We start from the raw sequence: 57671 nt of genomic DNA on the forward strand, positions 1-57671 counted from the left end.
GACGAAGCGTGAACCCGGCACGGCATCCGCCGGTCAGACCGGGACCGTTCCGCCGCAAGGCAGGACTACCAACCATGTGCTTGCTAAAGCGCACTGAGAGGTAACGGCCACGGCTCGTGCTCGATGCCGTCGCGGATCGCCAGGGTCTTGTGCAGATAGACCTCGCCCACGTGCCGGGTCAGGTCGGTGACGGTCCAGCCGGGGCAGCTCGGCACCGGCGCTGTGGGGTTGGTCGGGGCGAGGGCGCGCAGGCGGGCGAAGTCGTCCGCGAGGCAGTCGAGATATCGCGAGTACTCCATACCGGACAGCTCAGCACACCGCACCGACACCTTCGCGTCTACGCGCCCGCTAGCCTCAGCCGCCCGGGCCGGTCGTCGCGTGCGGCCGTACCGCCGGTTCCCGCAGCGACAACGTCCGCTGCCGCGCGTCGAGGGCGACACGGACGCCGACCGGCATCGGCAGGTTGGGGCCCGCGTGTCCGAACTCGACGTTGCCCAGGACCGGGATGTCACGGTCGCCGAGGACGTCGAGCACCATCTCGGACAGGGTCGGGGACGCGTCGGGCGCGTCGAGCCCGTCGATCGCGTGGGGTACGCCCACGACCATGCCACCGATCCGGTCGAGGATGCCGGCGTGCCGCAGCACGTGCAGATAACTCCACACGTACGACGCCTGGCCGCCCGTCTCCTCCCAGAACAGCACCGCGCCGTCGAACCAGTCGAGTGGTAGCGCGTACCGCGTCGCCTGCACCAGCGCGATGCGATTGATCACCCCGCCGATGAGGCGACCTTCGGCACGGCCTGGACGCCAGCACTCCCAGGACGGGCTGGCAGGCAGCGCGCCGAGCGGCTCCGTGCGGGTCAGCAGCGCCCAGTAGAGCCTCTCCAGCTCTGCTCTGCGCGCCGCGGACGCACGCTGCCACGCACCGCCGAGCCCGGGAGTGGCCAGGTCGGTGTGGAACCCGACCAGGCCCGTACGCGCGTACAGCACCAGATGCAGCAGCGAGATGTCGCTGTAGCCCAGGATCGGCTTGGGGTCGGCGACGATCGCCTCGACATCGATCAGGTCGAGGTAGCCGAGCGCCGTCTGACCGCCGTCGTGGGCGATGACGGCGCGCACCTCGGGATCACGCAGGAGCCCGTTGAATTCGGCGGCGATCTCCGCTGGCGTGGCCGCGCTCCACCAGCGCTGCCGCCCCACGTCGACAAGCGGCGCCCGCCGCACCCGGAACCCCATCCGCTCGAGCACGACCACCGCCTGCGCGAGGTCGGGCTCGTAGGCGGCGTGCAGCGGCCCGGACAGCGCGGCGACAACAACCAGATCGCCGGGCCGTAGGGCAGACGGTCGAAGCAGCCGAGGCGATGCGGAACCAGTCACCGACGCAGTGTCCCGACGTGCGCACCAGCGCGCCACACCAATTCCGATAAAGCTCCACGCCGACAGACGGATGCGGGGGGCCGCCCGTGCGGGCCGGCCCCCCGAGGCGTTCAGGCCGCTGGGCGTACGCGGTAGGCCAGGTGTGTGACGCCGTCGCCCTCGACGACGCGGAACGGGCCGTCGAGCTGCAGCGGCGCGATCGTCAGGCCGGCGAAGAGCGGAATGCCGGCCCCGAGCACGACCGGGACGAGGTCGACGTGCACCTCGTCGAGCAGGCCGGCCTCGACGACCTGGGCCGCGATGGTGCCACCGTTGACGCCGACCTCCTTGTCACCGGCGAGCGCCTTCGCGCGGTCGATGGCGCTGGCGATGCCGTCGGTGACGAAGACGAAGGAGTCGCTCTCCGGCTCCCAACCCTCCGGCACGGTGTGCGTGACGACCACGACGGGCACGTCCATCGGGTGCCGGCCGCCCCACCCACTTGTCATGTCGAACAGCCGCCGGCCGACGACAAGCGCGCCGGTGCGCTCGTTGAGGTCCCGCAGGTGCTTGGCGCTCGCGGCGGACGTCCGGAACGTCATCTCGGGGTTGGCCGTCGGCGTCTCGACGTCGCCGCTGCCGTACCACTGGAAGAGGTGCTCGAAGCCGCCGTGGGAGGCGTCCGCGATGTAGCCGTCCAACGACATCGTCGCCCCGGTCGTCACCTTCGTCATCGGTCCACTCCTTGGTGTGCGGTGTCAGCCTGCCGGTGGGGCCGGTCGTGCCCGGCCCTCACCCCAGGGTCGAAGCAGGCGCCGCCGTCCTCGACACGGCCGCCAAACTTTTTCCGGCCACGTTCGGACCGAGGCCGGTCACCCTCGGTCGAGCCGCACCTGGTGGGCGGATGTTCAACGGATCTGGGCGGCCACGGCGACGGCCGCTGCGGTCGCCCCGGCGTCGTTGAGGTGCAGGAGGTCGTCGGCGGCGTACGCCTGTCGCAGCGCGTCCCCGTCGGCCGGGTCGGCGAGGATCCGGTCGAGGTCGACGACGGCGTCGTACTCGCCGCTGGTGCGGATCCAGCGGTTCACCTCGTCGCGTACCGTCTCCTTCTCCTGGGTGTAGCCGTACGAGCCCTTCAGGGGCGGCAGTGTGGCGCCGATGACGGTGACCCGGTGGGCCCGGGCGGCCCGGATCAGCGCCCGGTGGCCGTCGATGAGCTGCGCGGCGGTCACCACCGGCGAGGTGCCGCAGCCGAAGTCGGGGTAGCCACCGCCGTTGATGTCGTTGATGCCGATCAGGACGACCACCGACCGTACGCCCGGCTGCCCGAGCGCATCGTGCCGGAACCGGCTGACGCCTCGCTCGCCGAAGCACTGTGAGTCGGCGAGCAGCTTGTTGCCGCCGACGCCGGCGTTGGCGACTGCCAGGGGGCGGCCGGTGGCGACCAGCCGCTCGGCCAACTGGTCGGGGTAGCGGTTGTCGGCGCCGGGGGTGGAGCCGTAGCCGTCGGTCTGCGAGTCGCCGAACGTCACCACCGTGCCCCGGGTACGCGGCACCCCGGCGACGTCCACGCCGGCCAGGTGGTATCGGGACTGGCTGGTCTCGCCGGCGAACGCGGCCGCGCGGTCGTCGAAGCGGTGATCGCCGGCCGCGCGGTACGAGGTGGTGAGTCCGTCCTGGTGGTAGGTCGCCGGGCCGGTGGGGCCGGCGAAGTACAACGTGACGGTCAACGACTCCAGCGCCCGGACCGGCAGGAACACCGGGTCGGAGGTGCTCTCGGCACCGATGGGGACGCTTGTCGAGCGCCGTTTGTCGAAGGTGACCGGTCGCAGGGTGCCGGGCCGCACCGCCGCCCCGGAGGAACTGCGGCCCACTGTGGCGCCGGTCAGCCGCAGCGGTTGACTGCCGTAGCGGTTGGACACCCGGATCCGGATGTGAGAGCCGGCCGCGCTGACCCGGACCACCTGCCGGACCGACTCGTCGGCGAAGCCGGGAACGGACCAGTTCGGGCCGAGCCAGTCGCTGCTCGGCACGGGGTGGTGGTGGGCGACCGACCAGGCCGTCGACCAGGTGCCCGGCCGGTCGGGTCCGGTGGGCGCGGCGCTCGCCGGCGTGGCAGGCGCCAGCAGGAACAGGGCGGTGAGGACGGGAAGAACGCGAGCTGTCGACATCGACACGGAGGTGTCCCTTCGGGAGCGGGGTGGGTGGACGCTGGGGCCGCCCGCGACGGCCGACCGATGTGGTTCACCCTGCGCCGACCGCCTTACCGTTTCTTTACGGTCTTCTGTCCCGCCTACCCGCCGCCACCGTCGGGGCCTCGTGCGGCAGTTCAGGAGCCGTATCCTGGCCGCCATGCGGTTCGGGGTGCTGGGTCCGTTGACGGTGTGGACCACGCACGGCGCCGTGGTGGCCGTCCCGGGGTTGAAGGTCCGGACGCTGCTCGCCGCGTTGCTGCTGCACGAGGGGCAACCGGTTCCGGCGGATCGGCTCATCGACCACCTGTGGGGAGACACCCCACCGACGAACGCCGCTGGCGCGCTGTCGGCCAAGGTGTCCCAGCTACGCCGGGTGCTGGCCGAGGCCGAGCCCGGTGGTCGGGAGCTGGTGCGGTCACCGCCGCCCGGCTACCGGCTCCTGGTCGGCCCCGACGAGGTGGACGCCTGCCACTTCCAACGGCTGGTGTCGGATGCGCGCGGCACTCAGGACGTCCGCTCGCGCGTCGCGCTCTTCTCGGCGGCGTTGGCGCTGTGGCGGGGCCCCGCGTTCGCCGACTTCCGCGACGAACCGTTCGCCGCCGCCACGATCGCCGGTCTGGAGGAGCAGCGGCTCACCGCCCTGGAGGACTGTCTCGACGACCGGCTGGCGCTGGGCGAGCACACGAGCGTCGTCGGAGACCTCGGTGACCTGCTGGCCCGGGATCCGCTGCGCGAACGTGCTCGTGGACTGCACATGCGCGCCCTGTACCGGGCCGGACGACAGTCCGAGGCGTTGCGCAGCTACGACGAGCTGCGCGTCCGACTCCGCGACGAGTTGGGGCTCGATCCCGGCCCCGGCCTGGTCACGCTGCACCGGGCCGTCCTCGCCCACGACCCGACGCTCGCCGTGCCCCCGGTGCCGGCGGTCGCTCCGCCCCGTCGGCCGGCGGACGTGGTCGTCCCCGCGCGGCCGAACCTGCCGACCCCGTTGACCGAGCTGATCGGTCGTGACGCGGCGGTCGCCGAGCTGGTCGCGGAGCTGGGGCGCAACCGGCTGGTCACCCTCACCGGCATCGGCGGGGTCGGCAAGACGCGGCTCGCCGTCGAGGTGGCTCGCGCGGGGACGTCCGCGTACCCGGACGGGGTGGCTCTGGTCGAGCTGGCGGGCGTCGACCGCTCCGACGCGCCCGAGACGGTGGACGCGTTGGCGGGCCTGGTGCTGGCGGCGCTCGACGTGCGGGACGCCACCGAGGCGGGTGGGGGCGTCGCGCCGGTGGACCGGCTCTCCCGGTTGCTGGGCGACCGACGGCTCCTGCTCGTGCTGGACAACTGCGAGCACCTCGTGGACCCGTTGGCGGACCTGGCCGCCGCCCTGCTGGGCGCAGCACCCGGCGTGCGCGTGCTGGCGACCAGCCGCGAGCCGCTCGGGCTGGCCGGCGAGATCGTGTGGGCCGTGCCGCCGCTGCCGGTGCCCGACCCGGCCGACGGAACGGACCTGGCCGCGCTGGCACGCTCCGACGCGGTGCGGCTCTTCGTCGCCAGGGCCACCGCCGCGGATCGCGGTTTCGCGCTGGGTGTGGAGAACGCGGTGCCGGTCGCCACCGTGTGTCGCCGGCTCGACGGAATCCCGCTCGCGCTGGAACTGGCCGCCACTCAGGTGCGCGGGCTGGGCGTGCGGGGGCTGGTCGCCGGGCTCGACGACAGGTTCCGGCTGCTGGGCGCGCGGCATCGGGGCGTACCGCCCCGGCAGCGGACGCTCCTGGCGATGCTCGACTGGAGCTGGCAACTGCTCACCGAGCCGGAACGGGTGGTGTTGCGGCGGCTGGCCGCGTACGCCGACGGCTGTGACGTCGACGCGGTGCGGGCGGTCTGCGCGCCCGATGGCGTGCCCGCCGCGAGCATCGCGGATCTGTTGGCCCGCCTCGTCGACCGCTCCTTGGTCGTCGTCGCGCCCCGCGAGGGCACACGGCGCTACCGGCTGCTGGAATCCGTCGCCGCCTTCGGCCTGGACCAGCTACGCGCCGCCGGGGAGCTACCCGACGTTCGCTCCCGGGCCCACCGCTACCAGGTGGAGCTGGCCGAGCGGGCGCACGAGGGTCTGCACGGCCCGGAGCAACGCCTGTGGCTGCGGCGGCTCGACATCGAGGCCGCCAACCTGCGCGCGGCGCTGGACACGGCGGTACGCCAGCGTGACGCCGACCTCGCGCTGCGCCTGGCCAACGCGCTGAGCTGGTACTGGTTTTTGCGTGGTCGGTTCGCCGAGGCGCGGCGGTGGCTCGCGGCGGCGCTCGACTGCCGGCCGGGAGGCGGGGCCGCCGGGGCCCGTGTCGCCGCGTGGCACCTGGGGTTCGCCCTCCTGTCCGGCGACGTGGCGGACTGGGTGACGCGGCACCGCGCGGTCCTGCGGCGGTACGAAGACGTCGACGATCCGCACGGCCGTCTTCGGGCGCTGTGGTTCCTCGCGTACGCGGAGGTCGACCTCGGTGACGTGACGGCCACCGGCGACCTGCTCGATGAGGTGCTGGCCGAGGCGCGCGCACTGCCCGACGAGTGGGTCGTGGCGGCCACCCTGAGCTTGCGCGCCAAGCACGCGCACATCCGGGGAGACGCGGCCGCGGTGGCGCGCGACGGCGCCGAGAGCGCCGCGCTGTTCCGTCGGCTCGGCGATCGGTGGGGGGTGTTGCAGGCCACCGAGTGGCTCGGCGCCCAGGCGGGCATGGCCGGTGACTACGAGCGGGCCAACCGACTGTACGAGGAGGGGTTGCGCGTCGCGGAGGACCTGGGTCTGCGGTTCGAGATGTCCGGCCAGCTCTGCTGGCTGGGCTGGGTGGCGTTGCAGCGAGGCGACTACCCACGGGCGTGGCAGCTCAGCGGGCTGGGGTTGCGGCTGGCCACCGAGCAGGGTTCTCCGCTCGGCATCGTGTTCGCGGAGCTGTGCCTCGCCGCCGCCGCGCGCCGGGAGGGCAGCCTCGACACGGCGGAGGCGCACCTGCGGAACCTGCTCGATGCCGCCGCGCGCCAGCAGGACGGGCCGGGGCAGCCGCTCTACCTGACCGGGGTCCTGGGCGAGCTGGGGTACGTCGCCGAGCTACGTGGCGACCCGAGGGCGGCCCTGGACTGGCACCTGCGGGCCGCCGAGGTCGCCGGGGAACTCGGTGCCGAGCAGGTCCCCTGGCAGGTCCTGGTTGGTGTGGCCGCCACCGGTGGCCGTCCACGGGATGCGGCCCGGTTGCTCGGCGCGGCGGCGGCGAGCCGGGAGGCGACGGGGCTCCCGCTGGCCCTCGCCGACCGGCCCGACGTCGAACGGGCGACCGCCCTGGCCGTGGCAGCACTGGGCGACGAGGACTTCGCCACGGCCCACGAGCAGGGGCGGCGGCTGTCGCCCGAGGAGATCCGGCACGCCGTACGCACGTTCTCGGACGGTGACGCACACCAGCTCGCGGCGGCATCCAGCGGCGGTCGTGGGATCCGGTGGCTCGGCGCTCAGCCGGGCCGCCCGGCCGTCACCGGTGTGCCGAACCGGACCCCGACACCGGGCGAGTAGAGCACGCTTACCGGCGGTCCGACAGGCGCCGGCAGCCCGGCCGCGGCGACCAGTTCGTCGTCCAGGTGCAGCAGCTCGGCCCGGTGCAGCGGCCAGCGGGGATGCCAGTTCGGCAGGTGCAGCGTGCGCCCGTACGCCCGGGTGTGCAGCCCCCACCGGGCGGTGACGAAGTGTTCCAAGGGGGTGGGGTCGGCGATCGGCTCCCCCACCCGGACCGCCATCCGGCTCGCCGTACCCGCCGGGCCGGGCCAGCGGCGCCGGCACCGGTAGGTGAGCCGGTCGCCGTCGCGGTCCAACCGCATCCGCGACCAGAGGTACGGCAGACGCAGCGTCGCCCGTGCCACAAGCACCGGCACCAGGCGGGACGCGTCGAGTGAGCGGAACACGACGGCCCGTCGGCCGGTGTCGTCGACCGAGTAGAGCCGGACGTTCGTCTCGGCGAAGGTGCCGAAGTACGGCACTCCCGGGCCGCGGCCGAAGCCCAGCCCGACCATCCGGAAGCCGATCAGCCCGACGTAGCTGACATCGTCAAGCGTGTCCGGGTGGGTGCCGGCGGGCAGCAGCGGCGCGACGAGTGCCGGGTCGACGGCCCAGTGCAGGAAGGTGAGGGCCTCCCAGCGCTGGCGCAGGAGCGCCCAGGGAAACGCCTGTCGGGGCGCATGGTCGACCGGTTCGATGTCCACGCCCCCATCCTGACTCAGGCGCGGTCCACGCCGGGGGCCCGCAGGCTGCGGAGACGGGCCGGCCCAGCCTCGACGAGGGCACGCCGGCCCGCCGTACGCTTGAGTGAGCAGAAGCGTTCAGAACAGGCGGTTCGGGGAGGAACTGGGCGTGACGCAGGGTGACGCGGAACTGGTGGCACTCGCGCAGGCGGGCGACGCGGGGGCGCTCGGTGTGCTGCTGAGCCGGCACGAGGCCGGGATGCGGGCCGTCGCGCTGAGCATGCTCGGCTACGGGCCGGACGCCGAGGACGCGGTGCAGGACGCCCTGGTGACGGCGCTGCGGCGCATCGGCGAGGTGCGCGATCGGGCCGCCGTCGGCCCGTGGCTGCGCACGATCGTCCGCAACAACGCGCGGATGGCCCTGCGCGGGCCGCGCCCCGTGCCGGTCGCCGAGCCCGACTGGTTCGCCCAGCCCGCCACCAGCCCCACCCCCGAGGAGGCCCTGGACTCCGCCGCCCTGCGTGACTGGGTGTGGCACGCCATCGGGCAGTTGTCCGAGTCCGACCGGTTGGTCACCCTGCTGCGCTACTTCAGCGACGCGTCCTCGTACGAGCAGATCGCGGCCGTGTGCGGCGTGCCGGTCGGCACCGTCCGCAGCCGCCTCAGCCACGCCCGCCGGGCACTCGCGGGTGGTCTGCGGACGGCGGCGACCGCCGCGCACGCCGACGTGCGCGCGGCCGGCGACGCCCGCTGGCGCGAGGGCCGCGACATGATCGCCACGGCGATGCGGGGGCACTTCGACCGGGTCGTGCACGAGAGCTGGTGGCCGGACGCCGAGATGGTGGTGCCGGGTGGGCCACGCGGTGGCCGCGACCTGGCGATCCGGGGCATGACCAGCGACCTGGAGGTCGGGGTACGCCAGCGGCTGCGCAACGTGGTCGCCAGCGGTGACGTGCTGATCTGGGAGACCGACCTGATCAGCCCACCGGACGATCCGGAACACTGCCCGCCCGGGGCGCTGTGGTTGCAGCAGCTGCACGAGGGGCGGGTGCGCCGGATGACCCTCTTCCACCCCGTCCCGGCGCTGGCCTGAGAAACGTCGCGGACCGAGCGAACTTTCCGGTCGACCCGCGCATCTGGTTCGTGCCAGTCACCAGCCATGCGGCGGACACCCGCCGCGCGGGTCACGAATCGGGAGACAGTTCATGGGTTCCACCAGCCACGATGTCGACGCCCTCGCACCCGGCGCGCACACCTTCAGCGTCGACGGCGTCGAGCAGGTCTACCACGTCGCCGGCACCGGCCCGGTGTGTGTGGCGCACTCCGGCGGCCCCGGTATCGAGTGGGCCTACCTGCGGGCGCCCGGCCTCGAGGAGCACTTCACGATGGTGTACGTCGAGCCGGTCGGCACGGGCGCGTCGGGGCGGCTCGACAACGCCGACGACTACCGCCTCGTCACGTATGTCCGGTTCCTCGACGCCGTGATCGAGCACCTCGGCGAGCCCCGGGTGTACCTCCTCGGCCACTCGTACGGCGGTTTCGTCATCCAGCGGTACGCCCTGGACCACCCGGACCGGGTCGCCGGCCTCGCCCTGTACGACACGTCGCCCGTCACCGGCGCCGAGTTCTGGGCCGAGGCGATGGCCAACCTCGCCGCGTACCCGCAGCGGCACCCGGACCGGCCGGAGGCGGCGGAGATCCCGGCCGCCTTCGCGCAGATCGGCGCCGCCACCGACGACGAGTCCCTCGGAACCGCCCTGCGCGCCGCCCTTCCGGTGTACTTCGCGGACTTCTGGGGTCGGCAGGCCGAGTTCGCCCCGTTCCAGGCGGCCGTGCGGATCTCGGCGGCGCCGGCCGGCGCGCAGGATCCGACGCCCTTCGACGTGCGCGACCGGCTCGGTGAGATCACCGTGCCGGCCGTGGTGATCGTGGGGGCGTACGACTTCATCTGCGGTCCCCGCTACGCCGAGGAGCTGCACGCGGGGCTCAAGGACTCGCGCCTGGTGGTGCTGGAGGACAGCGGGCACTTCGCGCACATCGAGCAGCCGACGGAGTTCACCGAGGCCGTGGTGGAGCTGCTCAAGCGGTGACGCTCGCGCCGCCCCCGAGGTCCGTTCGTCACAGCGGGCAGGCCTCGGGGGGCGGCGGCGTTGCACAGTCCTAGGCTTGGCACTTCGCTGCGCCGTGACGAAGGAGAAACAGCCGTGAGCCAGACGGATTCCGTCGACGAGTGGAACGTGGCCGAGGACGACGGCGTGCTGGACGCCTCCGACACCCTCGACGACGACCGCGTCGGCGACCCCCTCGACACCGGCATCGTCGCCGCCGACCACTGGACGGCGGCGAACCGGTTCGGCACCACCCCCGCCGAGGAGCGGGCGGGCGAGTCGTTGGATCAGTACCTCGCTCAGGAGGAGCCGGACGTCGACCCGTACGCCGAGGGCGGCGACGACGAGGACGAGCTGACCCGCCGGGGGTACGAGACCGAAGCGCGCGCGGGCCGTCTCGTCGAGTACGACGAGGGCGTCCGTGAGGACGACGAGGCCGAGTCGGTGGCGTGGGACGCCGGGATCGACGCGGGCGCCGCCAGCGCCGAGGAGGCGGCGGTCCACGTGATCGAGGACCCCGACGGCCCGGGTGACGGTCCGCTGCGCTGACCGGCGCACCGCCGCGCTCGGCGCCACACCGGGCGCCGCGCGCGGCGGGTGATCAAACGCGTCGGTCAGTGGATGATGACGGGCGTCTTGGCCAGCTCGGCCTGCTCGTCACCGAGCGGCTGCTCGGGCTTACGCCGACGCGGCAGCAGAAGTGCCGGGATGAACGTGGCCACCACCAGCGCGAACCCCACCCAGAACGTGTGGGCGAACGACTTCGCCGCGAAGTCGAGGCCGCGCTCGATGATCGATGGGTCCACAGGCATCTGCTGGAGCAGTTCCGGCCGCTGCTGGGCCGCGATGGCCAGGCCTGCCTCGGTGATCGGCTTGCCGCTCGGGTCCACCGCGCCGGGGATCGGCCGGGAGCCGTTCAGCTCGTTGGTGAGGATCACCGACATCACGGCGGCGCCGATCGAGCCGCCGATCTGCTGGAGGATGTTGACGAGCGTCGAGCCGCGCGCCACCTCCTGCGCCTGCAACGTCCGCAGCGCCGACGTCATGATCGGCATCATTGTGCCGCCCATGCCCAGGCCCATCACGAACAGCGAGCCTTCCAGCAGCCAGTACGAGGTCTGCGGGTCGACCTGGGTGAAGCCGAAGAACCCGACGACGATCAGCGCCAGCGCGAACGGAACGGTACGACCGATCGGCACCCGGTCGGCCAGAATGCCGGCGATCGGCATGGTGATGACCGCGCCGATGCCCTGGGGCGCCATGAGCAGACCGGCGGTCAGCGTGGTCTCGCCGCGCACCTGCAGGAAGTAGCTCGGGAACAGCAGGCCGGCGCCCATGAACGCGATGATGAACACGAACAGCGTCAACGAGGCGATGGTCAGGCTGCGGTTGCGGAACAGGCGCAGGTCGAGCAGCGGGTGCCGGGGCTTGAACGAGTAGAGCACGAACGCCACCACCAGCGCGCCACCGACAAGCATCGGGGCCCACACCTTGGCCGCCGAGAAGGTGCCCGCCTCCGGCAGCGACGAGACGCCGTAGAGGAAGAGCGCGAGACCCGGGGACAGCATCAGCATGCCGAGGAAGTCGAAGGACTCCGACGGCTCGGGGGCGTCCTTCGGAAGCGCCATCTGCGCGTAGATGAGGGCGACGACACCGATCGGCAGGTTGATCAGGAAGATCCAGTGCCAGCTCGCCGTGTCGATCAGCCAGCCGCCGAGGATCGGGCCGCCGATCGGGCCGAGCAGCATCGGGATGCCGAGGACTGCCATCAGCCGGCCGATCCGGTGCGGCCCGGCCGCCCGCGTCATGATCGTCATGCCCAGCGGCATGAGCATGCCGCCACCGAGGCCCTGCAGGACGCGGTAGCCGATCAGCTCGCCGATCGAGTCGGCGGTGGCGCAGAGCCCGGACCCGATCGTGAACAGGGCGAGCGCCACCATGTAGAGGCGCTTGGTGCCGAACCGGTCGGCCGCCCACCCGCTGAGCGGGATCACCGTGGCCAGGGCGAGCGTGTAGCCCGTCATCGTCCAGGCCACGCGGGCGTAGGACGCGTCGAACTCGGTCTGGAACTTGGGCAGCGCGACGCTGACCACCGTCACGTCGAGGATCGACATGATCGCGCCAAGGACGACGACACCCGCCACCTTGAGCACCGCGGCGTCGAGCTTGTCCGATGTCGCGACGGATTGCTGTGTCACTAACTCTCCTGAGGTCGGTTGATCCGGCGGATGTGGGCGGTGGCGGCGAATATCGCGCCGACCAGGCGCGGGACGCGACGTGCCGGGGCAACGACGCGCCGAGGCAGACTATCCGGGGAGTGTGACGGTCTGCCGCCGGATTTCGTGACGACCACGTGGCGGAAACCGATCGGCCGCCCGATTGCAGCCGGACGTCGGGGTGTCGATCAGCCGCCGACGCATCGTCCCCGCGCGTGCGGGGTGTCATCCCGTCGCCCAGGTCCCGTCCCGGAACACTGCGCCCATGCCCACCTGTTGCACCCGACGTGCCGATCCGCCCGCGGGTGGAGGGATGAGTCACCGTGAACCGCGCCCAACTCGCCAGCTTTCTGCGGACCCGACGCGAGGCGCTCCAGCCCGAGGACGTCGGTTTGCCCCGGGGGCCACGTCGACGCACCGGTGGGTTGCGACGCGAGGAAGTCGCCACGCTGAGTGGTATGTCCACCGACTACTACAGCCGGTTGGAGCAGCAACGCGGGCCGCACCCGTCTGAGCAGATGCTCGCCGCGCTGGCCCGTGGCCTGCGGCTCTCCCCTGCTGAGCGGGACCACCTCTTCCAGCTTGCCGGTCAGGCTGTCCCGCACCGCGCCGTCCGGGCCGATCACGGCAACCCCGGGATGATGCGCATCCTCGACCGGTTGCACGACACCCCCGCCCAGGTGGTGAACCACCTCGGTGAGACCCTGGCGCAGACCGGGCCGGCCATCGCGCTGCTCGGCGACGAGACCCGGCACACCGGGTTGGCCCGCAGTGCGCACTACCGCTGGTTCACCGACCCGCAGGCGCGACAGCTGCACCCCGCCGAGGACCACGAGACGCAGAGTCGACTCCTCGTGGCGCACCTGCACGCGTCGTACACCCGGGACGGCCGGGGCTCGCGGGCGGCGACGCTCGTCGACGACCTGCTGGCCCGCAGCCCGGAGTTCGTCCGCCTGTGGCAGGAGCACCCGGTGCCCGGCGGCTACTGCCCCGTGAAGCGGTTCCTGCACCCCGAGGTGGGGCCGCTGGAGCTGCACTGCCAGACCCTTGTGGACCCCGACGCGTCCCAGACGCTGCTGGTCTTCACCGCCGCGCCGGGTTCGGAGAGCGACGAGAAGCTACGGCTGCTCTCCGTCATCGGCGACCAGGTCGTCTAATCTGCGCCGGGCACCGCGAAGACATTGATATCGATGGGTACGGCTGTAATGATTAACACACTTTACAGTTGTCTTCGCCGCCCGGAAGGACCCCCACATGGCGCGACGATTGGCCGGGCCCCCGCCCCGCCGCCCCCGCATCAGATTTGCCGCCACGATCGCCGCGGCCCTGCTCGCCGTACCGACCGGCCTGTTCGTCGGCGCCTCCGCCGCGACGGCCGCCACCACCGGCGCCATCACGGGGTACGGCGGCAAGTGCGTCGACGTGGCCGCCGCGAACCCGGCCAACTCCACAGCGGTGCAGCTCTACGCATGCAACGGCTCCACCGCCCAGCAGTGGACGGTGGGCGACGACGGCACCATCCGGGCCCTGGGCAAGTGCCTCGACATCGCCGCCGCCGGCACCGCCAACGGCGCCCGGGTGCAGATCTACGACTGCAACGGCACCGGCGCGCAGCAGTGGTCGTCCAGCGCCGGGCAGGTGGTCAACCCGACCTCCGGCAAGTGCCTCGACGCGACCGGCACCAGCTCGGCCGACGGCACGCCGTTGCAGATCTGGAGCTGCACCGGCAGCGCCAACCAGCTCTGGACCCTGCCCAGCGGCGGCACCACTCCCCCACCGTCGAACGGCTTCACCCACCCCGGAGTGCTGGTCAGCCGCGGCCAGCTCGACTTCGTCCGGGGGCGGGTGCAGGCGGGCGCGCAACCGTGGGCGGCCGCGTACAGCCAGATGATGAGCAGCCGGTACGCCTCGCTGTCGCGCACCCCGGCCCCCCGCGCCGTCGTCGAGTGCGGCTCCTACTCCAACCCGAACAACGGCTGCACCGACGAGCGCGAGGACGCGATCGCGGCGTACACCGACGCGCTCGCCTGGTACCTCACCGGTGACTCCCGGTACGCGCAGAAGGCGATCCAGCTCATGGACGCCTGGTCGGCGACGATCACCTCGCACACCGGCAGCAACGGGCCGCTGCAGACCGGCTGGGCGGCCTCGACCTGGCCCCGGGCCGCCGAGATCATCAAGTACACCTACGGGAGCTGGCCCAACGCCAACCGGTTCGCCACCATGCTGCGCAACGTCTACCTGCCGGTGGTCCGCAACGGCTCGAACAGCAACGGCAACTGGGAACTGACCATGATGGAGGCCGCCGTCGGCATCGCCGTCTTCCTGGAGGACCGCACCGCCTACGACGCGGCGGTCACCCGCTTCCTCAACCGCGCCCGCGCCTTCATCTACCTGCCCACCGACGGCGCGCTGCCGTACACGGTGCCCGGCAGCGGCCTGGACACCAGCTCGGAGATCATCGGCTACTGGCAGGGCCAGTCCACCTTCGTCGCCGGCCTCGCGCAGGAGACCTGCCGGGACTTCGTCCACACCGGGTACGGGATCTCCGCCATCTCGCACGTCGCGGAGACCTCCCGCATCCAGGGCCGCGACCTGTACCCGCAGGTCGGTGAGCGGCTGCGGCAGGCGCTCGGCCTCCACTCGCGCTACCAGCTCGGCGAGGCGGCACCGTCCTGGCTCTGCGGCGGCACCCTCACCCGGGGCCTCGGCCCGATCACCGAGGTCGGCTTCAACGCGATGGCCAACCGGCTGGGCAACGTCATGACCAACACGCAGACCCTCACGCTGCAACAGCGACCCGCCGGCACCAACAACCTCTTCGTCGCCTGGGAGACGCTCACCCACGCCAGCAACCCCAACTGACCGCGCCGGCCCGGCGACCCGCCTGCGTGGGTCGCCGGGCCGGGGCGGTGGTCAGCCCTCGATCCCCAACGCCACCACCGGGCTGACCCGCGACGCCCGCCGCGCCGGCAGCACGCCGGCCAGCGCGGTCAGCCCGACAAGCGCCGCGAAGAGCCCGACCAGTTGCAGCACCGGCAGCGACAGCGGCGCGTTGAGCCCGAGCGCCCGCACCACCAACCAGGAGTACGGGACACCGAGCAGCAGACCGAAGCTCGCACCGATCACCCCGTACAGGCCGGACTCGACGGTGAGCATCGCGCGCAGGCCCGCCCGGGACAGACCGACGGCGCGTAGCAGCCCGGACTCGCGTACCCGCTCGACCACCGACAGCGCGGTCGTGGAGCCCACCCCGACCACCGCGATCAGCACGGTCAGGCTGACCAGGCCGGCGGTGATCCCGACCAGGGCGTTCAGCATCGCGTCGTTGCGGTCCCGCTCGTCGGCGAGCACCCCGATGCCGAGTCCGGCGCCGTTCCCGATCGCCTGCCGCAGCGCCCGCAACCCGGCGGTACGCCCATCCTCACCCGCGCCTGCCGCGTCGGCCAGCAGACCGGTGTACGCCGTCGGCCCGCCGATCCGGTCCAGGTCGGCCCGGTCGACGAGGATTCCCGCGTACAGGGGGCCACGGTCGGGCAGGACCGCCGCCACCCGTACGTCGACCGTCCGGCCGTCCCGGGCGAGGGTGACGGTGTCGCCGGCGTGCAGCCCGGCGTTGCGGGCGGCCCAGTCGCCGAGCACGATCCGGCCGGGTCCACGGTCGGCGAGGTTGCCCTGCGCCACGTCCAGGTCGGCGATCCTCGGCAGCGCCGACATGTCGAGGTCGGTCGTCGAATACCCGGACTCGGCGTCGCCGAGCCGTTCGGCGCCCCGCATCAGCGCGACGTCGTAGACCATCCGGTACGGCACCACCCTGGTCAGCGCGCCGTGCGCCGCCCGCGCCCGTGTCACGACGGCCACCGGTACGGTCGCGCCCTCGCTGCCGGACACCTCGAAGTCGGCAGGCGCGGAGAGGGCCATGTCGCGATCCGCGACGACACGCATCGACGCTCCGCCGATGAGCACGCCGGAGATCAGGGTCACGCCGAGCGCGACCACGACGGAGACAGCGGCGGCCCGCCGCGGCGTCCCACCGATCCCGCCGACCGCCAACCGCCCCAGCGGGCCGACCTGGCGCAACGGCCAACCGGCCACGGCCAGCACCGGGCGCACCAACAGCGGCCCGAGGGCGACCAGTGCGAAGAACGCCAGCGCTCCCGAGGTGACCAGCAGCAGCAGCGCCGCGCTCGGGTCGTAGGACTCCTGATCCGGCGTCGGCAACCGCCGCACCGCCGCGACGCCGGCCAGCAGAGCGCCGAGCACCAGCAGCGCGCCGGACACCAGACGCGGGACCCCGATGCCGCGCCGTCCGGCGGTGACGCTGGCCGCCCGCAGCGCCTCCAGGGGCGAGACCCGGGCGGCGGAGAACGCCGGCGCCAGGACCGCCACCACTGTGACGACGACCGCGCCGAGCACCACCGCTACCGCCGCCCCCGGCGACAGGCCCGGCGACGAGACCGCCAGGCCCGAGGCGCGTAGGGCCATGGGGAGGAGCTGGCCGACGGCCAGGGCGCCGGCGACTCCCACCACGCCCGCGACCAGCCCGGTCAGGGCACCCTCGGCGGTCAGCGCGCCCACCAGCGCGCCGCGGCCCGCGCCCACCGCCCGCAGCAGCGCGAGGTGCTGCATCCGCTGGGCGAAGACGATGCGGAACGTGGAGGTGAGCACCAGCCCCGCGGCGACCACCGCGACCGCGACGAACATGCCGACAAGCGCGAACAGACGTCCCACCTGCTCGGCCGCCGCGTTGGCCTCGGCGTCGCGCACCTCCGCGCCGGAGCGGATCGGCTGACCGGCCGGGACCGCCGCGGTCACCCGCTGGCGAACCGTCTCCGCCGCGCCGGCGGCCGTCCGCACGTCGATCCGCTCGACGGTGCTCACCTGACCCCACGCGGCCACGACGTCGTCCGGGGCGTACGCGTCGTAACCACCGTCGTCCGGGGTGTCGACCACGCCGGTCACGGTCAGCGGCGCCCCGGTGGTGCGCTCGCCTCCCGTCCCGGTGGTCAGGGTGCCGACAGCCAGCCCGAGCCGCTCGACGGTACGCCGGGTCACCGCGATCTCGCCGAGCTGGTCCGGGTAGCTGCCCTCGACCAGGCGGACGGTCGCCAGCGGGCCGGTGCCCGGGTCGGCCCGCAGGTTGAGGTAGCCCTCCGCCAGGGAGACCCCGACAGTCATCCGGCCCACCGCCTCGGTGACGCCGGGCAGGGCGCGGACGTCGCGAAGGGCCGCCACGGTGGGCGGCTGCTGCTCCGGGTCACCGATGACGAGGTCGGTGGCGGCAGGGGTGCCGCTGAGGTTGTCCCGCGCGGTCCGTTCGGTGATGTCCTGCGCCAGGACGGTGCCGAAGACGACGAACGACGCGACGAGGATCGCCAGGCCGGTCAGGACCAGTCGACCCGGGCGTCGGGCCGCGGCGCTCACCTGGGTACGCAGCACCGTCGCCCTCACGCGGGCACCGCCAGCTCGCGCAGCGCGTCGGTGACCGAGTCCTGGTTCGGCGCGGCGATCTCGCCGGCGACCCGGCCGTCGGCGAGCAGCACCACCCGGTCGGCGTACGCGGCCGCGATCGGATCGTGGGTGACCATGACGACCGTCTGGCCCAGGTCGCGTACCGAGTCGCGCAGGATGGCGAGGACCTCCGCCCCGGAGCGGGAGTCGAGGTTGCCTGTCGGCTCGTCGGCGAAGACGACCTCGGGCCGTGACACCAGCGCCCGGGCCAGCGCCACCCGCTGTTGCTGGCCGCCGGAGAGTTCGCTGGGCCGGTGCCCGAGCCGCTGCCCGAGGCCCAGCACGTCGACGAGGTGCGCGAACAGGTCACGGTCGGGTTCCCGGCCGGCGAGGTCCAGCGGCAGCGTGATGTTCTGCGCGGCGGTGAGCTGCGGCAGCAGGTTGAACGCCTGGAAGACGAAGCCGATCCGTTCGCGGCGTGCGCGGGTCAGGGTACGGTCGGACTGACCGGTCAGCTCCGTGCCGCCGAGCAGGACCCGGCCGGAGGTCGCCGTGTCCAGGCCGGCCAGGCAGTGCATGAGCGTCGACTTGCCGGACCCGGACGAGCCCATGATCGCGGTGAACTCGGCCCGGCCGAAGCCGACCGAGACGCCGTCCAGGGCGCGGACCGCGGTGTCGCCGCTGCCGTACACCTTCACCAGGTCGACCGCGGCGACGGCGGCCTGCCCGATCGGCGGCGGGGCGTGGGTTGTCATGGGTTCCTCCAGTGGCTGCGATGTGACCCGGGAAGCCTCGCCCGCGTCGGGTGGACGCCACATCGGCCCGCGGTCGGGGAACTCCCCCGCCGGGTCTGTCTTTCGGCCGATCTGCCCGCGCCGCCCACCTGGCTACGCTGGGTCACGATGAACGCGCCGAGATTCTCGACATGGTGGGTACGTCTGGGTCAGCTCGCCGGTCTGGCGGCGCTGGCCCTGCTCGGTGCCTTTGATCTGCGCTACGGCCTCTACACCGGGGCGGGCGCGGTCGAAGCCCTGCGCGCCCTGGTGCAGGTGGGGTTGGCGCTGCTGACCGCTGTGGTCTGGCTGCCCGTGCACCGGCAGGGGTCCCGGTCGTTGCCGCTCGCGGCGCTCGTGCTCGGCGCGATCTCACTCGCCGTCACCTTCGGCTTCGTGGTGCTCAGCGCGAGCGGCAGCTATCTGTTCGGCGGCAGCTGGGGGCTGGCCGAGTCCGCCGGGATGATCGCTGTGGTGTTCGTGGTGACCCGGTGGGGCGCGGCACGGCTCGCTCCGTGGGCGGCGGTGCTCGCCGCGCTCGCCGCCGCCGCGCTGCCGCTGCGCGCCGGTGCCGAGTACGTCTACGTGATCTTCGGGCTGCTCCAGGCGCTCGGCGCGGTCGGCGCCGCCGCCGCCGGGATCTACCTGCGCGTCGTCGCCGCCGGGCGGGCGCGGGCCATCGCGTTGGTACGGGCCGAACAGCGCGCCGAATTCGCTCGCGACCTGCACGACTTCATCGCCCACCACGTGACGGGCATCGTGGTGCAGGCGCAGGGCGCCCGGTTCGTCGCCGAGCAGGACCCGCAACGGGTGATCGTGGCGCTGGAGCAGATCGAGCGGGCCGGCGCGGAGACGATGGCCTCGATGCGACGGATGGTCGGCGTGCTGCGCAATCCGGACGCCCCGCCGGACGCCCCCCTCGCTCCGCTGGCCGGCGTGGCCGATCTCGCGCCGCTGCTGGAGGGCCACAACGGCACCACGACCACACCGGCCCAGCTGTACGTCGACGGTCCGCTCGACGGGCTGCCGGTGGAGGTGTCGACGTCGGCGTACCGGGTGGTGATGGAGGGGCTGACCAACGCCCGCCAGCACGCCCCGGACGCCCGGTCGGTGGCCGTGTCCGTGCGCCGTACGCCGGACTGGCTCCTGGTCCGGGTCGCCGACGACGGCGCGTCCCCGCGTTCCGCTCCCGCCCGGGGCCACGGTTTCGGTCTACTCGGCCTCACCGAACGGGTACGCGCCCTCGGCGGCACGATCACCGCAGGGCCGGGCATCTCCGGCGGCTGGGTTCTCGACGCCGCGTTCCCGCTGCGGTCGGCGGTGACCCGATGATCCGGGTGCTGATCGCCGACGACCAGGCGATGGTCCGGACCGGCTTCAGCATGATCATCGGCGCGCAGCCGGACATGGCGGTGGTCGGCGAGGCCGCCGACGGGGTCGCCGCCGTCGAGATGGCTCGGCGGCTGCGCCCGGACGTGGTGCTGCTGGACATCCGCATGCCCCGCCTCGACGGCCTGGAGGCGTTGCGGCTGCTCGCCGGGCCGGGCGTCGCCGACCCGGTGCGGGTGGTCGTGGTGACGACCTTCGACCTCGACGAGTACGTGCACACCGCCCTGTCCAACGGCGCCTGCGGCTTCCTCCTGAAGGATTCAGGCCCGGCGCTGCTCGTCGAGGCGGTCCGCGCGGCAGTCTCCGGCGATGCGCTGATCAGCCCGTCCATCACCGTACGACTGCTGGAGCACCTCAGCCCGCCCACCGCGCCGCGGGACGACGCCGGCCTGTCCCCGCGGGAACTCGACGTCGTGAAGCTCGTCGCGCGAGGGCTGACCAACGCCGAGATCGCCGGTCAGCTCTTCATCGCCGTCGGCACCGTCAAGACCCACCTCGCCAGCGTGCAGACGAAGCTCCCGGCCCGCAACCGCGTCGAGATCGCCGCCTGGGCCTGGGAACGCCGCCTCGTCGGCTGATGCTGTCAGGCGATCCAGGACGGATCGGCGTTGGCGGCTTGTCGCGTTGCGGGTGGCTGAGATAGCGGAGCGTATGTCACGCCTGTTGCTTCCTCGGAGACTGTCCACAATCGTCGTTGCTGGCCGCGGTCGGTGGCGCTGAGCGGTGGCCGCTGCGGCTTCGGTGCGCCCTTGAACTGCCCAAGGCCGCCTGGGCCGTAGTATTCGCCGCCGGAAGCGTGTGGGTCGGTGGCAGCACGGAGCACTGGCAGCGCGCCGCGCCCGGCTGACTGGGTGAACAGCCAACCGACTGTTGCGTTGGCCAGCCGGAACCCGGGCGAAGCATCCCGGAACAGCGAGGTCCGCGCTCCTCCGGGATGTGCCGCGAGGCTGATCGTCGAGCAACCGGCGTCGGTGAGCCGGTGCTGCAGTTCGAACGCGAAGAGCAGGTTGGCGAGCTTCGAGGCGTTGTAGGCGGTCGTCGGCCGGTACCGGTCGAGGCTGCGGGGGTCGAGGTCGGTGACGGAGCCCCCGCTCGCCGCCTTGCTGCTGACGGTGACGACCCGGCCGGACGGCGATCGTTCGAGCATGTCGAGCAGGAGGCCGGTCAGTGCGAAGTGGCCGAGATGGTTGACGCCTACCTGCGATTCGAAGCCGTCCTCGGTCCGGCGCGCCGGCTGCCACCAAAGACCGGCGTTGTTCACCAGGATGTCCAGACGGTCGAAGCGCTCACGGAACTGGGTTGCCGCCCGCCGCACGGAAGCGAGGGATGCCAGGTCGACCGAGAGCACGCTGCTCGTGCCGGTCAACACGCGCGCGGCGTCGGCACCACGTGCGATGTCGCGGACACCGAGCACGACGTGGGCTCCACGGCCGGCCAACGCCCTTGCCGTCTCCAGGCCGATACCGGCGCTGGCGCCGGTCACCAGCACGGTGGCGCCGTTGAGCAGGGGGATGTCTCGCGTACGCCACATGACGCCTCCTATATTCGGAACGGTCGCCCCGCTTCGGACTATACGGAACGCTCGCCCCGCTTGTCGATAACCTTCAGGAGGCCCTGTGCGCGCCGACGCTCGCCGCAACCGCCAGCGCATTCTCGACACCGCCTATGACGTCCTCGCCACCGAAGGCGTCGGAGTTCCCATCGACGAGATCGCCCGCCGTGCCGGCGTCGGCGCCGGCACCGTCTACCGGCACTTCCCCACCAAGGAATCGCTCATCGAGGCCGTCGTGCTCGACCGCATCCACGCCATGACCGCCAAGGCCCGCTCTGGCATCGACTTCACCGAGTTCTTCGCGCACATGGTCGAGGCTGGCCTCGCCAATCGGGCTGTCGCCGACGCCCTGACTGATGGCGGTTACCAGGTTCCCGCCGACGCCGACGCCGCCCTGCACGCCGCCTTCGCCGAACTCCTGCAACGAGCACAGCGGGCCCGAACCATCCGCCCGGACATCACGCCCGACGACCTGCAAGCCCTCGTCGTCGGCTGCGTCGCGACCGCACGCCACCGCGGCGACATCGACCTCGTCCGGATCGTCATCGCCGGCCTACGCCCTGGACCGACCATAACCGGCACCTGAGCCCGGCAGCAGGCAGCACGGCGGCGCTCCGGCGACGACCCGGCGACGACCGGCATGGCCGGGTCGCCCGTCAGCGACTCGGCGACGACCCACCAAGAGGTGGAAGGGCGTGATTCGGAGCCTTTGGAGCTGATGCCGAGAACGAATCAGCGGCACGCCGTCGTCCGCGAGCAAGCCGAGCCGTCCCGACCGCACGCGCCCCGGCCCCGCCCGCCGCACGATCCACCGGCGCCCACCGCCCGTCCGCTGGTGATGCCGTGAACGAATCAGCTCGAAAGGAAGCGACGACACCCCGCCCGCCGGCGCGATCGGCAGCCGAGAAGCCGCGCTACCGCGTTGGACGGGGCATCCTTCCGTTCGTCGGTGACCTAGCATTGACGGAAGTGAATCGCCGGCCCGCTGCGGACAACCGGAGGCGAGGGATTCATCGTGCGTGATCATCCAATCCGAAGTAGGCCCCGGCCGAGAGGCGTCGCCGTACTGGCCGTCGCCGCACTGATGGCCGCGCTGGGCACGGTGAGCGCGATCGGCGGGGTGGGCGCGAGCCCGGCGTACGCCGCCGTCGACGACACCGAGTCGCCCACCGCCCCCGGCCCGATCACGGTCGTGGCCAGCGGCACCACCTGGCTTGAACTGACCTGGCCCGCGTCGACCGACAACGTGGGCGTGGTCGGCTACGTGGTGTCGGCGCGGTTCGAGGACAACGGCCGGACGTGGTCGACCGACACCAACAGCATCCGCATCACCGACCTGGGGCCGTCGCGCACCTACATCTTCGGGGTCGCCGGGCTGGACGCGGCGGGAAACCGCTCACCGTCGAGCCCGACGTTGCGGTTGACCATGCCACCGGGCGACGACCAGGCACCGAGCGCACCGGGTCAGCCGGTCGCGTACGACGTCGCCGCCACACTGGTGTGGCTGCGCTGGGCCCCCTCGACCGAGAACGTCGTGCTGGACCGGTACGAGGTGTACCGGGTCGACGCCGGCGGTCAGCTGACACTGGTCAGGGAGCTGTACCAGTTCCCGCCGAGGCCCACCGTCGCCCAGGTCAGCGGGTTGACGCCGAACACGACGTACACCTTCGTGGTCCGCGCCCGCGACGAGGCGGGCAACTGGTCGGCGCTGTCACCGCCGGTCACCGTGACCACCCTGGCGCCACCGCCGAGCTGCGCGGTCCGCACCGTCGTCCGGCAGAGGTCGGGCGGCTTCGTGGCGTACCTCTCCGTCGAGAACACCGGCACGACGGCGGTGAACGGCTGGACGATGACTTGGCGGTTCTGGGCCAGTCAGGAGTTGCGGGCCCTCTGGGGCGCGCAGGTCGTCGACCGACCGAACAACAGTTACCTGCGGGTGCGCAACACCCGCCACAACGCGGTGATCAGGCCCGGCGGCGCCGTGTCGCTGGGCGTCGTCGCCACCGGTACGCAGCTGCCGGAGGAGGTCACGCTGAACGGCGGCGTCTGCGTGGTGGCAGACAGGTAACGCTCGCGTCCGGGGTCTGGCGTCCACGGCGACATCTTGCGACGCTAACGATCGTGTATGACTACGACCTGTTGGTGCTGGGCTCCGGACCCAGCGGTCAGAAGGCCGCGATCGCCGCCGCGAAGCTCGGCAGGCGGGTCGGCATCGTGGATCGCCGCGACATGCTCGGTGGGGTGTGCATCAACACCGGCACCGTTCCGTCCAAGACGCTGCGCGAGGCGGTGCTCTATCTGACCGGCCTGAGCCAGCGTGACCTGTACGGCAGCAGCTACCGGGTCAAGGAGGACATCACGGTCAGCGACCTGGCCGCCCGTACGCAGCACGTGATCACCCGACAGACCGATGTCATCCGTAACCAGCTCGCCCGCAACCGCGTCGCGATGATCACCGGGACGGGGCGTTTCGCGGACGCGCACTCCATCTGGGTCGACGCCGGCTCGGGGCGCGAGTCGAAGGTGACGTTCGACAAGGCCGTCATCGCGGCCGGCACCCGCCCGGCCCGCCCCGACAGCGTCGACTTCGACGACCGGACCATCGTGGACTCCGACGGCGTCATCAACCTCCAGGCCGTTCCGCGCAGCATGGTCGTGGTCGGCGCCGGCGTGATCGGCATGGAGTACGCGTCGATGTTCGCCGCCCTCGGCACCAAGGTGACAGTCGTGGAGCGCCGCGAGCGGATGCTCGAGTTCTGCGACGACGAGGTCGTCGAGTCGCTGAAGTACCACCTGCGCGACCTGTCGGTGGCGTTCCGCTTCGGCGAGGAGGTCGCCGCGGTGGAGAAGCACCAGACGGCGGCGCTGTGCATTCTCAAGAGCGGCAAGAAGATCGTCGCGGACACCGTCATGTACTCGGCGGGCCGGCAGGGCCAGACCGACGACCTGGCGTTGGAGGCGGCCGGCCTGGAGGCGGACCGGCGCGGTCGGATCGCCGTCGACGCCAACTACCGCACCCCGGTCGACAACATCTACGCCGTCGGCGACGTGATCGGCTTCCCGGCGTTGGCTTCCACCTCGATGGAGCAGGGCCGGCTGGCCGCGCAGCACGCCTGCGGCGAGCCGATCCGGGAGATGCACGGCCTGCAACCGATAGGCATCTACACCATCCCGGAGATCAGTTTCGTCGGTCAGACCGAGGCCGAGCTGACCGACGCGTCGACGCCGTTCGAGGTGGGCATCGCGCGCTACCGCGAGTTGGCCCGTGGCCAGATCGTGGGCGACTCGTACGGGATGCTGAAGCTGCTCGTCTCCCCCGAGGACGGGCGGCTGCTCGGGGTGCACGTGTTCGGCACCGCTGCCACCGAGATCGTCCACATCGGCCAGGCGGTGATCGGCTGCGGCGGCACGATCGACTACCTGGTCGACGCCGTGTTCAACTACCCGACCCTGGCCGAGGCGTACAAGGTCGCCGCGTTGGACGCCTCCAACAAGATTCGCAACATCACCCGCATCGACGGTTAGGGCGTGGTTCCGGCGTCCACGAGTTCGGCGAGATGGGTGCGGTAGTTCGGGCAGGTCGAGATGTCCTCGTGGGTGCAGTTCAACCCGGCCTCCAGCAGGTCGAGCGCCGACCGTAGCGCCGCCATCCTGGCCTGCAGCGCGTCGTGGTTGCGGCGCAGCACGTCCTTGCGGGCGGCCGGGTCGTGTGCGGCGAGGAACGCCCGGATGTCCGGCAGCGGCAGGCCGGCCTGCTTGGCGCGCAGGATCGAGGCCACCCGGTACAGGTCGTCGCGTGTGTAGCGGCGGCGGCCGCCGGTGACGCGGGCCGGCGCGAGCAGGCCCACCGATTCCCAGTGCCGCAGGACGTGCGTTGGCAGGCCGAAGTGATCGGCCACCACTCCGATCGTCAGCGGACTTGACGTCATGTCGACATTAAGTCCGACCATGGCCGGCATGTCCAGTCTTCTAGCTGTCCTCGATGCCATGGAGAGCGAGCCCGCGGCCGTCGAGCTGCGTGCCCGTTCCTACGAGTTGCTCGGCGACCTCAGCGGCCGCACCGTCGTCGACGCCGGCTGTGGCAGTGGCCGCGCCGTCGCCGAGCTGGCCCAGCGCGGGGCCCACGCGGTCGGCGTCGACCTCGACCCCGAGATGATCGCCGTGGCCCGGGAGCGCTGGCCGGCCGGCGAGTTCCACGTCGGCGACGCCGCCGAACTGCCGCTCGAGACCGGCTCGGCCACCCGCTACCGGGCGGACAAGGTGCTGCACGTGCTCGACGACCCGGCGCGAGCCGTGGCCGAGGCCCGCCGGGTGCTCGCGCCGGGCGGCCGGGCTGTGCTGCTCGGCCAGGACTGGGACCTGATCGCCATCGACTCGGACGAGCCGGAGACCACCCGTCGGATCGTCCACGCCAAGGCGGACTCGCTCCCGTCGCCGCGCGTTGCCCGCGGGTATCGCAACCTGCTGCTCGACGCCGGTTTCGCCGACCCGGTCGTCGAAGTGCACACAAGCGTGTTCACCAATGAGAAGGCCCTGGCTCTGCTGCGACGGATCAGCGACGACGAGAGCTGGCTCGCCGAGCAGGCCGAGCGCGCCCGCAGGAACCGGGTCCTCGTCGTCGTGCCGATGTTCCTCGTCGCCGCCCGGAGATAGCGCCCCGGGCAGGGACGTGCCGGCCGGTGCGGAGGGTCCGGGCCACCCTCCGCACCGGCCGAGGTTCCGTCAGCCCGCCGCGCAGGTCGGGCTGAGGCTTCCTGCGGTGCCGGTGCCCTGGAAGCCGAACTCGGTGGACTGTCCCGCGCCGACCTGACCGTTGTACGACACGTTCCTCCAGCTCGTCGTGCCGGTGTTGCCGCTGCGGTCGGCGCTCCACGCGTTTGTGACAGTCGCGCCGGACGGCAACGCGATCGTCACGGCCCAACCGTTGAGGGCCGACGAACCGGCCGTCACCCGTACGTTCGCCACGAAGCCGCCGGTCCACTGGTTCACCGTCACCGTCGCGGCGCAGTCACCCGACCCCGGAGGCGGGGTGGTGGGCGGCGGGGTCGTGGGCGGAGGCGTGGTCGGCGGCGGAGTGGTCGGCGGCGGGGTCGTCGGCGGCGGGGTCGTCGGCGGCGGCGGGGTCGTGCCGTCCAGCCCGAAGAAGCGGATCACCTGAGCGGCGTCGACAGGCAGGTTGTGCGTGACGCCCTGCATGCTGATCGCCTCTACCGGCGCCATCGGGCCGCTGCTGCCGTACCGGGTGCGGGTGTACCCGGACTGCGGGGAGTCGGTGTACGTCGGGGTCTGGCTGAGCCCGTGCACGTTTGTCCACTGCTTGATCTGCTCGCCGAAGTTCGGGTAGCGCAGGGTGTCGTCGTTGGTGCCGTGCCAGATCTGCATCCGCGGTCGCCGGCCGGTGTAGCCGGGGTACGCCCCGCGGACCAGGTCCCCCCACTGCTGCGCGGTCTTGATGAGCTGGCCGTTCGCGCACTCGCTGTTCCACTCCGAGGTTCCCCCGGTGGCGAAGCAGGCGAACGGCACCCCGGCGAAGGACGACCCTGCCGCGAACACGTCCGGGTAGTCACCGAGCATGACGTTCGTCATCATCGCGCCCGACGAGGTGCCGGTGGCGAAGACGCGGTCCGGGTCGGCCGAGTACCGCTGCTTGACGTAGTCGACCATCGACATGAGCCCGACCGGGTCACTGCCGCCACCTCGGCGCAGCGCCTGCGGCGAGGCCACGTCCCAGCACTTGCTGCTGCGGGTCACCGACGGGTAGATGACGATGAAGCCGTACCGGTCGGCGAGTGACGCGTACTGCGTGCCGGAGTGGAAGGCGGGGCCTGATCCGGTGCAGTAGTGCAGGGCGAGCAGGATCGCCGGCCGGGAAGCCACCCGGTCCGGGACGTACAGGTGCATCTGGAGGTTTGTGGGGTTGGTGCCGAAGCCGGTCACCTGGGTGAGCGTCGCCGCGGACGCCGGCGTGGCGAAGGCCAGCGCGGCGGCGGCAAGTGTCACGACCGCCGTGACGACGCCGACCATCCTTGTCTTCAGTGTCATGGTTCGCGATTCCTCGGGAGAGTGGCGCATGGAAGGGGGGTGAGTCGAGGACTGCCCTTCGCCCGACCGTGACCGCGGCTCGCGTGACCGATGTCAGCTTCAATCGAGCACACTCGATTGTCAAGGTTTCCGGAAACCTTTCGGCGCAAGGGATTGGGCGGCCACCTGCGCACGAGCACGGTCCGACGGCACCGTTCACCGCCAGCTGTCGGCGGGCTATTATCGGCATGTTCTCGATAAGCAAACCGTCCTCGCGTGACCCCCCTGCGAGCGTCCTCACCCGACTCCCGCAGGCACGAAGGAGATCGAGTGAAGATCGTCGACGCCCGGGTCATCGTGACCTGTCCGGGCCGCAACTTCGTCACCCTCAAGATCGTCACTGACGAGGGCGTCACAGGCGTCGGGGACGCCACCCTCAACGGGCGGGAGCTGGCCGTCGCGTCGTACCTGCGCGACCACGTGGCGCCCCTGCTGATCGGCCGGGACCCGGCGCGGATCGAGGACACCTGGCAGTCCCTGTACCAGGGCGCGTACTGGCGGCGCGGGCCGGTCACGATGAGCGCGATCGCCGCGGTGGACACCGCGCTGTGGGACATCAAGGGCAAGGTCGCGGGCCTGCCGGTCTACCAGTTGCTCGGCGGCCGGTCCCGCGAGGGCGTCACGGTGTACGGCCACGCCAACGGCGAGACCATCGAGGAGGTGCTTGTCGAGGTCGCCCGCTACGTCGACCTCGGCTACCGGGCCGTGCGGGTGCAGTGCGGGGTGCCGGGCCTGCCCAAGACGTACGGGGTCAGCGCCGACAAGCTCTTCTACGAGCCGGCCGACGCGGCGCTGCCCAGCGAGGCCACCTGGTCGACGCCGCGCTACCTGTCGCACGTGCCAAGCGTGTTCGCCCGGGTCCGCGACGAGTTCGGCCCCACCCTGCGGCTGCTGCACGACGTGCACCACAGGCTCACGCCCATCGAGGCGGCCCGGCTCGGCCAGAGTCTGGAGCCCTACGCGCTGACCTGGATGGAGGATCCGGTCCCCGCCGACCTCCAGGAGGGCTTCCGGCTGATCCGGCAGCACACCACCACCCCGATCGCCGTGGGCGAGGTCTTCAACAGCGTCTTCGACGCGGCGCAGCTCATCCGGGAGCAGCTCATCGACTACATCCGGGCCACCGTGGTGCACGCGGGCGGCATCACCCACCTGCGCCGAATCTTCGACCTCGCGGCGCTGCACCACGTCCGCAGCGGCTCACACGGCGCCACCGACCTGTCGCCCGTCTGCATGGCCGCCGCGCTCCAGCTCGACATCTCGATCCCCAACTTCGGGCTCCAGGAGTACATGCGGCACACCGCGCAGACCGACGAGGTGTTCCCGCACGGCTACCACTACGCCGACGGCTACCTGCATCCCGCCGAGACCCCCGGGCTGGGCGTCGACATCGACGAGGAGGCGGCGGCGCGCTACCCGTACGCGCCCGCGTACCTGCCGGTGAACCGGTTGGAGGACGGAACCGTGCACCCCTGGTGAGTGGTCAGTGGATGCGCCGCCCCCGCGCGTCGGGTATCCCGGACTTGCGGAAGAAGTACGTGTTGATCTGGTCCCGCCACTCGGTGGCGCTGCGCAGCTGCTCGTCGAGGCGTTCGGCCACCCGCTCGTACACGCTCGGATCGATCATCCCGTTCAGGGTCCGCCACCGCCGCCGCATCACCGTCACCTCCTCGACGCCCGTGAAGTGGGTGTCGTAGATGTGCTGGATGACTGTGGACCCGTTGTGCAGGACGTGTGTGTACGGGACGTGGTGGAAGAAGAGCAGCAGCTCGTCGGGGCACGTCTGCGGCGACTCGTACACGTCGGCCCAGTAGGGCGGGTACTGGCCGGCGAAGCCGGTCCCCGAGGCGCGACTGCGGTCGACGCCGACACCGTCGCGGTCGGCGAAGTGGTAGGTGCCCCACCGCGAGTACTCGTACCCGTCGACGTCGGGCCCGTAGTGGTCGCCGGGATGGACCATGAAGCCGACGCCCAGCGGGGCCGTGTACCGCTCGTACGTCCGCCAGGAGTCGTCCATGATCTCGTGCAGCGTCCGCCGCACCAGCTCCGGTTCGGCGGTCGCCGACGGCGGAAACGTCAACGTCATCCACTCGTCGAGGACCGCCGTCGGGTCGAGGCGCGGATCCCAGGCGAGCCTGCCGAACGTGTACAGGTTGGCCTGCGCCAGCGGGTGTCCCGTCCAGAAGGGGTCGTCGCCGGTGTTGGCGACGGCGACCAGACCGCCGCCCGTGCCGGCCTCCCCGGTGGCCACGTCGGCGATCGTCCGCCCGCCGGGGCCCCAGGGCGCGAAGCGCAGCACCTCGCTCCAGCACGGTCCGAGGTGGCAGACGTGCCGCTGCTGACCCGTGTACTCCTGGGTGACCTGCAACTCCACAGCGATCCGGGTGGCCGGCATGGCGGCGAGCACCGGCGAGACCGGCTCACGCGTCTGGAAGTCCACCGGGCCGAACTTCACCTGCAGGACCACGTTGGTACGGAACCGCCCGTCGAGCGGAGCGAAATGGTCGTACGCGGCCCGCGCCCGGTCGGTGGACCGGTCCCGCCAGTCCTGGTGGTGGTTGTAGACGAACGCCCGCCAGTGCACCACTCCCCCGTACGGGGCGAGCGCCTCGGCGAGCAGGTTCGCCCCGTCGGCGTGGTCGCGCCCGTACGTGAACGGGCCCGGTTGCCCCTCGGAGTCGGCCTTCACCACGTAGCCGCCGAAGTCGTCGATGCGCTCGTACACCCGCCGGGTGGTGGCCGCCCACCAGGCCCGCACGTCCTCGTCGAACGGGTCGGCGGTAGGCAGTCCACCGAGGACCACGGGCGCGGCGAAGGTGACCGACAGGTGCACCCGAATGCCGTACGGGCGCAGCACGCCCGCGATCTGCGCCACGTCGTTGAGCCGGTCGGTGAGCAGCAGCGCCTCGGCGTGACAGACGTTGACGTTGTTCACCGAGATCGCGTTGATCCCGCTGGCGGCCAGCAGCCGCCCGTACTCCCGGATCCGCGCCAGGTCCCCGCGCGGACGGCCGCCGGCCCAGAAGATCGAGCCGCCCGCGTACCCCCGTTCGACCTGACCCATCACCGGGTGCACGGCCACGTTGTCCCAGTGGTTCAGCATGCGCCGACGCAGCGCCGGCCGGTGCAACTCGGGTGGACGGGCGGGGTCGAACGCCGCCGCGCAGAGCCGTACGACGTGGAACAGCCCGTACAGCAGACCGGCGGGCGCGTCGGCCAGCAGCACCGTCAGGTCGCCGGCGCGGGTCAGCAGGAACCCCTCATCGCCGAGCGTCGCATCTTCGCCGATGTCGACGAGCGCCGCCTCCCCGGCCGACCGCGCCGCCTCGACCGCGGAGCCGGGCAGCTCGTCGGCGTCGCGCAGGAGGAGGACCAGGTCGACGTCGACGTCCCAGGAGGGCGAATGCCAGACCCGCCCGCCGTAGCGGGCGCAGGCACGCGTCACCTCGTCGAGGACTGTGTCGACGAGCAGCCCGTCGCCGTGCACGAGGACGCGGCGCGCGCCGAGCGCCCGGAACGCCTCCGGTGGGAGCCAGGCGGGATGTACGCGCGGATCCTCGACGCCCGGTGGCTCCGCCACGAACATCGACTCCTCCAGGTCCGTCGACTCGTACGCGTTCACGTGTCCTCCCGGTCGAAGCGCACCTCGGCGGTCGCGGACAGGCTCATGCGGTGAACTCCTTCCGGATCAGGTGGATCATCGGGTCGCCGACGCGCAGGACCGCCAGGGCCACCACCGAGGCGAGCAGCATCGGGACCGCCTCGGAGAAGACCGCGGTGACCCCGGCCGCCGCGGCGAGCAGCAGGGCGTTGCCGAGGGTGACCCCGGGGGTACGGAGGAAAAAGTGCACGGCCAGCCGCAGGACGTCGCGAGTGCGGAACTCGTACAGCGAGGTGATCACCAACGCGTTGGCCGCGCAGAGGGTCACGCCGACCGCGATCACTACCAGCGGGACCACCCACCACCTCGGGAGGCCTATCGCAGCGCGGTAGGCGAGGTTCAGCGCGAGCACGGTAAGCCACAGCAACGTCGGGGCCCAGACCCTCAGCGCGCCCCCGACGTTGAGCCGGTAGCCCCGCCAGAAGAGGGCTGCGGGCCGCAGGTCCGTCAGATCGGGCGGCTGGTGGCGCAGTGCGTACAGGGCGGCACAGATCGCCGGGCCGACCGGCAGCAGCAGGAGCGCGGCCAGCGGCAGGTTGCGGGGGTCGCGGCCGAGCAGCAGCAGCGGGACCAGGCCGGGCAGCGTGGTGACGAGGAGCAGCACCTCCACCACGAGCAGTATGTAGACGCGGGACGCGAACCGGGACAGGGGGCCGTCGCCGAACTGCCGCCCGGCGTGCGCGGTGATAGGCGTCATCTCGTCCTCTTCGGTGCTATGCGCGGCTGACGGTGTGCGGCCGGTCCGATCGTGACGGGCACGACCGGACCGGCCGACATTCAGCCGTGGTCCTTCTGATACCTGTCGTACGCCTTGTTGACCATGGTCAGGTAGGCGTCCATGTTCTTGCCCTTCAACTCGGCCACGTAGGCGTCCCACTCGGACAGGTTCCGCTGGCCGAGCGCGAACTGCAGGGTCGCCTGGTAGACGGCGTCCTTCAGCGGCGTCTCCCACAGGGACGCCTGTTCCCGCTCCTCGTCGTTCAGGGGGTGCGGCGGGGGCACCACGACCGGCGGACGGGCGTTCAGCACCTTCTGGAACTCCTGCTCCTCGGGGGCGAAGAAGCCCTGCACCAGCTCCGGCTTGCCGCCGTAGGCGAAGACGCCGTTGTAGAAGCCGAAGTCCTTCTGCAGATGCTTGGGCGCCTTCGGGTTCAGGCCGATGACGTTGACGTCGGGCGCCAGCTTGGGCTTGCCGGCGGCATCCCGGACGAACGTCGTTCCCTCGACGCCCCACTTGGCGAACTCCTGGCCGGCGTCGGAATACCAGAGCCAGTCGATGAACTGCATCATCGCCACGAAGTTCTTGCTCTCGCGGGCCTTCGAGGAGATCATCACGCCGTTCTCCAACCGGTTGGCGGGGTTGACCTCGCCGGCCGGTCCGATCGGCAGCGGAATCTTGGTGATCTTCGCCTTGGGGTTGGTCTTCGCGAGGTCGGGTCGGTAGTCGTTGACCACGGCCTGCGCGTTCGCGCTGATCACGAACGACTTACTGTTGGCGAGCTTCTGCCGGGCCTGCTCGTCGGTCTGGGTGAAGCTCTCCGGGTCGAGCAGCTTCTCCGACACCAACTTGTTGAGGTACTGGAGCATCTGCTTGTACTGCTCCGTGGCGCCTGTGTAGACGAACTTCTTGGCGTTCGCGTCCCACGAGGTGTGCTGGAAGTTCCAGCCCGCGCCCTGGAGCCCGTACGACACGGCCAGGAGGTTGAGCAGGTTGCCGGCCGGGTTGGGCTTGCTCCACCGGTCGGAGAACGGATACACGGTCGGGTACTTGGCCTTCATGGCCTTGAGCACCGTGTACAGCTCGTCCCAGGTCTTCGGGGCCGTCAGGTTCAGCTCGTCGAGAATGTCGGTCCTGATCGCCAGCGAGTAGTCCTGCCAGGGCTTCTCGTGCAACCCCGGCAGGATGTAGAACTTGCCGTCCTCCTGGCGCCGCCCGTCGATCTCGGGCTTGAGGTTCCACTTCGAGATCTTGTCCTGCAGGTTCGGCATCAGGTCAAGGTAGTCACTGACCGGCAGGATGGCGCCGGAGGAGACGTAGGCGTCCTCCTGGCTGGGGTACGTCTTCGGAATGATCAATGGAGCGTCGCCGGCGCCGATCAGCAGGCTGCGCTTCTGCTCGTAGTCGCTCAGCGGCACGGCGACCGGCGAGAGCGTGACGTTTGCCCGCGACTTCAGCTCCTTCCAGAACAGCCAGTCGTCGCGCAGCGGGTAGTTCGGATGGTTGTTGTAGAGGATGGAGAAGGAGACCGGCTCGCTCGCCTTGAACTGCTTGCCGATGCCGTAGTCGGCCATCGCACCGGCCCGGTTCTCCGACAGGTCCTTGGAGTCGGACGGGTCGTCGCTACAGGCGGCGATGCTGGAAGCCGCGAGCAGAGCGGCTACTGCCGCTGTCGCGGCGCGGCGCCACGATCGGTGGAGCATGGCGGTCCTTTCGGGTTCGGTGGAGGGTTCGGTGGAAGGAAAAGGGTTGACGTGTCGGTCAGCCCTTGACGGCGCCGAGCATCACGCCGCGGACGAAGTACCGCTGGACAAAGGGGTAGACCGCGAGGATGGGCAGGGTCGTGAGCACGATCGTCACGGCCTTGATCGTCGCGTCGGCCTGCACCTCGTCGGCCTCGGCGATCACGCCGACGTTCTCCGCGCCGGTGGCCCCCGCGATCAGGTTGCGTAGATAGACGGTCACCGGCCACAGCTCCTGCTGGTCCATGTAGAGGAAGGCGGCGAACCAGGAGTTCCAGAAGGCCACCGCGTAGAACAGCACCATGGTGGCGACGATCGCCTTCGACAGCGGCAGCACGATGCGCAGCAGGATCCCGTACGTGTTGAGCCCGTCGACTGCCGCGGCCTCCTCCAGGTCGGTGGGCAGGCTCTCGAAGAACGCCTTCATCACCAGCAGGTTGAACACGTTTATCGCGTTGGGCACCGCGATGGCCCAGACGGTGTTCTTCATGCCCAGGCTCGTGACCAGCACGTAGTTGGGGATCAGGCCGCCGGTGAAGAACATGGTGAAGACTGCGATACCGATAAGCGCGGTACGGCCTCGGAGGTGCTTCTTGGACAGCACGTACGCGTAGCAGGTGGTCAGCACGATCGAGATGACGGTGGCGACGACCGTGTAGAAGACCGTGTTTCGGTAGTTCGTCCAGAACAGCGAATCTTTGAGCACGAGCCGGTAGGTGTCCAGGTTGAACCCGAGCGGCACGAGGTTGACCTGGCCGCCGATGATGTACCGCTCGTCGCTGAGCGAGCGGGCCACGACGTTGACGAACGGGTACAACGTCACCACCACGACGATGGTGAGCACTACCGCGTTGCAGGCCTGGAAGACGCGGTAGCCCCGGCTCGGGCGGATGCCGCGCGGTCGCGCGGGGGTTGGCAGGCCGCTCCCGGTGACGGTGTCGGTGGCGTCGACGCTCACCACAGGCTCGTCCCCACCGTGCGACGGGCGATCAGATTCGCGGTCAGGACCAGCGTGAGCCCGATGACCGCCTCGAACAGCCCGATGGCGGCGGCGTAGCTGAAGTTGCTGGACCCGAAGCCCATCCGGAACAGATACGTGGAGAGCACGTCGGCGGTCGGATAGGTGAGCGGGTTGTAGAGCAGCAGGATCTTCTCGAACCCGACAGCCATGAAGTTACCGATGTTGAGGATCAACAACGTCACCATGGTCGGGCGGATGCCCGGGAGCGTGACGTGCCAGGTCTGCCGCCACCGGTTGGCGCCGTCGATCCGGGCCGCCTCGTACAGGTCGTCGTCGACTGTGGTGAGCGCCGCGAGGTAGAGGATGGTGCCCCAGCCGACCGTCTGCCAGACCTCGGACGACACGTAGATGGTCCGGAACCACTCGGCGCGTTGCAGGAACGGCACGGCATCGCCACCGGTGGCCTGCACGATCTGGTTGACGGTGCCGTCGACCGAGGTCAACTGCATGACCATGGCCGCCACGATCACGATCGACAGGAAGTGCGGCAGGTAGGACACCGACTGGACGAACCGCCGGAGCCGGCGGGCACGCACCTCGTTGAGCAGCAGCGCCAGCACGATCGGCAGCGGGAAGCAGAACAGCAGGGTAAGCGTCCCGAGCACAAGGGTGTTGGTGAAGACGTCCCAGAAGGTCGGGTCGGTGAGGAACATCCGGAAGTACCGCAGCCCCACCCAGTACTCGCCGAAGATGCTCCCGCCCGGCTTGAACCGACGGAAGGCGATGACGTTGCCGATCATCGGGAGATAGCGGAAGACCAGGAAGAACAGCAGCGGCAGGACGGCCAGCGAGTAGAGCTGCCAGTCCCGGCGCAGCGCCTGGCGCCAGGTGCGGCGTCGACCCGGCGCCCGTGGGGTGGGGACGGTGGCCTCCGCCGGAGCACCGGGCGGCGCCGGCGGCGGTGGCCGTAGCGTCTCGGATGTCATCCTCGGCCCTCCTGTGCGGAGTGCGCAACGGCCACGAGGGGCTCGATCCGCACCGACGTGAGTAGTTCCCGGCCGTGGCCGAACGGGTACGCCGGGGTCGGGTCGATCGAGGACACCTTGCTGCGGTGCCCGAGCGGCGGCGACAGGTAGGTGCCCGGCAGCGGCACCGACATCAGCGGGAGCAGCGCCTCGGCCCGCTCGGCCGGTGACAGCCGCGCGTCGCGCCACGGTGTGGCGTCGTGGGACGCCGGTTCGCCGTCGGCGGGCAGCTGACCTCTCATGCCGAGACCCCTTAGCTCCGGCCACGTTCCCGCACCCTCGTGGGACCGGTCCGTGGCGGACGGTGTACGACCCGAAACTTTCCGGAAACCCAAGCAACCTTTTCGGCAACCTAAGTCCACCGCCCGGATGTAGTCAAGGGGCTCGATCAGTCGTGGAACGACTCCGTCGTACGACCCGTCGCACCGGTCATTGCGCTGAGTCATGAACGCGCCCGGAAACGGTCCCGACCGCACCCGATCCGCGCGCGCATCGACCGTCCTGACCGGACGATCGTGCTAAGGTCTTCCGAAAATTTCGACGCTTCATGAGGCTGCGATGACAGAGCACCGCCCGCTCGGCCCACCCGCCTCCACCACCATCGCGACGATCGCCCATGACGTCGGCGTCTCGGTCGCCACGGTGTCCAAGGTTCTCAACGGCCACGAGGACGTCGCTCCCGGCACCAGGGCCCGGATCGAGGAGAGTCTCGATCGTCACCAGTACCAGCGTCGTGCGCGGAGGTCGTCCGGCGCGGGGCGCATCGATCTCGTGTTCCACGAGTTCGACACCGGCTGGGCGATGGAGGTCCTACGAGGCGCCGAGGCGGTGACGAGCATCGCCGGCATCGGCCTCGCGGTCTCCCAACTCGACGGTGCGCACCGCCCACCGCAACGGTGGCTCGACGCGCTGCTCAGCCAACGCCCGTCGGGCGTGCTGCTCGTCCTCTGCCACCTGGCCGATGCGCAGCAGCAGCAGCTGCGACGTCAGGGCGTCCCGTTCGTCGTGATCGACACCGACAGCGCCACCTCGGCCTCCGTGCCCACGGTCGGGTCGAACAACTGGAACGGTGGCCTGCTCGCCGCTCGCCACCTGCTGGAGCTGGGCCACCGACGAAACGCCGTCATCTCCGGGCCGCCCGGCGTGCTGTGCAGCCGGGCCCGGGCCGCGGGCTTCCAGCACGCCCACGAGGAGATCGGATTGACGGTCGACCCCGAGCTGGTCCGTTACGGCAGCTTCTCCGCAGGCGCCGGGCACGCCCACGGCCTCCAGTTGCTGAACCGGCCGGATCGGCCCACGGCGATCTTCGCCGGTTCGGACACGCAGGCCATGGGGGTGCTCCGGGCCGCCCGGCAGTGCGGCCTGCGCGTCCCCGAGGACCTCTCGGTGATCGGGTACGACAACCTGCCGGTCGCCACCTGGACCGACCCGGCTCTCACCACCATCAACCAGCCGCTGCGCGACATGGCGGGCATCGCCACCCAGATGCTGCTCGACCTGGTCGGGGGCAACGGTCCGGCGACCAGCCGAATCGACCTGGTGACCGAGTTGGTCGTCCGGGAGAGCACCGCGCCCCCCGCCCAGCAGCCCTGACCCTGCGAGGAACCGTGCCCCACTCCGACCCCGTCCTCGAGGAGCTTGAGCGGTACGCGCCTGCCGTCGTCGAGCCCGAGGACTTCGACAAGTTCTGGCGTGGCACCCTCGCCGAGGCCGCCACCCGTCAGGTGCTCGTGGACGTCCGTCCCGAACCCACCGATCTGCGCCTGCTCGACTCCTGGGACGTCACGTTCGCGGGCTTCGGCGGCGACCCGGTACAGGCCTGGTACACCCGCCCGGCGGGTGTACGGGGGCCACTGCCCGCCGTGGTGGAGTACGCCGGCTACGGGCGCGGGCGCGGTCTGCCGCACGAGCGGCTGACCTGGCCGGTCGCCGGGTACGCGCACCTGTTGATGGACAACCGCGGCCAGGCGGGGCAGCACGGCGCGGGTGACACCACCGACCCGCACGGCAAGCCCGGTGGTCCCTGGCCGGCCACCTGGGGAATCCTCGATCCGCGCGACTACCACTACCGGCGTCTGATCACCGACGCGGTCCGGGCCGTCGAGGTGGTTCGCGCCCTGCCCGGCGTCGACCCGGGCCGGGTCGCCGTGGTCGGCAACAGCCAGGGCGGCGGCCTGGCCCTGGCCGTGGCCGGCCTCGTCGACGACCTCGCGGCGGTGCTGACGACCGCCCCGTTCCTCTGCGACGTCCAACGCGCCGTCACGCTCAGCGACGTGTCGCCGTACGGCGAGATCGGCAGGTACCTGGCGGTGCACCGGGAGGCCGAGGACGCGGTCCGTCGCACCCTGTCCTATGTCGACGGGGTGACCTTCGCCCGGCGGGCGACCGCGCCGACGCACTTCGGCATCGGCCTGCGCGACACCGTCTGCCCGCCGAGCACCGGCTTCGCCGCCTACAACCAGTACGGCGCCGCGACCGGACGGCCCGTCGCGCCACAGCGGGAGATGCACGTCTACCCGTTCAACGGCCACGAGGGCGGCGAGGCCGTGCACGTCCGACGGCAGCTGCGCTGGCTCGCGGCGAGGCTCGCGCCGAGTGACACGGTGGGCGGGGACTGACCGCCTCACCCACTCCCGACCATCGTCGTTCTTCTATTCGTTGCCGCTGTTAGCGATAACAAGCTATGGTGCGTCCAGGCGGGGTGCAGGGCACATCCCGGCCGGGTCTCATCGATCCGTCGTCTCCGACCGTCGATGACCAGTGCGTACGACCAGCGGTGTTGACGTCCGGGTTCCTGGTCCTCGCGCAGCTCACCCTCGCGTACCGTGCGGTTGCGCCTCGTCGGCGGGCCGCAGTCGTCGCGCCCCCACCACCTGAGGAAGCCCCATGAGCAGACCGATCCTCGGCACCTCCGTCCCCCCGCTGCCCGCCACCCCCACGACGACGCCGAGGCCCCGCCGCGCCCGACTGTGGTGGGCGGCCCTGGCCGCCGTCGCGGCCATGACCGCCGCCGTCCCGGTGGCGACCGCGCCCGCGAGCGCCGAGTCCAACGGCGGGGTACGCGTCATGCCCCTCGGCGACTCGATCACCGACGGCTTCAACGTCGCCGGTGGCTACCGGATCGAACTCTGGCAGCGGTTCGCCTCCGGCGGCTACCGGATCGACTTCGTGGGTTCCGGGTTCAACGGCCCGGCCAGCCTCGGTGACCACGACCACGAGGGCCACTCCGGGTGGACCATTGCCCAGATCGACGCCAACATCGTCAACTGGCTGCGCGCCACCAACCCGCGCACCGTGCTGCTGCACATCGGCACCAACGACATGTACGGGGACACCTCCGGGGCTCCGGCTCGCCTGGCCACCCTTGTCGATCGCATCACGAACACCGCACCGAACGCGGACGTGTTCGTCGCGACGATCATCCCGAAGTCCGGCGCGGACAGTCAGGTCCGCGGCTACAACTCGGCTATCCCGGGGATCGTGCAGAGCAGGGCCGCCGCCGGCAAGCACGTCCACCTGGTCGACATGTACCGCGCGCTGACGCTCAGCGACCTGGCCGACGGCGTCCACCCCAACGCCACGGGTTATCGCAAGATGGCCGTCGCCTGGTACGACGCCCTGCGCACGGTGCCCGGCAGCATCGGCGGCGACACGCCCCCCACCACCGCACCGCCGACCACGGCACCGCCCACCACCGCGCCGCCCACCACTCCCCCGCCGACGACCCCGCCGCCCACCACCGGACCGCCGACCACGCCGCCGCCGTCGGAGGGCTGCCGCGTCACGTACACGGTCAACGCCTGGAACAACGGGCTCACCGCGTCCATCTCGGTCGCCAATACGAGTAGCAGCGCGGTAAACGGTTGGGCCCTGGCGTTCACACTGCCGGGCGGCCAGACCATCACCGGCGGCTGGAACGCCAGCTACTCCCCGTCGAGCGGGGCGGTGACCGCGCGCAACGTCTCCTACAACGGCACCATCGCCCCGAACACGTCTGTCGACATCGGCTTCCAGGCCACCCACACCGGCAACGCCGGTAAGCCGTCCGCCTTCACGCTCAACGGCGCCGCCTGCACGGTCGCCTGACACACGCCACGGACACCGAACGCGGGGGCAGCGAGGCGTCTTCTCGCAGCCCCCGCAGGTACGGGTGGCTCAGGACGCGTAACGGTCGGACGCCGAGCGCCGCGCCGCTCGGCGTCCGGATCTGCCGAATCGAGGGCGTGTCTGCGGGACACCCATCGACCACGTCATGCGCTGCTGCCCGGTGTCATTCCACGGGGCTCGCGGCGTTGAGAACACGCTCCCACTCGCCTATCAGTGTGACCTCAAGCCCAGAGTCCATCTGACCAGACTCGACCATGCCTACAAGTTCGCCGGCGTACTCAGCCTGGAATGAGGCACCATACTCATCCGAGATACGACAGACTTCGCCGAGCAGCTCCTTGACCTCCTCAAGATGCGCCCTGTCCACCTGAGGATCGATCTGCTCTCCCCAAGGGGGCAGAGCTGTATAAAGCATCAGCCCGAACCCCACCCAGTGAGAGCCATGCTCATCTGACTGGTCAAGGAAGACCGGCGGACCGAGGACCCAGGTCCGCCGGCCAGCAAGCCTTTCGATCGACGCTTGCATCGTGCTGACGATTGATGCGGATACCTCGTCTTCGATCGCGACCACGAGTCGATCGATGGGATGGTTTTCTCGCATGAAGCACCTCCAGCTATGCCAGCTGATGTAGTCGATCCGAAGCGGCAGTGCCGGAGGTCGTTGAGGGCGGGGGCGATGGCCTTGAACGCGGTGCCGTCGTCGGATCCAGTTGCACCGAGATCATGACAGACGTGGGCTGCCTCCGATTCGAAGCGTCACGCGCTGACCGCGTGCACGGATCTGCCGCGATCCGGTCGCTACGCGGGGTCGCGTCTCGCGCCGGTGGCTGGCTCACGGAGATGGCCGAGGAGTGGTGGTTCAGCCCTGGCGGGTGGGTCGGATGGTCAGGTCGCCAATCTCGACGTCGTCTGGTTGGTCGATTGCGAAGGCGATTGCCCTGGCCACCGATGCCGGGTCGATGCCGAGTTCGGCCATGTTCTGCCTGGCCTGCTCGCGCATGGCCGGATCGTCGAGGGCGTTGTCGATGAGCTCGGTGCGAACGTAGCCCGGGGAGATCGACGTGGTGCGCAGGACGCCGTCGGTACTCTCCTGGCGCAAAGCCTCTAGGAAGGTGCGGACCGCGTTCTTCGTTCCGGCGTACACCGCCTGCGTGGGGACGATTTTTACAACTCCTAACAAAATGATGTTGGGCGTAACCCGGGGACGTGAGGGTCGTTCTGTCTGAACGTGAGGAGGGGTGAGCAGCCGCCGTGGATCGTCTCGGACGACCTCTGGGCCGAGATCGCGCCGCTGCTGCCGCCCCGAGCACCACGGCGGCACCGGTTCCCCGGCCGTAAGCCTCTCGACGACCGCAAGGTGTTGTGCGGGATCCTGTTCGTGCTCTACACCGCGATCCCATGGGAGTACCTACCCCAAGAACTCGGGTTCGGTTCAGGGATGACCTGCTGGCGCAGGTTGCGGGACTGGAACGACGCCGGCGTGTGGCAACGCCTGCACGAAGTCCTGCTCGGCAAGCTCAGAGCCGCCGACCAACTCGACATGTCTCGGGCGGTGATCGACGGAACCCATGTCCGGGCCCTCAAGGGCGGCCCAAAACCGGTCCGAGCCCGGTCGACCGCCGCAAGCCAGGCTCGAAACACCACGTCATCACCGACGCGAGCGGCATCCCCCTCGCCGCGAGTCTGACCGGCGGCAACCGCCACGACGTCACCCAGCTCATGCCCCTGGTCGACAAGATCCCACCGATCAAGGGCATCCGCGGCAGGCCCCGGCAAAGGCCCGACCGGATCTATGCAGATCGAGGCTATGACTTCGACACGTACCGCCGCGAGTTACGAGCCAAGGGCATCACACCGGTCATCGCCCGACGCGGCACCGACCACGGCTCCGGACTCGGCACCCGACGGTGGGTCGTCGAGCAGACCATCGCCTTGCTGCACTGGTTCCGCCGTCTGCGCATCCGCTGGGAGATCCGCGACGACATCCACGAAGCCTTCCTCACCCTCGCCTGCGCCATCATCTGCTGGCGCCGACTCCAACACTCAAAGAGTTAGGAGTTCTTAGTCCTGAGGTCGACACCACGGTAACCAGGTGGCCGCTGCCCTGACGGCGGAACACCGGCAGCGCTGCGGCGATCCCGTGCAGGATGCCCTTGACGTTCACGTCGACCATGGCCGACCAGCCCGCGACGTCGAGGTCGTCCATTCGGCCGATCCTGGTGATTCCGGCGTTGCCGATCAGGACGTCCAGCCGGCCGAACCGTTTGACGGCGGTGTCGACCAGCGACTGGAGGTCGCCGGGGTCGGTGACATCGGCGCGGACGGCGGCCGCGGCGCCGCCCGCAGCGGTGATCTCGCCGACCAGCTGATCCAGCCGGTCGGTGCGGCGGGCGCCCAGCACGACGACCGCGCCACAGGATGCGAGATGGCGCGCTGTTGCTTCACCGATGCCACTGCTGGCGCCAGTGATGGCGACTACCTTGCCCTGGATGGTCATGGCGACTCCCCTAGAATGGACACATGTCCGGTTATCCCGATCAGCATAGCGGACACGTGTCCGCTTCTGCCAAGAGCGGTGCGCCGCGACGGTCCGACGCGCGGCTCAATCGGGAACGGATCTTGCAAGCGGCGCGGGAGCTGGTACGCGAATCGGGTGAGTTGAAGCTCAATGCGGTCGCCAAGGCGTGCGGCATAGGGCAAGGGACGCTCTACCGGCATTTCCCCACCCGCGAGGACCTCCTGGTGGAGGTCTACCGCCAGGAAGTCGACGAGTTGGTCGCCGCGGCCGCACAGTTGGTGGAGCGCCGCGAGTCTATGGACGCGCTCGCGGCCTGGCTCGATCGGGTGGCTGCTTACGCTCGGGTCAAACGCGATGTGTTCGCGGCCGTCGAGGCGGCCACCTGGCGCGATCTTGCTGCCCACAGCCTCGGCCCGATCGGCGACGCGGTCGAACTGTTGCTGAATGCGGGCCGCGCGACTGGCAGCCTCCGCCCGGACGTGGAGGTCCGCGACGTTATCGTGCTCATCAGCTGGCTGTCGCGACTGGACGACACCGAACTCGACGCCCGCGGGCCTCGGTTGTTGTCAATCCTGATCGACGGACTCCGGGCACACCATCCCTGAGCCCCACGGGCGCTGGGTGCTGGGTGCTGGTACGAGTTCGAGGTCAGGCTGACGCAGCCGACCCCATCCGCTTCTGCCGCCGATCGTGCGTGCTGTCCGATCGCACGTTCGCCACCTACGTTGACCGTTGGGTGTCCGAAGCCGGGTACACAGCTTGCGCGCCAGCGGGAAGTCGACGTCAGCTAGGAGCGAGAACTGCCCGAATTTGCCAGTTCGCGGATCATGCTGACCAGCTCTGCGGCGCGGGGACCACGTTGCCGTAACACCATCTTGAGGTGTTCCTGGGCGTTGCTCCCGGCGAACTGGATGCTCGGCGCCCTCGCTGGCAGTACGATGCCCACGTAGGCGCGCCGCTCATCCGTGGTTCCAACAGCGTGCCGTCGGGATCCACACCCCACGAGTGCTGCCGCCAGAGTTCGTCGTCAGACAGCGCGTAGCCCGTGCCGATTGACTCGATGACTCCGTCGATCCAGAGCGCCGCGACGTTGCGATGACACTCACTGGCGTCGCCCTGTACGTACCGCACGGTCGATCCGAACGCAGCCGCGTGGGCACGCAACTCTTCAAGATCGGACTCGGGCTTGCCTGGCGGAACGACGAGCGAGCCCTCGAACGACAACGTGGCGGGCAGCCGCCGGCCGCCGAAATCATCGCGACGGTGCTGCGCTGGACGGAGTGGGTCGTCGCCCCGGCCGCCGTAGCGGGAGCCGTCGTCATCGGAAGGGAGATGTTCCTGGCCGACCGCCCCGGTAACAACGCCGGCCTGCCGTCACACCTCGCCGACGAGCCGTCCCCGTGGACCCGGCCGGTGCTCGTGGTGTCGGCCGTTGTGGTGGGACTCATCGTGCTGGGCGGCATCGTCGTGGCCGTCCAGTCGGCCAACCCCGACGATCCGCTCTCCTCCGCCGACGGCGCGCCGGGTGGGCGCGCCGATCCGCGCCGGCCGCCTCGACAACGCGGGCGCGCCAGGGGTTGGCGCGGGCAGCCGGGCGGTCCGTCCCATCTTCGCCCGCGGGTGGCGCGAGGCAACGAAACGGTTCGATCAGGGTCGTAAAGTCACACGTATCGATTGACATCGACGAAGGTCGCTGCCTATGGTCGCGTTCGAACCGATTCGACTGGGTGTCGAGCGGCCGTAGGCCGACGACGCCACGGACCCCGAGGAATCCATCGCGCAGCTTCCCGCCGATCTCGCTGCGTGACAGCACCGTCCCCGCACCCGCCCGAGCCGCTTCCCCGTCCCCTGAAGCCGTTCCCCGTCCCCTGGAGGCAACGTGAGATCCGCACCCCCACCCCGCTTCCGCGCCAGCCATTTGCTGGCCGGTGTGCTGATAGCGGCCGGCGTTTTGTCCGTCTCGGTTCCGGCGCACGCCGACAACCAGAGCATCAGCGTGAACTTCGCCACCGGCACCGCAGCGCCGACCTACCGGGCGTCCGGCTGGATTTACGGCATGTCCGAGAACGGCGCCAACCCACCGAGCAACTACTTCACCGACATCAAGTTCCAGGCGATGCGCGCGGGCGGAGCGCAACTGTCCGGCGGCGGCTGGCAGGGCGGCGGGTACGACCGGCGGTGGAACGCCACCCGGGCGCAGATGCTGCGCACCAAGGCCCTCGGCGGCACGTTCATCCTGCTCCCCCACGACCTGTGGGGTGCCGACGGCGCCAACATCCCGCGTTACCCCGGCGACAACGGCAACTGGACCGACTACAACAACTTCCTCACCCGGGTGATCGCCGACGTCAAGGCCACGGGTGTGCCGGTGCAGTGGGACATCTGGAACGAGCCCAACATCTCGATCTTCTGGAACCGGCCACAGTCGCAGTATTTCGAGCTGTGGCGGCGCACCTACCAGCGCCTGCGCGCAGAGATGCCGGGCACCCTGATCGTCGGTCCCAGCTATGCCGGCGTACCGACCACCAACACCGGTGCCTGGTGGAACCAGTACCTCGACTACGTCAAGGCCAACAACGTGGTGCCGGACATCTTCAGCTGGCACTCCCTGCCCGGTGACCCGGTCGCCAACGTCGCGGCGGCGAACACCACGCTCGGCTCCCGCGGCATCCCGCACACCCGGCCGTACCAGATCAACGAGTACGGCGCCTCAAACGAGCAGAATCCCGGTGACGGCGCCTGGTACATCACCCGGCTGGAGCGGGCCGGCGCCGACGGGCTGCGGGCCAACTGGGCCAGCGGCGGCAACCTGCACAACGACCTGGGCAACCTGCTGATCCACAACTCCGCCGGTCAGTACCAGACCAAGGGCGAGTGGTGGGTCTATCGGTTCTACGCCGGACAGACCGGCACCGTGGTGGCCACCACGCCGTCGGCCGGCTACGACGCGTACGCCACGAAGGACACCGGCACCGCCAAGGTCCTGATCGGCGGGGGACGCACCACCGGGAACATCGCCGTCTCGCTGCAGGGACTCAACGGCACCAGCGGACTCGTCGTGAACAACCAGGTCCGCGTCGTGGTGCAGCGCATCCCGGACAACAACGGCGGCGCGGTCACCGGCCCGGTCACCGTGCAAGACCAGGTGGTCAGTGTGAACGGCAACTCGGCCACGGTGAACGTCGCCAACAGCAACGTCAACGACGCGTACACGATCACCCTGCTGCCGTCGTCCACGCCGCCGCCGACCTCCCCGCCGCCGACCACGCCGCCGCCGACCTCCCCGCCGCCGGTGCCAGGTACGGCGTGCAGCGCCAGCTACCAGGTCGTCGGCAGCTGGCAGGGTGGATTCCAGGCCGAGGTGGCGGTCGCGAACACCGGCTCGGCGGCCACCCGCGGTTGGACCGTGAGCTGGACGCTGCCGTCCGGGCAGACGATCAACCAGATCTGGAGCGGTTCCCTCACCACCAGCGGAAGCACCGCCACGGTGACCAACGTGTCCTACAACGGGACGCTGGCGCCAGGTGCCAGCGCGACGTTCGGCTTCCTCGGTTCCGGCAGCTCGGCACCCACGCCGTCACTTACCTGTTCAGCGACCTAGGCGAAGAAGTCAGGTAACATTCCGAACGAGTAACGGACCACACGAACACCTGTGCACTGTCACAGGTGTTCGTGTGGTCCAGTCGAGTCCGCGACCGAGAGAGGGCAGCCAGCGGCCGAAGGTGAGCCTTGTGCGCGAAAGTCGATAACCACGTTGGACAGATGCGGCAAAAGTGTCTTCTGAAGTCCCGTGAGCACGGCCCAGATGTTGGTAGTCCACCAGCCGCCGTCACAAGATCAGCGACAGAGCCGCTAAACGTGCACAGCGTCCTGCAGACGGCGGAGGCACGCCCGAGCCTTCAGCCGCCCGCGAGCCGGTCAGCGGATTCAGCGAGCTCCACAGGAACGTGCGGCCGGCCATCGTGACGTTCCGTCACCAGCGAGCCAGCACCGGCGGTATGGCGTATCCGCTTCTGCCGATGAGCGGATGCCGACGGACTCGCTGTCTGCATGACACCGGAGTTGGACATGCACACGCTGGCCGACAACGGTGCCGTCGGCGGGGTCATAGGCTCGCCGGGTGACGGACGAGGAGACTAGGGAACTTGTCATCGATCGCCTGCTCCTGGCGTTGGCGGCGCAACTCGACACGTCGGGGAGTCCGGCCCTGGCGACCGGTGCGGCCGAGGCGTTCGCCGACTTGAGCAGGTCCCAGGCGAATGTCATCTTCGGCCAGGCGGGCCATCTGGTTCACTACGGCGCGGACACCGAACCGCTGGAGACTCTCATCCACGCGATCACGGCCACCCAACGCGATGAGGCTCCGGCAGATGCCCTGCTCAAGCCGGGTGACGAAGTGCGACTCGTGGGTGAGGTGCCAGAGAGTCTTGCCGACTACGACGAGATGTGGTTGCGCGAGACCACGTTCGTCGTCCGCTACGTCGGTAGGAATGCGATGGTCGAGGTGCAGCGGGACCTGGCCGAGGATTACTTGATCGCGACGGTGCCGGCCGCCGGCGTGGAACCCATGCCAAGGAAGAGCACTTCGTAGCATCGTCGCATCCGCTCAGGGATGACTGTCGTCCATGGGTCGGGTGGATACGTCGGCGGCAATCATGATGCCGGAGAACGCTTACGGCGACGCGTGCCCGCCCACGTCCGCTTCTGCCGCTGATCGGGCGCGAGCGCGACACCTCAGCGCTGACGGATTGTAGTCGGCAGGGCGGTCCGTCATGCGATATGGGAAGGTGCTCGACAGACGTCGTCCCCCTTCGGGAACGTCGGCCTCTAAGCTCCAGCCGTACCTGCTTGTGCGCCTGGACCCGTACGCCGACAGTCGGCGACGTTCCAGAGGATGACAGCCCATGGACGGCGCGGTGCCATGCGCAAGCCGCCGACCGGCCGCGGTGTCGGTCGGCCCCTCCACCGGTCAGAAGGTCTGGCCGGCCCGCACGGAGTCGACGAACGCCGACCACTCGTTTTCGTCGAACGTCACCTGCACGCTCGGCCGCTGCGAGTTCCGCACGATCCGGTTGAGGTCGGCGTCGATGGCAACCTCCACGCAGTTCGGGCCGGAGTTGTCGCATCGGTTCGGGCGCACGAACGTGAGTTGCTTCAAGGTGTTGCTCCTCTCCCCAGCCGGCCGTCGGGTGCGGCCGATCGTCGGTGAGGGTGGTCCGAGGTGCCAGAGGTCGTGGGCGACCAACTGACCGAACGCGTCCGCCCACGACCAGCACCGACCCCGGGTGCCGCAACGGGGACAGCGGCCATTGACAGGTCGGTGCGTGGTGATGGTCTGCCACCAGCGGCGCGCGGACGCGGCGGACGGCGAGAGAGTGGCGCTCACGGTCGTTGACCGGAGGCGGTGGCGGCTAGGACGTCGACGCTGACCAGCGCCTCCCAGCAGAACGGGGCGGTGCAGTCCGCCGTGGACCAACTGCACTCCGGGCCGTGGCCGTACACCCAGGCAAACCGGGGGTCATGGGACTCGTGGACCGTGACGTTGACGATGTCGTGGCAGGTCTGGCCCTCGATGCCGGGGCTCGGCTGCCACTCGCCGGGCCGCACGGACACCCGCGCGCCGGGCTCGGGCATCGGCCGGCCGGTCACGGGGCCAGCCTGTCGTGGCCGCTGGCCCGGTGGTGCACCTGCGTGATGACCCGGGCCTGGGCTAGGAGTAGCCGCTTGGCCCTCTCCTGTTCGGCGGCTTGGATGCGCGCGCCGGTGCCGGGCGGGACGGGCGGACCACCACGAGCGGCCACCCGGCCCGTCACGGCGGATACGAGTCTGCGGATCATCTGCACGCCCCTCGCCTCGAGAGCGAAGGCGGCCGGCTCCGTCCAGTGCGACCGCCCCCACCCTTCCTGGCGGGACGGCGGCAGTTGGTCGACCATCACGTCGGGTTCGGATGCTCACCACCGCCGTCCCGTAGCCGGGACGTTACGGGCCGTCATCGGTGGTCTGAACTCGCCAACTGTCCGCTGTCTGCCGAACCTGTCCGCTACTCGGTCCGGGCTGGGCCGAACTCCTCCAGCACGTCCCGTAGGTCGGCGGCCTCGGGTGCGCCCGTCTGCTCAACGCGGCGCAACACCTCCCGCGCCCGCCACCAATTGGAGGGCACCACTCGCCCAGAGGTGACGGCCGCGGCGGCGAACGCTGACGCCTCATCGGGGCGGCCCGCGGTGGCCAGTGCGAGGCCGAGGTCAAGGCGGGCCGACGCCGATCGTCGAGGTCGTTCACCGCCGTCTCCGCGTGGATCCAAGTTGGCCAGCACCTGCCGGGCGACCTGCTCCGCGCCCGGGTCACCCGCCCACGCCAGGGTCGTAGCCGTATACGCCTCAGCTTTCGCGGGGTCGTATCGGTAGTGGTGCTCAGCCCGGTCCGGGACAGGCAGGTTCGCCGTCAACCGTTCCACCCGGTCCAGTGCCCGGCGCGTCTCGCGGACAGCGCCCATCCGGGCCCACGCTCGCGCCTCCTGCGCTGTCGCCTGGATGTGGGCGGAACTGCCAACGGGCGCCACCTGCTGCGCCTGCTGCGACAGGGCGAGAGCGGCCCGGTAGTCGCCGAGCGTCAGCACCTCCCACGCGCGGGTTTCCAAGCACCACCCCTGAATCTCCGGGTGCTCTGCGTGTCCTGCCAGTCCGGATGCGGCGGCGAGGTGGGCGGATGCGGCGCGCGGCTGTTGCAGGTCGATGTGCACGGTGGCCCGCAGAACGGCCAGCCATCCACCGGCGACGACCAGGCGCCGCTGCTGGGCGAGGGTGACCCGCCCGTCGAGCAGGCGGGCGACGTAGGCCAGATGCCGGCGCACCATCGGCAGCAGGTCGGCCGGGGCGGTGGTCGGGTACAGGATGGCGAGTTCGTCAACGGCCTGCTCGATGCGGGCGAGAGTCTCGGCGCTGACGTCGCTGGCCGACACACGTTGAAGCAGGTCGTCCGCTTCGACTTCGTGGTCGACGGGAGCGGCGATCAGCCGGGCGAGCCTGCCGCCTCCGTTGAGCGCCTGGTCGAGGTGGCGGGCGGTCTCGAAGGTGGCCGCCTTGCTGCCATTCTCCAGCTCGTGGAGGTGGCTCGTGCCACGGTGAGTGAGCTGGGCGAGCGCCCGCAGGGACAGGCCGGCCTGCTCACGAAGTTGCCGGAGTGTGGCGCCGAAGCGTGGGTCGACGTGGGCCGTCATGGCGGTGCTCCCGGTAGAGGACGGGAATGGCGGCACCGCCGGCCTCTACACAGGCGGGCCGCCGTGTCGAAGGTACCGTCCTTGTGCGTGGCCCGTCACGCTCCGCGCCCGGAGACGCACCCTCAGCGCCTGACAGGTACGCGGTCGGACGGTCGCTCAGCGGCCCGCCTTGCCGTAGAGGCGGCTCACCGTCTCGGCGACGCACACCGGCTTGCCGCCGCCGTCGGTCTCCACGGTCACCGCCGTCACCATCTGCACCCCGCCGCTGACCGGTGACACCTCCGCGATGACGGCGGTGGCGCGCACGGCGGCGCCGACCCGCAGCGGCGCGGGGAAGCGGACCCGGTTCAGCCCGTAGTTGACCCCCATTGCGACCCCCTCGACCCGGTAGAGCTGACCGGCCAGCGCCGGCAGCAGCGACAGGGTCAGGTAGCCGTGCGCGATCGTGGCGCCAAACGGCCCGGCCGCCGCGCGGACCGGGTCGATGTGGATCCACTGGTGGTCGTCGGTGGCGTCGGCGAAGAGGTTCACGCGGTCCTGCTCGATCCGTTGCCAGGGGCCGGGCCCGAGGGTCTCGCCGACCGCGGTGGTCAGCTCGTCGACGGAGGTGAAGACTCGCATCCGGGTGTCCTTAGAACTAGAAGGCGTTGACGCCGGTGAGCGCGCGTCCGATCAGGAGCTGTTGGATCTGGCTGGTGCCCTCGTAGAGGGTGGCGACCCGGGCGTCGCGCAGGTACTTGCCGACCGGGTACTCGTCGATGTAGCCGTACCCCCCGAAGACCTGGACCGCGTTGTTGGCCGCGCGGACGGCGGCCTCGCTGGCGAAGAGCTTCGCCATCGACGCCTCGGTGGCGAACGGCTGGTCGCGGTCGATCAGGTCGGCGACCTGCCAGACCAGCAGGCGGGCGGCCGCCGTGTCCACGGCGATGGCCGCGAGCAACTGCTGGACGAGTTGGTGCCCGGCGATCGGCTTGCCGAACTGGGTCCGCTGCCCGGCGTAGCCGACCGCCGCGTCGAGGCAGCCCTGGGCGATGCCGACGCAACCGGCCGCCACCGACATCCGCCCCTTGGCGAGGGTGGCCAGGGCCAGCCGGAAGCCGGCGCCCTCGGCACCGAGGCGGGCGGCGTCGGGCACCCGCACGTCGTCGAGACGCAGCTCGCCGGTGGCCTGACCACGCAGGCCGAGCTTGCCGTGGATCTCGCGCCGGGTCAGGCCCGGACTGTCGGTGGGCACCAGGAACGCGGTGATGCCCCGGTGGCCGGGGCCGCCGGTGCGGGCGAAGATCAGGGCGACGTCGGCGGTCGTGCCGTTGGTGATGAACGTCTTCGTGCCGGTGAGCAGCCAGTCGTCGCCGTCGCGGACCGCGCGGGTGCGCAGCGCGGCCGCGTCCGATCCGCTGTCCGGCTCGGTCAGCCCGAAGCAGCCGAGCGCGGCGCCGGAGCAGAGCCGGGGCAGCCACTCGGCCCGCTGCGCGGCCGACCCGTGGGCGGCGATCGACTTGGCGACCAGGCCGAGCGAGACGGAGACGATGCCGCGCACGGCCGAGTCGCCCCGGCCGAGTTCTTCCAGGACCAGGCAGTACGCGAGGTGGTCGCCGCCGGAGCCGCCGTCGGCCTCGGCGATGGTCAGCCCGAGGAAGCCCAGGTCACCGAGTTTGCCGACGATGGCCGGGTCGACCGACTCGCGCCGATCCCACTCGGCGGCGTGCGGCGTCAACTCCCGGTCGGCGAACTCGGCGGCGAGCTGGCGGACCGCTGCCTGCTCGGCGGTCAGGGTGAGCTCCATGACGCATAAACTAGCGGTGATAGTTTACGCCGTCCAGACCGGACGGCGGGCGGGCTGCCCTCACCTGTCGGAGGTCAGACCGGCGTGCGGCTCGGCCGCGAAGGTACGGGCCAACTCGGTACGGGAGCGGATGCCCAGCCGATGGAAGACGTTGCGCAGGTGGTGGTCGACAGTGCGGGTGGACAGGAACATCCGGATGGCGATCTCCCGGTTGGTGGCGCCCTCGGCGACCAGTTGCGCGATCCGCAGTTGCTGGCCGGTCAGCAACCGCGCCGCCGGCAGGTCCGGCGGACCGACCGACTCCCCGGCGGCGCGCAGCTCGGCAGTGGCCTGCTCGGCCCAGCGATCCGCGCCGAGCAGCGTGAACGTCTCCCGAGCCTGGTGCAGGTGCCCCCGGGCGTCCCGTGGACGCCGCATGCGCCGCAACTCCTGGCCGAAGAGCAGTTCGGTACGCGCCCGCTCGAAGGCGCCGTCCTCCGTCGGGTGCAGCCGCAGCGCGGTCCGGAACTCCCGCTCCGCCTCGACGCCGCCCCGGGGCGCGAGCAGCGCGTGACACCGGGCCGAGAGCGCGCGGCGCAGCGGGCTCGCGGTGCTGCTCGCCCATCTGTCGAAGGCCGCGAGCGCCGTCGTGGCCGCCGGTCGGTGCGGCAGGTGGGCCGCGGCCTCCACCAGGTACGGGGTGGCCATCACCTGGACGAGCACCTGGCCCCGGCCGGTGCCGATTCGGGCCAGCGAGGCCAGTCGGGCCGCCGCCTCGGCGTGTCGACCGTCGACGAGGTCGAGCACGGCCAGCGCCCACCCGGCGAGCGCGTGTGGCCGGCTACCCGGCGTCGGCGTCGGGCCGATCTCCCGGATCCGCCGCAGGCTGGTTTCCCGGTCGGCCCGGACGGCCGCCAGCACGGCGAGCATGCCCAGATGGACGTTGGCGCAGTTGAACTGCCCGGTGGCGCGGGCGATCCGCAGCCCGTCGCAGGAGGTTTCCGCCGCCGCCTCGTGCCGCCCCAACCAGTACTCGGCGACCGCGCGCAGTTCCAACGCCCGGGACAGCATGGACAGCTCGCCCCGCTCCTGCGCCAACCCGACGGCACGCTCGGCGAGCCGGTGCGCGGCAGCGTCCACGGCGACCACCAGCCCGGCCGCCGCAGCGCAGGTGAGCGCGGTCGGGGTCAGCGCCGGCCCGGCCAACCGGCCGCCCAGCACGACGGCTCGGCGCAGCGCCGGCCCGGCCCGCTCGTGGTCACCCCGCAGCGTGGCGGCCACCCCGGTGACGAGGCAACCCGTCAGCTCCACCGCCGGCGGGTCGTTCGGGCGCCGCAGGGTCGCGGCCCGACGGCCGACCTCCGCGTACCGGTACTGGTCGCCGGCGAAGCACACGGCCTCGCCGGCGCGCGCCAGCGCCTCCATGGCCAGGGCGCGGTCGGCCCCGGCCACCGTGCGCGCGGCAGACAGCAGCGTGGCCGCCGCGCCGGCGGCGTCGTCGCAGCGCAGTTGCAGCTCGCCGCGCAGCAGCCCGGCGTGCCCGGTAACGGTCGGGTCCACGCAGGTCGCGCGGAGGCGGTCGAGCAGGAGCCGGGCCTGGCCGGGTTGGCCGGCGGTCCAGGCGTAACGGGCGGCCGCGAGCAGGCGGGCTGCGGCGTCGCTCGGGCGGTCGCTGAGCGCGGCGGCCCGGCACAGCGCTGCCGACGCCACTGCCCAGCCGTTGCGCCCATCGACCGCTGCCTGCTCCAACTCGTCGGCGAGGGCCGGATCGGCGCCCGCCGTCGCGGCGGCGAGGTGCATGGCCCGGCGCAGCCGCTGCCCGTCCGCGTCGAGGACCTCCGCGAGCAGCCGGTGCGCCGCCCGCCGCTGCGCGATCGGCGCACCGGCGGCGACCATCGTGCGGGCCAGCGGCTGCGCGAACGTGACACCCCCCGGCTCGACACGGACCAGGCCGGCGGCCTCGGCGGGGGCGAGCGCCTCGACGGCCAGGCCGGCGGCATCGGCCGCGCGAACGAAGGTCGCCGACTCGTCCGACTCGTCGAGCGCGGCGAGCAGCAGCATCCGGCGGGTGTCCGGCGGCAGCCGGTCGAGGCGGGTCCGGTAGGCGTGGGCGAGCGCGCCGTCGGCCGGCGGCGCCGCGGGCAGCGGCTCCTCCCCACGCCACTGTCCCGGGCTCAGCACCTCGGTGAGGTCCACGAGGGCCTGCGGGTTGCCGCCGCCGACCCCGGCGAGCGTGGCCGCGACCGGCGCGGCGGGTCGCTCGGGCAGCCGGTCGGTGAGGACAGCGATGCTGTCCCGCTCGCTCAACGGCGCAAGCCGGTACGCCGCGATGCCGTCGACGGTGGCGGTGGCGTCCGCGGTGAGCAGGACGGCGGCCGGCAGGTGCCGAAGTCGGCGGGCGACGATCGACAGGACCTGCGCGGTCTGCGGGTCACCCCGGTCGACGTCGTCCATGGTGGCGAGCAGCGGGCGCTCCCGGACGGCCGCGGCGAGCAGGCCGAGGACAGCCACCGACAGGGCCAGCCGACGCTCGGGCGGGCAGCCCTCCCCGTCCAGCGCGCGGCGCAGCAGGTGCCGCCGGGGCTCGGGCAGGGTGGTGACCCGGTCGAGCACCGGTTCGAGCAGGCGTTGCAGGCCGGCGTACGGCAGCGTCGCCTCCTCGGGCAGCCCGGCTCCGGTGAGGACCGTGCAGTCCTTCGCGTACCGGTGGGCGTAGGAGAGCAACGCGGACCGGCCCGACCCCGGCTCCCCGTGCAGCAGCAGCGCTCCGCCGCCGTCGCGCACGCCGTCGAGCAGAGTCCGGATGGCCTGGCACTGGTCGTCCCGGCCGCGCAACACGGTTATTTGCACTGAGTATGCAGTAACCATGTGCCCCAGTGTTACCCATCGGTCACCGGATGGAAAGAGGGGCGAGCCGGGATCAGTCGGCCGCGACCTCGGCCAACAGCGCGCCCACCGTCCGGGACATCACCGCGCGGGCCTGGTCCACGCCCAGTCCGAGGCCGTAGCGCAGCATCGACCAGGCCGGCCACATGCTCGCCGCCACCACCGCGTTGAGCAGTTGCTCGCGCCCCCGCCCGGCGTGTGTCAGCTCGGCGGCGAAGAGGTGCTCGACCTCGTCGCGGACCCGGTCGATGTGCTTGAGGCGGTTGCGGTGCAGCTGGTCGGAGACCGGCTCGCGCATCTGCGCGGCCCGCGCCGACGGCGTGATGAGCTGGAGCAGCCGGGCCCGCTGCCGGCAGTACGCGTCGACCCGCTTCGCCAGCGGCAACGCGGGCGAGATCGGACGGTACGCGGCATCCTGCTGACGCAGCACCTCGGCGCCGCTCGCCTCGAAGAGCGTCTCCATGTCCTTGAAGTTGGTCCAGAGCGTGCGCAGCGAGATGCCGGCCCGTTCGGCGATGCGTTCCCCGGTCGGCCGCAGGTCGCCCTCGGCGATGAGCGCCAGGTGCGCCTCGACGATGGCCGCCCGGGTGCGCTCGGCCCGGGCCGTTCGCCCGTCGACCCGCCCCGGGGCCTCGACCCTGTTCATCCGCCCCCGCCCCTTCATCGCCACGACGTCGCCCGACTCCCGGCCGAGTCTAGACAGGCGATGATCAGGCAGCTCCGGGCCCGCACGGACGATGTCACCCGGACCGCCCGGCCGCGAGGTGACCTGAAGTTGCATTCACGATGCAGATAGTAGGAGGGTCGATCGGTGTCGGTCAACGTCAGACGTCAGCCGTGCCGCGCCACCAGCCGGGCACGGTCGTACGACCCGGAGGTGGTCACCCCCGGGTCGTACGACCGGATGGCAGGCTCGTCAGGAGACTGTCGGCACCCCGTTCGCCGGCGGCGCGACAGGCGCGGCGGTGTACTCGTTGACCGGCCCGTCCGCCTCGTCGGTCTCGTACGCGGGCCCGAAGTAGGTCTGCACTCCCCCGCTCACCCGGCTCAGCCGCTGGCCGCCGTAGCCGGAGTGGTCCTTGGCGGAGAAGCGCAGCGGCACCAGTCCGGGGCCCTGGAAGCCGCCCTTCTGCACGGCGTCGAGCACCTTCTCGCGGGTGACGTCCTTGCCTGCGGCGAGGAGCACCTGCACGAAGAGGTAACCGACCGACATGCCGTAGACGGTGTTGCCGTCGAACGGCGCGTCACCGTTGTGCGTCTTGTTGATCTTTGTGAAGAGCTGGATCCACGGGTTCGCGGTGTCGTTCTGCATCGGCAGGTAGTTGGTGCCGACCATGCCCTCCAGCAGCGGGGCGGCGGCGCCGAGTTGCTTGGCCAGGGTCGGGTGGTCGGCGCCGACGTTGGAGACCAGCCACTGCGGCTTGAATCCCAGCCGCGCGGCGGTGCCGACGGAGAGCGCGGTGAACCCGGGCACCGTCGCCAACATGACGACCTGGCAGCCGGCCGCCTTGAACGCGCCGATCTGTGGCGCCACGTTGGTGTTGCTGGTGACGTACGTCTGCTTGACCGCCACGGCCCCGGCGCCGAGCACCTTCTCCACGCCGGCCAAACTGTCGCGGCCGAAGTCGTCGTCCTGCCCGAGGAAGCAGACCTTCTTGCCGGCCAGGTTCGCCTTCGCGTAGTTGGCGAGGATCTTGCCCTCGACCGTGTAGTCCGGGTTGAAGCCGAACGTGCCGGGATACTTGTCGGGCTGGTCCCAGCTCCGGCTGCCGGATGCGACGAAGAGATCCGGCACCCGGTTGGTCTTGAGGAAGTCGAGCACCCCGCTGTGCGTCGGCGTACCCAGGCCGTTGAGGACGGCGAAGACCTTGTCCTGCAACACGAGCTGGCGTACCACCTGCTGGGTGTTGGCCGGGTTGTAGCCGTCGTCCATGACCTTGTAGGTGATCTTCCGGCCGTGCACGCCACCGTTGGCGTTGACGTAGTCGAAGTACGCCTTCGTCGCCGGGGCGATCTTGGAGTAGCCGGCCGAGGCCGGCCCGGTCAGCGGCATGTGGGTGCCGACGACGATCTCGGTGTCGGTGACCCCCGGCACCGACCCCCCGCCGGAGGTGGGGCCGTCGTCGCCGCTACAGCCTGCGGCGGTGACGAGCAGGGCGATGGTGCTGGCGATCGCGAGACCGCGTCGCGCCGTACGGTGCATGGGAAACACCGACCTTTCTCGGTCCGGTTCGGTGGGGATGGTGTGGTGGTGAGGCGCCCGGCCGAGGCCGGGCCGGGGACAGCTCAGGAACGCCGCGCCGGCCAACGGGCCAGCAGGGCCCGGCCGAGACGGGACAACAGACCCTGCACACCGCCGGGCGCGGCGATCATCACGACGATCAGCGTGACGCCGAAGATCGCCAGCGGGAGGTTGCCCTCCAGCCGCTGCGCCACCGCCGGCGAGAGGGTGAGCAGCTCGGTCACGGAATGGGTGAGGTCGGGCAGGGCGACGAGCAGCACCGCCCCCCACAGCGCGCCGGCGAGGCGACCGAGGCCGCCGATCACCACCGCCATCAACAGGAAGAGCGACAGGGTCAACGAGAACGCCCCGGGCGAGACGCTCTGCGCGAGCATCGCGAGCAGGCCACCGCCGAGCCCTGCCGTGGCGGCGCTGACCACGAACGCGAGGACCTGGGTGCGCGCCACGTGGATGCCCGCGAGCCGGGCCGCCACCTCGTCGTCGCGCACCGCCCGGAACGTCCGCCCGTACCGGCTGCGGATCAGGTTCGCCACCAGCAGCAGGGCCAGCAGGGTGGCAGCGCCCGAGAGCCAGAGCTGCCACCGCTCGTACGGGAAGTACGCGCCGAGCGCCAGCGGCGGCGGCTCCACAGGCACCGACAGCCCCTGCTCGCCGTTGAAGACGCCGTCGAAGGTGACCGCCAGCGCCGGCACCACGACGGCCACGGCCAGGGTCACCCCGGCGAGGTAGGGCCCACGCAGCCGGGCCGCCGCCACACCTACCACCGCGCCCACCGCGACCGTGCCCAGCACCGCCGCGACAAGCGACAGCGCCAACAGCCAGCCGCCGGTTAACCCCCGGTCGAGAAACGCGTTCTGGCACAGGGCCACGGTGTACGCGCCGGTCGCCATCAACGCCCCGTGCCCCAGCGACAGCTGACCGTTGAGCCCGGTGAGGACCGTCAGCCCGGCGGTGGCGCAGAGATACGCCGCGACCGTGGCGAGCTGGAAGTTGCGGAACGGCTCCACGGCGTAGCTGACGGCCACCAGCACCAGGCCCACGGCGAGCAGCACGGCGAGGTGCCGCAGCAGGGTGGAGCCGCGACGCCCCCGGTCGACCGGGCGGTCGCCGGTCTCGCCCTCCCGCTGCCTCGGCGGCAGGGCCGCCCGGGTGGCGCTCACACCCGCCTCGCCGCGACCGGGGCGAACAACCCGCCGGGCCGGACCAGCAGCACCGCCAGCAGCAGCACGAGCACCGCCAGCGGGGTGAGGTCGCTGCCCGCGTACCCACTGACGTAGGAGAGCAGCAGACCCACCACCAGTCCACCGACCACCGCCCCCGGTGGACTGTCCAGCCCGCCGACCACCGCCGCCGTGAACGCCGAGACGAACACCAGGTCCATGGCGTGCGGGTGCAGACCCAACTCGGTCGGGATGACGAGCATCGCGGCGAGCGCGCCCACGCCGGAGGCGAGCGCCCAACCGAGCGTCAACATCCCGCCGACGTTGACCCCGAGCAGGCGGG

At 71.1% G+C, this 57671-nt stretch carries 52 protein-coding genes (1 of these 52 running past the window's edge); 21 read left to right on the forward strand and 31 right to left on the reverse strand.

Annotation, left to right across the window (positions count from 1 at the left end; all coding sequences use genetic code 11):
* Positions 1-83: 83 nt before the first annotated feature.
* The 4 genes from ACLQ26_RS29025 to ACLQ26_RS29040 all read right to left on the reverse strand — a co-directional run bounded on the left by ACLQ26_RS29025 (position 84) and on the right by ACLQ26_RS29040 (position 3527).
* Positions 84-299, reverse strand: coding sequence for a maleylpyruvate isomerase N-terminal domain-containing protein (locus tag ACLQ26_RS29025; RefSeq protein WP_425747523.1), 216 nt, complete (start codon positions 297-299; stop codon positions 84-86).
* Positions 300-354: 55 nt separating this feature from the next.
* Entirely contained in the window at positions 355-1377 is a 1023-nt protein-coding gene (locus ACLQ26_RS29030; RefSeq protein ID WP_425747524.1) for a S66 peptidase family protein, read from the reverse strand.
* A gap of 110 nt (positions 1378-1487) precedes the next feature.
* Positions 1488-2090, reverse strand: coding sequence for a dihydrofolate reductase family protein (locus ACLQ26_RS29035; RefSeq protein ID WP_425747526.1), 603 nt, complete (start codon positions 2088-2090; stop codon positions 1488-1490).
* 174 nt (positions 2091-2264) lie between these two features.
* Positions 2265-3527: an SGNH/GDSL hydrolase family protein gene (locus ACLQ26_RS29040; protein WP_425747642.1), complete on the reverse strand. Its 1263-nt coding sequence runs from the start codon at positions 3525-3527 to the stop codon at positions 2265-2267.
* A gap of 181 nt (positions 3528-3708) precedes the next feature.
* On the opposite strand from ACLQ26_RS29040, the gene ACLQ26_RS29045 reads away from it, so the two are divergent.
* Positions 3709-7095, forward strand: coding sequence for a BTAD domain-containing putative transcriptional regulator (locus tag ACLQ26_RS29045; protein ID WP_425747528.1), 3387 nt, complete (start codon positions 3709-3711; stop codon positions 7093-7095).
* Here the strand turns inward: ACLQ26_RS29045 and ACLQ26_RS29050 are convergent.
* Complete coding sequence (locus tag ACLQ26_RS29050) at positions 7035-7778, reverse strand: YqjF family protein (RefSeq protein WP_425747530.1); 744 nt, start codon at positions 7776-7778, stop codon at positions 7035-7037. The two genes, ACLQ26_RS29045 and ACLQ26_RS29050, sit on opposite strands and share 61 nt — an antisense overlap.
* A gap of 148 nt (positions 7779-7926) precedes the next feature.
* Here ACLQ26_RS29050 and ACLQ26_RS29055 point away from each other — a divergent pair, with 148 nt between their 5' ends.
* The 3 genes from ACLQ26_RS29055 to ACLQ26_RS29065 all read left to right on the forward strand — a co-directional run bounded on the left by ACLQ26_RS29055 (position 7927) and on the right by ACLQ26_RS29065 (position 10414).
* Positions 7927-8850 (forward strand): RNA polymerase sigma factor, encoded by a 924-nt coding sequence (locus tag ACLQ26_RS29055; RefSeq protein WP_425747531.1) that lies wholly within the window; start codon positions 7927-7929, stop codon positions 8848-8850.
* Positions 8851-8962: 112 nt separating this feature from the next.
* Positions 8963-9847 carry an alpha/beta fold hydrolase gene (locus ACLQ26_RS29060; protein ID WP_425747532.1) on the forward strand — a complete coding sequence of 295 codons (885 nt, stop codon included), beginning with the start codon at positions 8963-8965 and terminating at the stop codon, positions 9845-9847.
* 114 nt (positions 9848-9961) lie between these two features.
* The gene (locus ACLQ26_RS29065) at positions 9962-10414 is read left to right on the forward strand and encodes a DUF5709 domain-containing protein (protein ID WP_007461315.1); all 453 of its coding nucleotides are present in this window, start codon (positions 9962-9964) and stop codon (positions 10412-10414) included.
* A gap of 65 nt (positions 10415-10479) precedes the next feature.
* Here ACLQ26_RS29065 and ACLQ26_RS29070 read toward each other — a convergent pair whose 3' ends face one another.
* Complete coding sequence (locus ACLQ26_RS29070) at positions 10480-12063, reverse strand: DHA2 family efflux MFS transporter permease subunit (RefSeq protein ID WP_425747533.1); 1584 nt, start codon at positions 12061-12063, stop codon at positions 10480-10482.
* Between the two features lie 341 nt (positions 12064-12404).
* On the opposite strand from ACLQ26_RS29070, the gene ACLQ26_RS29075 reads away from it, so the two are divergent.
* A complete protein-coding gene (locus ACLQ26_RS29075) occupies positions 12405-13238 on the forward strand; it encodes a helix-turn-helix transcriptional regulator (RefSeq protein ID WP_425747534.1) in 834 nt (277 codons plus the stop codon).
* Between the two features lie 97 nt (positions 13239-13335).
* Entirely contained in the window at positions 13336-14946 is a 1611-nt protein-coding gene (locus ACLQ26_RS29080) for a ricin-type beta-trefoil lectin domain protein (RefSeq protein ID WP_425747536.1), read from the forward strand.
* Positions 14947-14997: 51 nt separating this feature from the next.
* Here ACLQ26_RS29080 and ACLQ26_RS29085 read toward each other — a convergent pair whose 3' ends face one another.
* Complete coding sequence (locus ACLQ26_RS29085; RefSeq protein ID WP_425747537.1) at positions 14998-17532, reverse strand: FtsX-like permease family protein; 2535 nt, start codon at positions 17530-17532, stop codon at positions 14998-15000.
* Positions 17529-18287 carry an ABC transporter ATP-binding protein gene (locus tag ACLQ26_RS29090; RefSeq protein WP_425747539.1) on the reverse strand — a complete coding sequence of 253 codons (759 nt, stop codon included), beginning with the start codon at positions 18285-18287 and terminating at the stop codon, positions 17529-17531. The genes ACLQ26_RS29085 and ACLQ26_RS29090 overlap by 4 nt, the downstream gene beginning before the upstream one ends.
* A 147-nt stretch (positions 18288-18434) precedes the next feature.
* Here ACLQ26_RS29090 and ACLQ26_RS29095 point away from each other — a divergent pair, with 147 nt between their 5' ends.
* Positions 18435-19637 (forward strand): sensor histidine kinase, encoded by a 1203-nt coding sequence (locus ACLQ26_RS29095; RefSeq protein ID WP_425747540.1) that lies wholly within the window; start codon positions 18435-18437, stop codon positions 19635-19637.
* Positions 19634-20272 carry a response regulator gene (locus ACLQ26_RS29100; RefSeq protein ID WP_266243526.1) on the forward strand — a complete coding sequence of 213 codons (639 nt, stop codon included), beginning with the start codon at positions 19634-19636 and terminating at the stop codon, positions 20270-20272. The genes ACLQ26_RS29095 and ACLQ26_RS29100 overlap by 4 nt, the downstream gene beginning before the upstream one ends.
* A gap of 5 nt (positions 20273-20277) precedes the next feature.
* Here the strand turns inward: ACLQ26_RS29100 and ACLQ26_RS29105 are convergent, their stop codons facing one another.
* On the reverse strand, positions 20278-21225 hold the full coding sequence (locus tag ACLQ26_RS29105) for an oxidoreductase (protein WP_425747542.1): 948 nt from the start codon (positions 21223-21225) through the stop codon (positions 20278-20280).
* 85 nt (positions 21226-21310) lie between these two features.
* On the opposite strand from ACLQ26_RS29105, the gene ACLQ26_RS29110 reads away from it, so the two are divergent.
* From ACLQ26_RS29110 to sthA, 3 genes are all read left to right on the forward strand, one after another.
* Complete coding sequence (locus tag ACLQ26_RS29110; protein ID WP_425747543.1) at positions 21311-21832, forward strand: TetR/AcrR family transcriptional regulator; 522 nt, start codon at positions 21311-21313, stop codon at positions 21830-21832.
* 429 nt (positions 21833-22261) lie between these two features.
* The gene (locus ACLQ26_RS29115) at positions 22262-23314 is read left to right on the forward strand and encodes a fibronectin type III domain-containing protein (protein ID WP_425747544.1); all 1053 of its coding nucleotides are present in this window, start codon (positions 22262-22264) and stop codon (positions 23312-23314) included.
* A gap of 53 nt (positions 23315-23367) precedes the next feature.
* Positions 23368-24771, forward strand: a complete 1404-nt coding sequence (gene sthA, locus ACLQ26_RS29120) for a Si-specific NAD(P)(+) transhydrogenase (protein WP_393291470.1) — start codon at positions 23368-23370, stop codon at positions 24769-24771.
* Here sthA and ACLQ26_RS29125 read toward each other — a convergent pair.
* Positions 24768-25175 (reverse strand): MerR family transcriptional regulator, encoded by a 408-nt coding sequence (locus ACLQ26_RS29125; protein WP_425747545.1) that lies wholly within the window; start codon positions 25173-25175, stop codon positions 24768-24770. The genes sthA and ACLQ26_RS29125 overlap by 4 nt on opposite strands.
* Before the next feature lie 28 nt (positions 25176-25203).
* Between ACLQ26_RS29125 and ACLQ26_RS29130 the strand changes: the two genes are divergently transcribed.
* A complete protein-coding gene (locus ACLQ26_RS29130; RefSeq protein WP_425747546.1) occupies positions 25204-25899 on the forward strand; it encodes a methyltransferase domain-containing protein in 696 nt (231 codons plus the stop codon).
* Between the two features lie 69 nt (positions 25900-25968).
* On the opposite strand, the gene ACLQ26_RS29135 is transcribed toward ACLQ26_RS29130, so the two are convergent.
* On the reverse strand, positions 25969-27288 hold the full coding sequence (locus ACLQ26_RS29135; protein WP_425747547.1) for an extracellular catalytic domain type 1 short-chain-length polyhydroxyalkanoate depolymerase: 1320 nt from the start codon (positions 27286-27288) through the stop codon (positions 25969-25971).
* 309 nt (positions 27289-27597) lie between these two features.
* Between ACLQ26_RS29135 and manD the strand changes: the two genes are divergently transcribed.
* A complete protein-coding gene (gene manD, locus ACLQ26_RS29140; protein ID WP_425747548.1) occupies positions 27598-28806 on the forward strand; it encodes a D-mannonate dehydratase ManD in 1209 nt (402 codons plus the stop codon).
* Between the two features lie 4 nt (positions 28807-28810).
* Here the strand turns inward: manD and ACLQ26_RS29145 are convergent, their stop codons facing one another.
* From ACLQ26_RS29145 to ACLQ26_RS29170, 6 genes are all read right to left on the reverse strand, one after another.
* A complete protein-coding gene (locus tag ACLQ26_RS29145) occupies positions 28811-30949 on the reverse strand; it encodes an alpha-glucuronidase (RefSeq protein ID WP_425747549.1) in 2139 nt (712 codons plus the stop codon).
* Between the two features lie 43 nt (positions 30950-30992).
* Positions 30993-31685, reverse strand: a complete 693-nt coding sequence (locus tag ACLQ26_RS29150; protein ID WP_425747550.1) for a hypothetical protein — start codon at positions 31683-31685, stop codon at positions 30993-30995.
* Between the two features lie 80 nt (positions 31686-31765).
* Complete coding sequence (locus ACLQ26_RS29155) at positions 31766-33409, reverse strand: extracellular solute-binding protein (RefSeq protein WP_425747551.1); 1644 nt, start codon at positions 33407-33409, stop codon at positions 31766-31768.
* A gap of 58 nt (positions 33410-33467) precedes the next feature.
* Positions 33468-34406: a carbohydrate ABC transporter permease gene (locus tag ACLQ26_RS29160; RefSeq protein WP_425747552.1), complete on the reverse strand. Its 939-nt coding sequence runs from the start codon at positions 34404-34406 to the stop codon at positions 33468-33470.
* Positions 34403-35395: an ABC transporter permease gene (locus ACLQ26_RS29165; protein WP_425747553.1), complete on the reverse strand. Its 993-nt coding sequence runs from the start codon at positions 35393-35395 to the stop codon at positions 34403-34405. Before ACLQ26_RS29165 ends, ACLQ26_RS29160 begins: the two co-directional genes overlap by 4 nt.
* Entirely contained in the window at positions 35392-35676 is a 285-nt protein-coding gene (locus ACLQ26_RS29170; protein ID WP_425747555.1) for a hypothetical protein, read from the reverse strand. Before ACLQ26_RS29170 ends, ACLQ26_RS29165 begins: the two co-directional genes overlap by 4 nt.
* 316 nt (positions 35677-35992) lie before the next feature.
* Here ACLQ26_RS29170 and ACLQ26_RS29175 point away from each other — a divergent pair, with 316 nt between their 5' ends.
* The 3 genes from ACLQ26_RS29175 (at position 35993) to ACLQ26_RS29185 (ending at position 39520) form a co-directional block, all read left to right on the forward strand.
* Complete coding sequence (locus ACLQ26_RS29175) at positions 35993-37027, forward strand: LacI family DNA-binding transcriptional regulator (protein ID WP_425747556.1); 1035 nt, start codon at positions 35993-35995, stop codon at positions 37025-37027.
* A gap of 14 nt (positions 37028-37041) precedes the next feature.
* On the forward strand, positions 37042-38052 hold the full coding sequence (locus tag ACLQ26_RS29180; protein ID WP_425747557.1) for an acetylxylan esterase: 1011 nt from the start codon (positions 37042-37044) through the stop codon (positions 38050-38052).
* A 268-nt stretch (positions 38053-38320) separates the two neighbouring features.
* Entirely contained in the window at positions 38321-39520 is a 1200-nt protein-coding gene (locus tag ACLQ26_RS29185) for a cellulose binding domain-containing protein (RefSeq protein WP_425747558.1), read from the forward strand.
* Between the two features lie 184 nt (positions 39521-39704).
* Here the strand turns inward: ACLQ26_RS29185 and ACLQ26_RS29190 are convergent, their stop codons facing one another.
* Positions 39705-40142 carry a hypothetical protein gene (locus ACLQ26_RS29190; protein ID WP_425747559.1) on the reverse strand — a complete coding sequence of 146 codons (438 nt, stop codon included), beginning with the start codon at positions 40140-40142 and terminating at the stop codon, positions 39705-39707.
* A gap of 258 nt (positions 40143-40400) precedes the next feature.
* Complete coding sequence (locus ACLQ26_RS29195) at positions 40401-40862, reverse strand: SDR family oxidoreductase (RefSeq protein ID WP_425747560.1); 462 nt, start codon at positions 40860-40862, stop codon at positions 40401-40403.
* Here ACLQ26_RS29195 and ACLQ26_RS29200 point away from each other — a divergent pair.
* Positions 40797-41596, forward strand: a protein-coding gene (locus ACLQ26_RS29200; RefSeq protein WP_425747643.1) for an IS5 family transposase whose coding sequence is annotated in 2 segments (ribosomal slippage) — positions 40797-41133 and positions 41133-41596 — 801 coding nt in all. Because the reading frame shifts where the segments join, the coding sequence is not laid out codon by codon here. The two genes, ACLQ26_RS29195 and ACLQ26_RS29200, sit on opposite strands and share 66 nt — an antisense overlap.
* Here ACLQ26_RS29200 and ACLQ26_RS29205 read toward each other — a convergent pair.
* Positions 41559-42038: an SDR family oxidoreductase gene (locus tag ACLQ26_RS29205; protein ID WP_425747561.1), complete on the reverse strand. Its 480-nt coding sequence runs from the start codon at positions 42036-42038 to the stop codon at positions 41559-41561. The two genes, ACLQ26_RS29200 and ACLQ26_RS29205, sit on opposite strands and share 38 nt — an antisense overlap.
* Positions 42039-42061: 23 nt before the next feature.
* Here ACLQ26_RS29205 and ACLQ26_RS29210 point away from each other — a divergent pair, with 23 nt between their 5' ends.
* The 4 genes from ACLQ26_RS29210 (at position 42062) to ACLQ26_RS29225 (ending at position 46650) form a co-directional block, all read left to right on the forward strand.
* Positions 42062-42664 carry a TetR/AcrR family transcriptional regulator gene (locus tag ACLQ26_RS29210; RefSeq protein ID WP_425747562.1) on the forward strand — a complete coding sequence of 201 codons (603 nt, stop codon included), beginning with the start codon at positions 42062-42064 and terminating at the stop codon, positions 42662-42664.
* A 547-nt stretch (positions 42665-43211) separates the two neighbouring features.
* On the forward strand, positions 43212-43718 hold the full coding sequence (locus ACLQ26_RS29215; protein WP_425747563.1) for a hypothetical protein: 507 nt from the start codon (positions 43212-43214) through the stop codon (positions 43716-43718).
* 220 nt (positions 43719-43938) lie between these two features.
* Positions 43939-45660: a cellulose binding domain-containing protein gene (locus tag ACLQ26_RS29220; protein ID WP_393291601.1), complete on the forward strand. Its 1722-nt coding sequence runs from the start codon at positions 43939-43941 to the stop codon at positions 45658-45660.
* 519 nt (positions 45661-46179) lie between these two features.
* Positions 46180-46650 (forward strand): hypothetical protein, encoded by a 471-nt coding sequence (locus ACLQ26_RS29225; protein WP_425747565.1) that lies wholly within the window; start codon positions 46180-46182, stop codon positions 46648-46650.
* Positions 46651-47028: 378 nt separating this feature from the next.
* Here the strand turns inward: ACLQ26_RS29225 and ACLQ26_RS29230 are convergent, their stop codons facing one another.
* The 11 genes from ACLQ26_RS29230 to ACLQ26_RS29280 form a co-directional block, all read right to left on the reverse strand.
* Positions 47029-47217, reverse strand: a complete 189-nt coding sequence (locus tag ACLQ26_RS29230) for a DUF397 domain-containing protein (RefSeq protein WP_425747566.1) — start codon at positions 47215-47217, stop codon at positions 47029-47031.
* A gap of 224 nt (positions 47218-47441) precedes the next feature.
* Positions 47442-47708, reverse strand: a complete 267-nt coding sequence (locus tag ACLQ26_RS29235) for a hypothetical protein (RefSeq protein ID WP_425747567.1) — start codon at positions 47706-47708, stop codon at positions 47442-47444.
* Positions 47705-47896 (reverse strand): hypothetical protein, encoded by a 192-nt coding sequence (locus ACLQ26_RS29240; protein WP_425747569.1) that lies wholly within the window; start codon positions 47894-47896, stop codon positions 47705-47707. The genes ACLQ26_RS29235 and ACLQ26_RS29240 overlap by 4 nt, the downstream gene beginning before the upstream one ends.
* Positions 47897-48099: 203 nt before the next feature.
* Entirely contained in the window at positions 48100-49275 is a 1176-nt protein-coding gene (locus ACLQ26_RS29245) for a helix-turn-helix domain-containing protein (RefSeq protein ID WP_425747570.1), read from the reverse strand.
* A 156-nt stretch (positions 49276-49431) separates the two neighbouring features.
* Positions 49432-49896 (reverse strand): MaoC family dehydratase, encoded by a 465-nt coding sequence (locus ACLQ26_RS29250; protein WP_425747571.1) that lies wholly within the window; start codon positions 49894-49896, stop codon positions 49432-49434.
* A gap of 16 nt (positions 49897-49912) precedes the next feature.
* A complete protein-coding gene (locus ACLQ26_RS29255) occupies positions 49913-51061 on the reverse strand; it encodes an acyl-CoA dehydrogenase family protein (protein WP_425747572.1) in 1149 nt (382 codons plus the stop codon).
* A gap of 60 nt (positions 51062-51121) precedes the next feature.
* Positions 51122-53890: an AAA family ATPase gene (locus tag ACLQ26_RS29260; protein WP_425747573.1), complete on the reverse strand. Its 2769-nt coding sequence runs from the start codon at positions 53888-53890 to the stop codon at positions 51122-51124.
* 70 nt (positions 53891-53960) lie between these two features.
* On the reverse strand, positions 53961-54572 hold the full coding sequence (locus ACLQ26_RS29265) for a TetR/AcrR family transcriptional regulator (protein ID WP_425747574.1): 612 nt from the start codon (positions 54570-54572) through the stop codon (positions 53961-53963).
* 270 nt (positions 54573-54842) lie between these two features.
* A complete protein-coding gene (locus tag ACLQ26_RS29270; protein WP_425747575.1) occupies positions 54843-56129 on the reverse strand; it encodes an ABC transporter substrate-binding protein in 1287 nt (428 codons plus the stop codon).
* An 83-nt stretch (positions 56130-56212) separates the two neighbouring features.
* Positions 56213-57328 carry a branched-chain amino acid ABC transporter permease gene (locus tag ACLQ26_RS29275; RefSeq protein WP_425747576.1) on the reverse strand — a complete coding sequence of 372 codons (1116 nt, stop codon included), beginning with the start codon at positions 57326-57328 and terminating at the stop codon, positions 56213-56215.
* Positions 57325-57671 carry the 3' end of a branched-chain amino acid ABC transporter permease gene (locus ACLQ26_RS29280; RefSeq protein WP_425747577.1) on the reverse strand. It continues 532 nt past the right edge of the window, so 347 of the gene's 879 nt are visible here — the last part of the coding sequence; its start codon lies off the right edge, out of view — the gene reads right to left on this strand; the stop codon is at positions 57325-57327. The genes ACLQ26_RS29275 and ACLQ26_RS29280 overlap by 4 nt, the downstream gene beginning before the upstream one ends.

Source organism: Micromonospora sp. DT43 (assembly GCF_049841645.1).
Classification (GTDB): domain Bacteria; phylum Actinomycetota; class Actinomycetes; order Mycobacteriales; family Micromonosporaceae; genus Micromonospora.

Bases quoted from the DNA above. Each gene is read 5' to 3' on its own strand.
- ACLQ26_RS29155 (WP_425747551.1), bottom strand. From the start codon at position 33,409: ATGCTCCACCGATCGTGGCGCCGCGCCGCGACAGCGGCAGTAGCCGCT.
- ACLQ26_RS29175 (WP_425747556.1), top strand. From the start codon at position 35,993: ATGACAGAGCACCGCCCGCTCGGCCCACCCGCCTCCACCACCATCGCG.
- ACLQ26_RS29105 (WP_425747542.1), bottom strand. From the start codon at position 21,225: ATGTGGCGTACGCGAGACATCCCCCTGCTCAACGGCGCCACCGTGCTG.
- ACLQ26_RS29190 (WP_425747559.1), bottom strand. From the start codon at position 40,142: ATGCGAGAAAACCATCCCATCGATCGACTCGTGGTCGCGATCGAAGAC.
- ACLQ26_RS29125 (WP_425747545.1), bottom strand. From the start codon at position 25,175: ATGACGTCAAGTCCGCTGACGATCGGAGTGGTGGCCGATCACTTCGGC.
- ACLQ26_RS29095 (WP_425747540.1), top strand. From the start codon at position 18,435: ATGAACGCGCCGAGATTCTCGACATGGTGGGTACGTCTGGGTCAGCTC.
- ACLQ26_RS29090 (WP_425747539.1), bottom strand. From the start codon at position 18,287: ATGACAACCCACGCCCCGCCGCCGATCGGGCAGGCCGCCGTCGCCGCG.
- ACLQ26_RS29185 (WP_425747558.1), top strand. From the start codon at position 38,321: ATGAGCAGACCGATCCTCGGCACCTCCGTCCCCCCGCTGCCCGCCACC.
- ACLQ26_RS29265 (WP_425747574.1), bottom strand. From the start codon at position 54,572: ATGAACAGGGTCGAGGCCCCGGGGCGGGTCGACGGGCGAACGGCCCGG.
- ACLQ26_RS29025 (WP_425747523.1), bottom strand. From the start codon at position 299: ATGGAGTACTCGCGATATCTCGACTGCCTCGCGGACGACTTCGCCCGC.
- ACLQ26_RS29040 (WP_425747642.1), bottom strand. From the start codon at position 3,527: ATGTCGACAGCTCGCGTTCTTCCCGTCCTCACCGCCCTGTTCCTGCTG.
- ACLQ26_RS29240 (WP_425747569.1), bottom strand. From the start codon at position 47,896: ATGATCCGCAGACTCGTATCCGCCGTGACGGGCCGGGTGGCCGCTCGT.
- ACLQ26_RS29255 (WP_425747572.1), bottom strand. From the start codon at position 51,061: ATGGAGCTCACCCTGACCGCCGAGCAGGCAGCGGTCCGCCAGCTCGCC.
- ACLQ26_RS29100 (WP_266243526.1), top strand. From the start codon at position 19,634: ATGATCCGGGTGCTGATCGCCGACGACCAGGCGATGGTCCGGACCGGC.
- ACLQ26_RS29135 (WP_425747547.1), bottom strand. From the start codon at position 27,288: ATGACACTGAAGACAAGGATGGTCGGCGTCGTCACGGCGGTCGTGACA.
- ACLQ26_RS29045 (WP_425747528.1), top strand. From the start codon at position 3,709: ATGCGGTTCGGGGTGCTGGGTCCGTTGACGGTGTGGACCACGCACGGC.
- ACLQ26_RS29130 (WP_425747546.1), top strand. From the start codon at position 25,204: ATGTCCAGTCTTCTAGCTGTCCTCGATGCCATGGAGAGCGAGCCCGCG.
- ACLQ26_RS29080 (WP_425747536.1), top strand. From the start codon at position 13,336: ATGGCGCGACGATTGGCCGGGCCCCCGCCCCGCCGCCCCCGCATCAGA.
- ACLQ26_RS29165 (WP_425747553.1), bottom strand. From the start codon at position 35,395: ATGACATCCGAGACGCTACGGCCACCGCCGCCGGCGCCGCCCGGTGCT.
- ACLQ26_RS29210 (WP_425747562.1), top strand. From the start codon at position 42,062: ATGTCCGGTTATCCCGATCAGCATAGCGGACACGTGTCCGCTTCTGCC.
- ACLQ26_RS29270 (WP_425747575.1), bottom strand. From the start codon at position 56,129: ATGCACCGTACGGCGCGACGCGGTCTCGCGATCGCCAGCACCATCGCC.
- ACLQ26_RS29060 (WP_425747532.1), top strand. From the start codon at position 8,963: ATGGGTTCCACCAGCCACGATGTCGACGCCCTCGCACCCGGCGCGCAC.
- ACLQ26_RS29205 (WP_425747561.1), bottom strand. From the start codon at position 42,038: ATGACCATCCAGGGCAAGGTAGTCGCCATCACTGGCGCCAGCAGTGGC.
- ACLQ26_RS29245 (WP_425747570.1), bottom strand. From the start codon at position 49,275: ATGACGGCCCACGTCGACCCACGCTTCGGCGCCACACTCCGGCAACTT.
- ACLQ26_RS29250 (WP_425747571.1), bottom strand. From the start codon at position 49,896: ATGCGAGTCTTCACCTCCGTCGACGAGCTGACCACCGCGGTCGGCGAG.
- ACLQ26_RS29150 (WP_425747550.1), bottom strand. From the start codon at position 31,685: ATGACGCCTATCACCGCGCACGCCGGGCGGCAGTTCGGCGACGGCCCC.
- ACLQ26_RS29170 (WP_425747555.1), bottom strand. From the start codon at position 35,676: ATGAGAGGTCAGCTGCCCGCCGACGGCGAACCGGCGTCCCACGACGCC.
- ACLQ26_RS29035 (WP_425747526.1), bottom strand. From the start codon at position 2,090: ATGACGAAGGTGACGACCGGGGCGACGATGTCGTTGGACGGCTACATC.